The sequence below is a fragment of the Pedobacter psychrodurus genome (assembly GCF_032678585.1).
Classification (GTDB): domain Bacteria; phylum Bacteroidota; class Bacteroidia; order Sphingobacteriales; family Sphingobacteriaceae; genus Pedobacter; species Pedobacter psychrodurus_A.
Genome location: NZ_JAVTSN010000040.1, coordinates 1 through 57,671, shown reverse-complemented (window position 1 = coordinate 57,671; position 57,671 = coordinate 1). Strand labels below are relative to the sequence as shown.

Genomic DNA, 57,671 nt, shown 5'->3' with positions numbered 1-57,671 from the left:
AGATTTGAGGTGAGCGACATTACAACGCTAAACAAACCGATGGAGATAAGATTTTTCATTTGTGGGATAATTTCTTTAACCTATTAGTAAAATATTTACGGATGGGCTGATCTAAAAAGATCATGATGAGATAAGCCAATCCGATCAATAAAAATAAAGAAATAATCATAACTACCACCATCTCATTCATAGGTGGCTTTTTAGTTTCAACATAACTGAGGAAAATCCATAAAAAAGGATAATGAACCATATATAACGGGTAAGAGATGTCTCCAAAAAACTTACAGATTTTATCGTAGCCTACAGTCAAAGTTGCTCCAGCACCCAGCGCAATCAAAAATGGAAAATAAAAGATTACCGTAACAGCATCTGTGATCCAATTCATTTTATCGTTAAAGGGGATCAGGAAAACGACAAACAACAATATCCCCATCAGCAAAAAGCCAATCCCTGATTTGATGATCCAATTCGACCGGTAAACGATCATTCCTGCTAAAAAGGAATAGAAAATCCTTGCACCGCCTCCGAAAAAATTATCGCCACCCCAGCCCACGGCAAGATTGCCTACATGAAACGCTTCATAACCCAGCAAAAGGGCCGCAATTATCATCAATACCCATAACAGTTGATTTTTGACTTTATAGAGCACAAAAACATAGAAAATATTTGCAACATACTCCCAAAACAGCGACCAGGTTGGCGGGTTAAGGTGGAAGAGGTTAAAATAGCGCTCGTGAACCAGCGGATACGGAATCAACAAAGCTGCCGACAGGAACATCAGCAAAGTTTTACCCAGGCCGTAGCCCTGATAAAGGTTGCTGAATGGATCGAATATAAAAGTGATCAGCCCCAATAGCGCACCGATAATTACAAGCGGGTGCAAACGGATCAGCCTTGACTGGATAAAGCGGACAACACCCATACTTTCTACCTTGCTATCGTAAGCGTAGGCAATTACAAAACCAGAGAGGCAGAAAAAGAAGTCGACCGCAAGGTAGCTGTGTGCAATAAAATTATCTTTATAATCGGGAACGGCAAATTCCATAAAGTGGAAAATGACGACAGAAATTGCAGCAATTCCCCTCAATCCATCGAGGATTTTAAAATGCTGTTTGGTTTTTGGCAGCATTTGATCGGTTTGTAAGGTATTCATTTGGTTGTGTTAAACTGGCTCATTTGTTCCCCATCAAAAGCCAATGGTTTTGATGGGGATGGCAAAGAAACATAAGAAATCTGGTTTAACGCTACCGCTACAGATCAACCTTTCTACGTTTTGTCTCAATCTTTTACTGGTCTATACAGAACAGTTGAGCCAGTTCTTTAAACTTTACAAAAGCTTAATTTAATTTTTAATAATTCGGTAAATTGTACCGTTTTTATTTTCCGGACCAGTATCGGTATTGGTTAACACATACAGCTCGCCCGATGGATCTTCGCCGAAAGCAGTTATTTTAGCGTTATCGGCAATATTTGCGAATGATAATTTACCCCTTGTCCATTTGCTTCCAGCCTGTTTAAGATAATAACCCTTTCCGGTCCAATCGGCAAAAATATATTTGCCTTTGATCTCTGGATTTTTGCTGCCATTATACACATAACCACCGGTTACCGAAACCCCTTCGCTATGGTGGTACTCGGCTGTGGGTGCAATCATTTCTTTAATTTCGCAACCTTTATCAGGATTATAACAATGTGTGCCCTCCATTAAGCGCCAGCCATAATTGCCACCTTTTTTTACGATATCCACTTCTTCCCAGGTAGATTGGCCAACATCACCTGCAAATAACCGTCCGGAGACTTTATCAAAAGAAAAACGCCATGGATTTCTGAAACCATAGGCCCATATTTCGGGCTTAACATCGGTTTTACCAACAAATGGATTGTCTGTAGGTACTTTATAACCCGATCCGGTGTTGATATCGATCCTCAATATTTTACCATGCCAGGTGTTCATATCCTGTCCGTTGCCAATTTTACCATGTTCATCTCCCTGGCCACCACCATCTCCAAAAGAAACATACAGGAAACCATCAGGGCCAAACTGTAAACAGCCGCCATTGTGGTTTCCATCGGGTTCTTCTATGGTTAAAATGATGCGCTCACTTGCCCTATCTATTTTATTTCCACTTTCTGCCAATGTATATTCCGCCAGCACACCGGTATGGTTAGATTTCTGAACCGAGGGGATATCGTAATAGAGGTATACTTTTTTGTTCGTTTTAAATGCCGGGTGTAATGCAATGCCAAGCAGACCGCGTTCTTCGTAACCATTATTGAGTTTAACCAGTTTATCTTTCAGATCGATTAAAGGTTCTTCCAACAATTTTCCCTGTTGTACAACCCTGATTTTGCCCGCCTGTTCGGTAATCCAGGCCTGATCATTGTCTGGGAAAACGATAGCCGTAGGTGCCTGTATATGCGAAGCATATACCTGTACACCAACCGAGATTGCCGGAATTTCTGCCTTTTTATTTGCAGTTTTCTTTTGTGCTATTGCAGAAATGGATACAGTCAGCATTATGGAGAGTATACCAGTAGTGCGCATCGAAAATAATCTGGAAACAGTATTATGGGATGATATTTTTTTCATTATGGGTTTTAATTGCTGTGTTTAATGGATAAAATCGAAAAGTAAGGTACCGCTAAAGGTTTGGCCATCTGTTTTGTTTTTCTGGCTTTGCGGGCCCATTACCGAAGCCGACTGAAACTTGGTACCAATAGCACTTATGCCCTTTAAGAAACCGATGCTTCCGTCGGGGAAAGCGGGTTCTACATTGTTGTTGCTTAATGCAGCGGCCTCCCGTGCAGGGCGGTATATTTGCAGGTAAGTGTCCTGATCGGGAGTATAAACCGTAAACGGCGCTTCCTTATTTTCGACCACCACCCAGTTTACTTCGGCGTGATAACCTTTAAATTCAGGATAACCCCAGGTTTCACCCGTGATGGTATTGTTATAATCTTTTTGCCAAACGCCAAATTGCGACCCTTTTAACCTGTTTTTCCAAACACGGTATGGTCCGCGGCCGAGGTATTTTATTCCGGTGATTTTCTCTTCCGGATAATCAAAAGTAATACCCATAAAATCGGCATCGCCCTGCTGGTTGAACTGATATTCGAGTTTAACCAGTTTCCCCGGTTCGAATGTCCATTTGGCATGCAAACTACCTGTACCTTCATAATCCGATTCTACAGTATATTTCTGCCCATCGGCCTTAAAGGTGAAATTTTTCAATGTGGTATTTACACCAGCCAATAAAGGGCCTTTAGAAAGCGAAATAGTCGCATTTGGTTTTACTACTTTCGAAATATAACCTGTTGTTTTATCGAAATAATAGCTATTGCCATCTTGTTTAACCAAAAGTAACTGATCCTTTTCTTCAGCTGTTATTGGCGAACCGGATGAGGAAGTTGCCTGTTTTTGGGCAGTTAACTGAGCGGTTTTAATCGGCCAGCTCCAGGTAAATATTTCCCTTTGATCAGGTCCGTAAGCAGTTAAATATAAGGCATCACACTGTGCCCATGATTTTGGCAATGTCAGATCAAGGCTTCCTTTTGTACCAGGTTTAAGATTTGATACGGCAGATCCGCTTGCATTCAGTACCGCTTTTGTTCCTGCATCCTTTGCAGCAGGAAAATTAACCAGCTTCCATTTAAAAGTACATTGATTCAAACTGGTAAAACTGAACCTGTTGGCGATGGGAATTTTACCATTAAAGTGCTCTTCGATTTTTGGCAGATCGACAAAAACCGGCGACCATATTTCTTTTATGGCATAAAAACTACCTTCCTTTTCGCGGTGAGGCCCTACAATTCCATCAGGCGCATGGTTTCCATCACCATCGTAAATGCCGTTTTTGTCGGTTCTGATTACATTTTCATCTACCAGGGCCCAGATAAAGCCACCACCACCATGCGGATGGATCAGCATCTGGTTCCAGAAATCATCTAAGGCAGCACCGGCGCCACCATCGTAAAGGGCATGCATAAACTCGGTTGGGAAGAAAACTTCCTTACCCGAGGCAGCAGCCTTCACCATATAATTATAATCGGGATAATGTTTGGTATCGGTTCCGTTAAACTTCTCCCATGGATGGATCACCGTACGCTTTTGTGGATCGTACATGGCATAATCGTTATCGAGATCGGTATTAAAACCGCCCTCGTTGCCATTTGCCCAAAAAATGATTGAAGGATGGTTCACATCTCTAATTACCAATTCTTTTACCAATCGATGTCCAACGGTATTGTCGTATTTGGCCTGCCAGCCTGTAAGTTCGTTGATTACATATAAACCCAATGAATCGCAAACATCCAAAAATTCGGCATCAGGTGGATAATGCGACATGCGAACCGCATTCATATTCATTTCTTTCATCAGCTTTACATCCATCAAATGCACCGCTTTGCTTAACGTACGTCCTGTTTCAGGCCAGAAACTGTGGCGGTTCACCCCTTTAAGCAGTATTTTAACGCCATTTACATAAAAGCCATCTCCGTTGCGTACTTCGAGCGTACGGAAACCAAATTTTTGCTTTACCTGATGAAGGGTTTGCTGTTTATTTTTCACACGTACCACCACCTGGTATAAATTCGGAAATTCTGAACTCCACAATGCAGGATGTGCGAAATTCGATTTCAGGCTTAACATGCCATCGGTGAGGTTTGCTTTCACCGAAAAGGCTTTGCCTACATTTTCGCCATTTAATTTCTTTACCTGGGCTTCGATCAAATCGTTTGCATTTAAGTTCTGGCCATACACATCGAGCTGGAAAGAACCATCGGCTTTGGCGTTAACCGCTACCCTTTCGATAAATTTGTCGGGAACGGTTTCGAGGTAAACAGGTCTGAAAATGCCACCGAAAACCCAAAAATCACTTTTCCTTTCGGCATTGTTGATCGATGCATTGGCCGACATTTTATCTACTGTAACTTCCAGCAAATTTTTACCTGTTGGTTTTAACAATGCTGTAATATCATATTTGAAACGATAAAAACCACCCTGATGTACGTCTCCGGCAAGTTTGCCATTCACCATAACTTTGGTATCGGTCATAGCGCCCTCAAAAACAAGAAATACCTTTTTCCCGGTAACCTTGCCTGTTGGAAATTCGTAACGGTAAATCCCCTGCTCCTTTGCCTTATTGTTATCATGCCCGTAATTATAACTTCCAAAACCCTGCAACTCCCAATTAGAGGGTACCGGGATTTTATTCCACACGCCACTCTTGCGCCCATCTGTACAATAAAAATCCCATTGTTTGGTATGGTCTTTATCTGTCCCCGAAAGATAGGTTCTGATGGTTTCCTGCGAAAAAGCAGGATACGAAAACAACAATAAAAACAAGGAAAGTAATCTTTTAATCATGATCTATCTGGAATTAGCGTTAGCAAAATTTTTAGATTTAACAGCTTGATTAAGCCGTTAAATTTTGCGTTTACAAGATAATGGAATTTGTGTTTAGGTTGAACTAGCTAACTACTTTAATACAATCGCGGGCTTTTAAATTTCATCACGCCCAGTTTTGTATATAAAACAAAAAGCCCCCAGCTAATGCTAGAGGCTTTGTTTTCCCAAAACGCAATAAATTTATTATTTCGCGCTATTCTTTTTTTCTGTTACTTCAGCTCTGATATCCTGAGCTAAAACTTTAAGGTCTTGCATTGCTTTACGTACACGTGTACCAGCAGCTGCGTTACCACCATCATAAAACTTGGTTACATCTGCTTCAACTGAAGAAATCAGATCTTGTACTTCTTTAAATTTGTCCATAATGTTTTCTTTCTAATAGGATGATAGACCATCCATAATTAAATATGTTCTTTCCGATCTACAATAAACGGACCGCAAAACTAATAATTTTATTCACAAAGAGGCATCCACAAGCATTAATCATTTTCTTTTAACACTTTTGATAGCCACGCACCAAATCATATCGCCTGATCTTCTACTAGTTAAACAGATTCTGCACTGCACGAAAATCAAACCATGTCAAAAAAAAATTACCGTAAATTAATGCTTAAATCCCTTCACTCAGCACGATTTCCTCCTGCACGGGCGGTTTATCTGTATATTTTTTAGCAATAATCTGGCTTACCCGATAAAGTAAAAAGATACTCAATGCCGATACACCGACCACTACATAGCCCACAATATTATAATGTTCAAGCGGACTGAATTTGTTTTTTTGCACCACAATCATTCCTGCAACAGCAGCGGCCACACCGCCCGCAATTTGCTGCAACGAAGCATTGATACTCATAAAGGCACCACGGTCGGCCATATCAGGCACTGCACTGGTTAATGCGCTCGAAGGCACCATCCGGCTAAGCATGCCCATCATCATCAGCACGTTAAAGGTCAATACCAGATAAAAAGGTGTTGTAGATAAATTGGTGTACAGTATACAGATGATCATTAACCAAATGGTAGCTACTGTGAAAAGTTTAAACTTACTTACCTTATCACTCAACCTGCCAATGAGCGGCATAATTACCAATGAGCTTATTCCCGAGGTCATAAACAGCACTGGCAGTTCTGCATTCGTAATCCCCAGGTTGTTAACGGCAAATGCACTACCAAAAGGCATCATCATGAAACCTCCTATCGATAAAACAGCAGTTGCCGCAAAACCGATACGGTAATCACGCTTGGCAACGGTGTGCCATAAGTGCTTGAGTGCCGATTGATCGTGTTGTACCAAAAGGTGCTGGGTAACGGGTTTCAACTGAGTCGCGATTACAATCGCGATAATAAATGCCAGTCCGGCCGTCATTAAAAAAGGCGATTCCCAGCCCCAGGCATTAGCCACGTAAATCCCAATGGGTATGCCCAATACCTGACTGGCGCCGAAGCCCAATTGCACAAAGCCCATTACGCGGCCACGCTGTTGCAAGGCAAAAAGATCGGCAATAATGGCCATGGAGATCGATCCGATCACGCCACCAAATAATCCTGTAATAATCCGTGCTGCCAATAACAGCGGATAGGTGTCGGCCAAACCGCATAGAACGGTGCCTAGAATAAATCCAGAGTAAAAAAAGATCAATAGTTTTTTACGGTCAAACTTATCGGCAAAACCAGCGGTAAGCAATCCAGATATACCTGCACTAAAAGCATAGGCTGATACGGCTACACCGAAAGCTGCAGGTTTAAGATCAAGCGATTTCATTAACATATCACCCAATGGCGACATGATCATAAAATCTAGTATAACGGTAAACTGGGTCATGGCCAGAATAAAGATCACGATCTTTTGGTATCGTGTAAATGGGATGATATCTTGTTGTTTGTTTTTCATTTCTATTTTAAGTTAGCCTACAGCATTCGAAGCCGGAAGCGGTAATTAATTGTATTACGAAGGCATGGTTTATCCTGGTAGATATAATGCGAAGCACCCGGTCTTCATCATCCAGATCAACGTTCCACTCCGCTATACCCTCTTTGTTAAAAATTTCTTTTAGCTGAATATGATCGGCAGCTTCCAGATTGGTTTTAAATAATAATATGTGATCAAAATTTTCCATTCTTAAATGAATAATTATTTAATAATAAGCTTTAAAAAAAAGCTTTAATTTTTTAAAGCTTTAATAACACGGTCGAACGCGGCCCAGAGTATCTCGTCGGTAATCTTAAAGGGTTTACCTCCAACGCTTTGCCCCCGTTGGTGAAAACGCAACAGAGAATATAATGGCGAATAGGCCACCGACCAATAAACTTCAAAAGGCATCTCGTCCATTTCTCCGCGTTTTACTACATTGTTGAGAAAGGCCGTGATATCTTGTTTAAACTTGCTCATCAAACCGCCAACTTCACCATTAAACAGTTGTAAAAACTGCTCGTGGTAAGTAGAACTGTTAATCTGATCAAAAAACTGTCCGAGTAAGGGGTTTTCGATCATGTAATCAAAGCGGTTTTGCCATTGGATGCGTAAACCATCTTCAAGCGAAGCCTCCGGATCAAAATTACGGAGCATCGCCTCTTCCATCCTTGCCCCCTCTTCCATCACGATTTTAACAATCAGATCGTCTTTATCTTTATAATAAACATAGGGTGTACCAACTGATATGCCACAGGCTTTCGCCAGCTTGTTTATTGTAAAACCCTCCAAGCCATATTTTACAATGGTTTCGATGGCCTTTTGTTTTACCAGCTGCTCTTTATTGATATCTCTTGTCCTCATAATCTAATTACGTGACAAAACTAAATGAATATTCATTTATAAACAAATAAATGCTCAGATATTTTTAAAATACGATGTTTAAGCCGTTGTAAAATAAACAGGCCTTACCATTTTTCAACAGTAAGGCCTACAATAACGCAAATATTTTTTTATATAATTTCCAATTCAGTCTTACCTGTTGGGATGTAAAAGGTAAATTCGAGTTCCATTTCTTCTTGCTCCTTCTCATTTTTGAGCCTGATCACCGAACCACCCTGCGGTGTAACCAAAGCAGCTATTTTATTGTTGCCAAAAACCTTAACCATTGCATTAGCTGGAATAGGCATTAATTTAAAACCCGTTTTTAAGTCGCTTAGCATCCCTTTCATTCGGTCATCCGATTCTTCTTTACTCAGATACATCGTTACAGCGGCTACACTTTCTCTATTGGCGATTAATTTTTTTAGCTGTTCCAAATCCCCTTTTGCAATCAGCTCTCCTAGTTTTTGATAGGCAGCGGTTAATTTTTCTTTTAATCCACTTACCGCTTTTAAATCGGTTCCCGTTTGGTAAGCATTAATAGTATAAGGCACCTCTGCATTAAAAGAGGTTGTTTGGCTGAGCGATGTTTGCTTTTTGGCAGGGTCTACCTTTACAATCGCATATTCTCCAGGAAGCTGCTCTTTAAAGTTAAGGTCTTTAGCGGCATCGAAAACTTTGATATTGTATTTGAACTGAGCGTTAGGATTTAATACTTTTTGACCAGCCAGTGGCAGCACTTTGATTGAAATTTCTTGTTTACCACTTTGTAGAATAGCCGAATTGATCGGAATCATTGAAGAAGCCTGCCCTTCCAAATTAAGGGTAAACACAAGAACATCGTTAACCCTAACTTCGAACAAACACAGTGCCGCGCTAAAATCGAGCTGATAATAAGGCTGTACTTTAGCATAATCTGCCTTTTTTTCGATTTTTATGGGTACTGGGTTTAAAGAAATCGGATTTTGTGCATAACAAGAGAGCGAAAAGAGCGATAAGAATATCACAGAGAGCAATAATAAAGAAATGTTTTTCATAAAAGATCTGGTTTTAAATTTGAGATGAAATTCGGATTACGTTTTTTCATTTCAGAATGTAACGTTAATCAGCTCTTTTTGTTTGCCACGAATATCTGGAAATTTTAATCAGCCTTATAATTAAAAAGGCTGCAATATCCATTGCAGCCTTTTCTTATCAACTAACTAAACCTGTATAATACTAACCAAATATTTTACATCACAAAAGTAAGGCTGCTATATAAACCTGATATTAACGTTGTGTTAAAAACAGGATATTTAACATGGGCGATGAGCCAAAAAAATCTTTTTTTGAAGGCCGGATACAAAATAGAATAGCTAGCATACATCGATATTTATTGTTATTTTTATTCAGATAATTAATTAATTATTGGCGTTTCCTGAAAAGCCTCCAGAGTAAGGATTTATAAATTAACCTCTAAAAAATGAATAGAAAATCACTATTGCTCAGCACCGTTTTGATCCTATTTACAACAATTGTTTATTCGCAGGTAGTTGTGGGCAACGACCGCGACAAACACGGCTGCATAGGATCTGCAGGTTACACTTATTCTGCTATAAAGAATAACTGTATCCAGGTGTTTGCACAAAAAATTAAGCTGAAAGAAGTTGATAGCAGCAAAACTGCAAACTTTATGGCTGCTGTTATTTTTAGTACCGACTATAAAAAAGCAGAGGTATTTTTAAAAGGCTACAAAGAAGGTCAGGTTTTAACCAGAACAGGTAAAAAAGGCAATTACAGCTGGAAAAAAGACGACCTGGAACTCACTTATAAAAAGGTTTTCAAGCTTACTAAAGCAAAAAAACTGATTTACGCCTCTTAATAAATTTTTAAGTATTATTCAATGTTCCAATACATGGAATAATGCTTAATTTATCCTTTGATATCGATTATTAAAACCATCGTTGGCGTCGTGATATATCGAAAGTTCACTACCCGAAATACTGAAAAAGTACCTTTGTTCATTACCTTCATAAACCAATCCGTCTCCTTCTTCTTGCAAAAGCATGCTCATTTGCTTTTTTGTTGTATATGCTCCTGCCCTCGTAAGCTTATTGTCCCTTATCTCTTTATATGATGATCCATTAAATTCTACGGTATTGCCGCTGCCTGCCGGATAATTAATGGTAATACCAGCTATCCCACCAGAAGAAGAGACTAATTCCCATTTGCCAATAAGCTGATCGGCAGGCTTTACCGAATCATCTTTCTTGCACGACATCAAGGACATTATCAGGATCAAAAAACTTAAATATTTCATTTTTTTGGTTTGAACAGTTTAAGTATAAATATATTAAAATAATTTTTCAGCTGATCAGGTTTAATGGTAATAAAATAAAGCTATCCCACAACTATTAACTCCAAATAAAATTCCGGTTATCAAATCAGTTTTCTTCCTAAAAATGCTACCCTCAACTTGCTTTGTATGGTAAAAAACAGTGAATTATCCAAAATGTTGATTTTTATCATCATGAAAATTCCAAAAACAGCTTAAAACTGTAATATTAAAACTACAAAAATTTTAAAAGCAGGTTTTTAAGCGCTATCTTTGTAACATGAAAATTGCCAAATCAACCTCTTTTTTATTTCTTTTAATCGCCTCAATATCTTCAATATCAATCCCGGTATTGGCCCAAAACCAAAACAAGCTGGCAACTGTTTTTGAGAATATTGAAAAATTAAATGGAAACGATATGATCGAAAGATTAGCTTCCCAAAGAAATGAGTTTAACAAAAACCGTAAGAACGCTAAATTACCTAAAGCCGAATATATTATAAACAGGAATAATTTAACCATTATTACTTTTAATGGCCTTGATTATTATGTAAAAAATAACCGCGTTATCGGAATACAGGGCTTAAACCTATCGGATGAAGCATTGGTTCAAATTACCGAAAAGTTGGTTTTATTAGATAGTGTTCAATATAGCTATAGCGAAAAATCTGATGTGGATTTCCAAAATGAGCGTTTATTTTTGTTGTCGCTAAAAATGTTATCTACTACGACCAGAGATATTGCCGCACTTGCAAAAACCAATAATCCTTCTTTAAACGTAGAGAATAATATCGCCAAAATGCGATTACCGAACGTTGACAAAATCTCAGGAATTATAACAGTTCAATCATTAGTACAGTTGAACAAATAGTTCATTTACATTCCCTAAACTTCAGGTACAATTGATCTCAAATCAATCTACCTTTACTTCCAGCCATATTACAATATTGTAGATGGCTTTTTTTATGTATCTGTAACCTATATACACCAAGTACAGAAAATCGGTATACATCATAGTGTGCAGTTCTTTCAGACTGCCTGTTCCTTTTCCATCGCTAAGCTTTTTTGTTCGATAACAAACAAGATGTTCGATATCGGGCATTTTCATTTTCCGAAACAAAATCAAAATACTGACTACCAACAACTTAACAATGGCATTTCTATTGTAAAGCCTGGTGCAAAAGTATTTAAATGGACAAACTCATTGAAGAAGAAGTTTCATCGAAAAGGAAAAAAAAAACTTACCTCTTAATTTTCGCAATTATAGTTTTGATTGCCGCAGCCATTTGGTTGGTTCGGTTTTATTTCAAACCATCGTTAACCAGTGCCGATATTACAACCGCCAAAGTAGAAACCGGAATAATCGAAAATACAATTAATGCCACCGGCGAAGTGCTCCCCGAATTTGAGGAGGTTTTAACAAGCCCCATTAACGCTTCAATCAAAGCCGTGCTGATGGATGCCGGTAATAAAGTTAAAAAAGGTCAATCGATTTTATCGCTGGATAAATCGGTCAGCGAAACCGATTATGGCAAACTGCAGTTCCAGATGGAATCTAAAGAAAATGAAATCCGGAAGCTGAAACTGGATCTGGAGAAAAGTTTTTTCGACATCAAATCATCTAACAGTATCAAACAATTGCGGATCAGCAATCTGAAAGATGCGGTTTCCTCAGCAAAAAGATTATTAAAAGCTGGTGGAGGAACAAAAGAAGATGTTGAAGCTGCAGAACTTAACCTGAAGGTGGCTGAACTGGAAAAACTGCAGTTGGAAAATGAGATCAAAAGCAAACAGCAAACCATGAAAATCGAGATCAGGGAAGCTGAAATTGCCCTGGCCATTCAAAGAAACGATCTGAATGCTTTAAAACGGAAACTTGATCTGGCCGAGGTAATTGCAACAAGACCAGGCGTAATTACCTGGGTAAACAAAAACATAGGATCGAGTGTACATGAGGGCGATGCTCTGGTTAGAATTGCTGATTTAAGTGGGTTTAAAGTTGCCGGGAGCATGTCTGACAATCTGTTGGATAAAATCCATAACAACATGACGGCGATTATCCGCATAGGCGACACCCAACTGCGTGGTTCTATCGTAAACATTTCGCCTGCAGTAAGCAATGCCATTGTTTCTTTCGATATTCAATTAAACCAAAAAGATAGTAAAGAACTACGCCCTAACCAAAAGGTGGATGTTTTTTTGGTTACCGCAACCAGAAATGGCGCTTTACGGATTGCCAATGGTCCTGCATTTAATGGCTCCAATCTCCAGGATGTTTTCGTACTAAAAAACGGGATTGCAGAACGCAGATCGGTTAAAACAGGCCTAAGCAATTTCGATTATGTAGAAATTTTAAGTGGATTGAAAGCAGGTGATGAAGTGATCACCTCAGACATGGGCGATTATAAAAACACCAAAACCATCACCATCAGCAATTAAAATTATGGCAAGGAAATTTTCACTTATTGCTTTATTGATGATGTTTGGTCTAATTGCTTTTTCGTCACCTAAAATAGATACCTTAAAGCTAACTTTACAACAGGTGGTAGAAATGGCCAAAGCAAACTCCATTGCCGCAAAACAGGCCATTACCGTAAAGGAAACCAAATACTGGGAATGGCGCACATTTAAATCCAATTACCAGCCCCAGCTGGCCCTGCAAGGTATTTTGCCTGGTTACACCAAAAGTTACACACAAGTTCAACAACCGAATGGAACCATAATTTTTCAACCTGTACATTATGATAACTCGTCGTTAACCCTAAATTTCAGTCAAAGTATTGCGGCTACAGGTGGAACGATTTATGGAACTACACAGCTACAGCGTTTTGATGATTTCGACAGGAACAGTGTGTTATACAACGGCATTCCTTATGGTATTGGCTATACGCAACCCCTTCTCCAGTTTAACAACTTAAAATGGGACAAGAAAATAGAACCGCTAAAATTTAATGAGAGTAAACAGGTTTTTATCGAAACACAGGAAAAAATTGCCATTACGGTTACTGAATATTTTTTCGATTTATTACTTGCGCAAGTTAACCTGAACATTGCCGATTTAAACTATGCAAACACCAAACGCATCTTAACCATTGCCGATACCAAATTCGAATTGGGTAAAATCTCTAAAAATGAAATTCTGCAACTCCAGTTAGAAGTTTTAAATGCCAAAAAAGCCGTAGGGACAGCTAAACGCGATGTAGAAATTGCCACATTAAACCTACGGAGTTACACCGGCATTGAAGGCGATGACAGGATTAAACTGGATATGCCTGCTGTAGTGGCCCAGATGACTGTAATTACCGAAAAGGTACTTGCAGAGGCCTTTGAAAACCGTTCGGATGCCATTGGGTTTATCCGCCGCTTGGCAGAAGCAAAAAGAGATGTGGCAAAAGCAAGAGGTGAAAATGGTTTAACCGCCACTTTAAGGGCGAACCTTGGTTTCTCCAATGCGGCAAACAGTGCATTCGATATTTACCGTTCGCCAAAAAACCAGCAGTCGGTCGAAATTCAGCTTTCTATTCCGGTAATGGATTGGGGACGATCTAAATCGCGTACCAAAACTGCGCAGGCCAATGAGCAATTGGTTACCTATGCCGTTGAGCAGGATAAACAGACTTTTAAACAGCAGATTATAACACAGGTAACCCTTTTTAACATGATGAAAGAACAGATCCTGCTCACTGATGAGGCTGAAAAGATTGCGGCCGAAAAGTACAAAATAGCCAGCGAACGTTATGTTTTGGGTAACCTGAGCATTACCGATCTCAGTATTGCCTTTCAGGAAAACGACAGGGCAAAACGTGATTATGTTTCTTCACTCCGCGATTTCTGGGGTGCATATTACCAACTCCGTTATCTATCACTTTACGATTTCGAAAAAAACAGAAAAATAACCTATTAATAAATCTTAATTACTAATTATACATTATGATACGCTTACACAACATCGAAAAAGTTTACCGGACCGATACCGTCGAAACCCTTGCCGTTAACGGGATCAGCCTTGATATTGCCAAGGGTGAATTTCTTTCCATCATGGGGCCATCAGGTTGTGGCAAAAGTACTCTGCTCAATATTATGGGCCTGCTTGATGAACCTTCAAAAGGCAACATTAAAATTGATGAGCAGGATATCAGTCAGTTCTCGGATCAAAAACTCGCAAAATTCAGGAACCAAAAACTGGGTTTTATTTTTCAAAGTTACCACCTGATCAATGACCTGCGGGTTTTGGACAATGTGGAATTACCCATCTTGTACCGTACTTCATCGGCCAGGGAACGTAAAATGCTGGCCACAGCAGCTTTAGAAAAAGTTGGCTTAAGCAACCGGTTAAAACATTTCCCCACACAGCTTTCAGGTGGTCAGCGGCAGCGTGTGGCTATAGCAAGGGCCATTGTAGGCAATCCTCAGATTATTCTGGCAGATGAGCCTACGGGGAATCTGGATAGCGCCATGGGGAATGAAATCATGGATATCCTAATCAATCTGAATAAAAATGAAGGCACTACGATTGTAATGGTAACACACGATGAAAGTATGGCACACAAAACACACAGATTGGTGCGTTTGTTCGATGGTTCACAAGTTCAATAAGCCGCTATTATGTTAAAAAACTACTTTAAAATAGCCATAGCTGTATTGAAACGGAGAAAATTCTTCACCTTCATCAGCTTATTCGGGATTAGCTTTACGCTCACCATTTTAATGGTGGTTACGGCACTCGCCGATAAAATGATCAGTCCGGATTACCCGGATTACAAAAGAGAACGTTCCTTATATCTGGAAAGGATTGAAATCAAAAATTCAAAAGAAGGCTGGATGAACAGCAGTAATGTTTCAGTTTATTTTTTGGAACATTATGTAGCTACATTAAAAAACCTACAAAAAATAGCGATTACATCTGGGGCAAAATCATCTAACGCTTATGTGAATAATAAAAAACTTGTTATAGGCTATCAATACACAAATGCTGATTATTGGAATGTACTGGAATATAAATTTCTGGAAGGCAAAGCATTTTCGCAAAAGGAAATCGATAATGCAGAAATGGTTGCGGTAATTTCTGAAGAAACAAAGGAAGCCTATTTTGGTGATGAAAAATTAGTAGTGGGTAAATATATTTCCGCAGATAATATTAATTACAGAGTAATTGGGGTGGTTGCAAATGTATCAGAAACGGTCCGCAATTTTAGTGGCGATATGTTTTTACCATACAGCCTTTCAAAAGAAAACCGCAACAATACCGATTTAATGGGTGCTTATAATGCAATTCTGCTTGCAAAAAGTAAAAATGATCTACCCAAATTGAAAAAAGAATTCGAGCAGATGTTGAAGAAAGTACCAATTCCGAAAGATTTTGACAAACTGTATTGTAATGCCGATCCGTTTTTCACTACGATTAGCAGAAGAATTGGAGGCAGCTCAACAGATGCAGCTGTTATAAAAGTGATCACAATGGCTGCTGGATTTATACTTTTATTTCTATTGTTGCCAACCATCAATCTGGTGAATATCAACATTACCAGAATCATGGAACGTTCATCTGAAATTGGCGTTCGTAAAGCTTTTGGTGCATCGTCAAAAACATTGGTTTACCAGTTTATTGTAGAAAATATGATCCTTACATTTCTTGGTGGCCTAATAGGGTTAACCCTTTCGCTGGTCGTGATTATGCTCATCAATGAGTCGAATTTTCTCTCCAATATGCATCTTTCTTTAAATTTCACAGTACTGTGCTGTAGTTTCTTTGCCTGCATATTCTTTGGACTTCTGTCAGGCGTTTATCCAGCCTGGCGCATGTCGAAACTAAACGTAGTTAAAGCCCTTAAAGCCTAAATAAAAGATATTATTATGTTTAAACACCTATTTAAATTGATATGGAACAAAAGGAACCAGAACTTTCTTTTCCTCTCCGAAATCCTCATTTCTTTTCTTGTGATATTTGCTGTTTTTTCTTACCTCACCTATTATTACCAGAATTACAGCAAGCCTCTTGGTTTCGATTACAAAAGAGTTTGGTCGGTTGCCTATGGTAATGGTCAGCTGCCCAAAAATCATGATTCGCTGGTCACTTTTTATGATAATCTCACCAAATCATTAAAATCCATGCCGCAGATTGAACATGTATCTTTTTCAAGTTCCAACTATCCTTATTCTGATAGTTTTATGAGCACTGGTCTTACTCAAAACAGGCGAAAATTTGATCGTGTGAGCAATTTTATGGTCGGAAATGATTATCAAAAAGTATGGAATGTTCCCTTGCTCGAAGGCCGCTGGTTTTTACCGGAAGATGCCGTAAGCAAAGATAAAGGTGTTATTATTAATGAAACACTAAAAAATGAAATGTTTGGAAATCAAAAAGCTACAGGAAAGTTGATTGGTGATTTTGATGACAAAAACAAATTGAAAGTGATTGGCGTAGTAGCCGATATTAAAGCCAATGGGGATTTCCAGCCCGGCAACAATGCTTTATTTAGTCCATTGGATACAGGTTACTTAAAATGGACCGGAACGCTTTTAATTAAAGTACGCGAAGGTGCCGATGCTACTTTCGAAAGTCAACTGTATAAATTTATGGCAACATCCACGCATAACGCTGTGGAAATACAACATGTAGATGAAATGCGCGATTCCAGAAATAGGCAAACGATTATTCCGATGACAATATTTATCATCATTGCTTCTTTTCTAATCATCAATGTAGCGCTCGGCCTATTTGGGGTATTGTGGTACAATATCAATAAAAGAAAGGGAGAAATCGGTTTACGCAGGGCCATTGGTGCAAGCGGTCGGGCGGTTTCCGCTCAACTGGTAATGGAAGCGATGATCCTGGCCACCATGTCGTTAATTGTGGGTTGTTTTTTTGCCATTCAATTTCCATTATTGAGCGTATTTAACATCCCCACAAGCGCTTATATTATCGCGATGCTCTTGTCGGTGGCATTCATTTACCTATTGGTTTTGTTCTGTTCGTTTTACCCCGGTAAACAGGCCGCTGGTATCCATCCTGCTATTGCATTGCATGAAGAATAATACTTATCTTAACTTCGCATATGATATTAATTGTTGATGATGATATAGCTGTAAGGACGTCACTTTCACTTCTTTTAAAAAGCACTGGAAATGAAATCGTTACTACAGACAATCCTGTTCAGGCTTTTGAGGTTGTTAAAACCCAGAAGCCTGAACTGGTTATTTTAGATCTGAACTTTTCGATTGATACTTCTGGAAAAGAGGGAATGGAACTCCTCAAAAAAATGAGGTCTTTTGATACTTCCCTACCCATTATCCTGATTACAGGCTGGGCGAGTATCGAACTTGCAGTACAGGGAATGAAACTGGGTGCAAACGATTTTATCAATAAACCATGGAACAACGACTATGTATTGCAATCAGTAGAAACATTATTACAGTTAAACGGTAAAAAAGCAATCTCCAGAAGCAGAAAAGAACTGGATAAAAAATATAACTTCAAACAGATTATTGGTGAAGACCCGGGTCTGTTGGCTATTCTGGAAACCATCGGGCGGGTGGCTTCCACAAATGCTTCCATACTCATTACCGGCGAGAGCGGAACCGGAAAAGAACTGATCGCCGAGGCCATCCACGAAAACAGCAACCGCGCAAATAAACCTTTTGTTAAGGTAAACCTAGGCGGTATTTCTTCTTCTTTATTTGAGAGTGAAATGTTTGGCCATGTTCGGGGAGCATTTACAGATGCACGTTTCGACAGAACAGGCCGTTTCGAAATGGCAAACAAAGGCACTATATTTTTAGATGAAATTGGTGATCTGGAAGCCTCAAGTCAGGTTAAATTATTAAGGGTACTACAAGATAGAACCTATGAAGTGTTGGGCAGCAGCCGCACCAAAACGGTTGATACCAGAGTGGTTTGTGCCACCAATAAAAACCTTAACGAAATGGTAAACTCGGGATTATTTAGGGAAGATTTATTGTACCGCATTAATCTTATTACCATCCATTTACCTGCTTTAAGGGCCCGCCCGTCGGATATCCCATTATTGGTAAATTTCTTCATCAACAATATGAAAGAGATTTATAACCGTCCTGAATTGTCTATCTCCCCACCTGCCATGCGTTGGCTGCAGCAATTGGCTTTACCCGGAAACATCAGGCAATTAAAAAATCTTGTTGAGCGGACCGTTTTAATCAGCCATAAAAATGAGCTGGGAATTGATGATTTTCAATCTCAATTGAATTTATCTCCTTTAAAAAATGAGAAAGTAAAATTGCCAGGCGTTGGCACCATGACTTTAGATCAAATGGAGGCCGAAATGGTGAAACAGGCCATGAATTTCCATAAAAACAGGATTACCAAAGCCGCAGCCTCTTTGGGCATTACGCGAAACGCGCTGTACCGCAGGTTGGAAAAATATCAAATTCCTTTTAATGAAACTGAAGACTAAATATATCCTGTTTTTAGTGATCCTCCACCTCATCTGTCTGGTGATGAGTTACTTCATTTTCCAAGAAAATAAACTATTTTTCCTGGTAGCCGAAGTATTTATCATCATTTCGATCATAATTTCACTGAGTTTATACAAACAGTTAATTGCGCCGCTCACCTATTTAAAACAGGGCATTTCGGCCATAAAGGATAAAGATTTCAATGTTAAATTTGTAGCAACGGGCAAAAAAGAAGTAGACGAACTGGTTGATGTTTATAACCGGATGATTGATGAGTTAAGGACTGAACGGACTAAACAGCAGGAACAACATTTCTTCTTAGAAAAACTGATCCAAACCTCACCTACCGGGATTATTATATTGGATTATGACAGGCAGATCAAACAGATTAACCCAAAAGCAACTGAAATTTTAGCCGACAACCCAAATCTGCTTGAAAATCAGCTCCACGAAATGAAAACGGGCAGTTCTAAAATGTTGCGTGTTAATGGGCTGCACACTTACAAAATTCAAAAGTCAAGATTTATAGACCGTGGTTTCGAGCGGATTTTCATCATGATGGAAGAAGTAACCGCCGAAATTTTTGCTGCAGAAAAAAGCGTTTACAGCAAAGTAATCAGGATGATGGCACACGAAGTAAACAATACGGTGGGGCCTGTAAATTCAATCATCAATACCGCATTGGCCCAACAGGCGCTTTGGTTAAATCAAGAGGATTACCCCTTAAAAAATGCAATGAAAATTGCGGTAGACCGGAATCAGAACCTGAATATTTTTATGCGCAACTTTGCCGACCTGGTTAAATTGCCAGATGCAAACAGGAAGAAAATCGATCTGGTAGAACTGATCAGATCGGTATCTGACCTGATGTATTTCATAGCAAACGAGAAAGATATAAAGATTGAATTTGAAATAACTGAGGAGCCCTATTTCATCTTGGCTGATGTTGAACAAATGGAGCAGGCTCTGATCAATATTGTAAAAAATGCAATAGAAGCCGTCGAAAATAAGGGCACAGTTAAGTTTACCTTGGATAAAGCAAAACGAGCACTGATTATTTCCGATACCGGAAAGGGAATTTCTCAACAGGACACCGAACAATTGTTCAGCCCGTTTTTTAGCACTAAAAAAGATGGCCAGGGAATTGGATTAACCCTGGTACGCGAAATCTTATTAAACCATGGTTTTGAGTTCTCTTTAAAAACCATAAAAGAACACGAAACACAATTCTTGATCAGGTTTATGCTTTAGCTTATTATCAAAAAGGACAAATGAAAGTTCATTTTGGGAAAACTGATTGGTGTAGAAATGCCTTAAATTTGTGTTTAAAGTGAGTGTATTTAGTTACCTTAACAATCACCCCAAACCAAATAGCACCAATCTGTTCATGATAAAATTTTATCTTTCATTATTATTTGCCGCCTGCTGTTCTTTTTGTTTTGCACAAAACAATTCTTTAGAAAAAGAATTTATTACACCACCGGCTTCTGTTCAAACCAGTATCTATTGGTATTGGATGTCGGGCAATATTTCCAAAGCGGGTGTCATCAAAGATCTGGAAGCGATGAAAAAGGTGGGGATTAACCGTGCATTTATCGGTAACATCTATTTTGATCCCTATCCGGGCGGTCGGAATGTTAAATTAATGAGTGATGAGTGGTGGGACATTACCCATGCCGCATTAAAAAAAGCGTCAGAATTAGGCATTGAGATCGGGATGTTCAACTCCCCTGGCTGGACACAGGCCGGCGGGCCCTGGATCAAACCCAACGAAGCCATGCGTTACCTTGCCAGTACAGAACTGAGGGTAAAAGGGCCATTAAAGCTCAGCACCACCTTAAAAAAACCAACTGAAGCGTTCGAAGATGTAAAGGTAATCGCTTATCCTGCGCCTAAAGATGAACGATTAATCCTCGATCGATCAAATGCCAAAATCAACATTAATCCAGCGCTAAAAAATGCCGACAATTTATTTGATGGAAACCAACTTTCAGAAACCGCACTTCCAGAAAACCAAAATATTACAATCAATCTCAATACCACTAAAAATTTTACGGCACGCAGCTTAACTATCTACCCTTCGCATACCAATATTAATGCTTCATTCGAACTGCAGGCAAAAAAAAGCAGTCAATTTCAAACCATTTCCAAGTTCAATATCGATTGGCACCATTTGGCCTTAATTGTAGGTTTCCAGCCCTTCGCACCTGTCGTTATGTCGGTTGATGAGACAACTGCAAAAGAATTCAGGCTTCTGATTGTGAATAAACGTAATGAAAGCGGTATTGCAGAAATAACACTTTCGGCCGCACCAAAGATAGAAAACTATGCGGCGAAAACTTTTGCCAAAATGTTTCAGGATCCGCTTCCACAATGGGACTATTATATGTGGCGCAAACAACCGGAGGCAAAAGATTTATCGCGCAACATCAACCCGGCGAAAGTATTGGACATTTCAAAATACCTCAATGCTGATGGACAACTAAACTGGAAAGTTCCTGAAGGAGAATGGATCGTTTTGCGTACGGGTATGACCCCCACAGGCGTTACCAATAATCCAGGTGGTCCTGATGGCACAGGCTTAGAAGTAGATAAAATGAGTAAAGAACATGTTGCTACACATTTTGATGCTTTTATTGGCAAAATACTGAAACGCATACCCGCAAACGACCGCAAAACATTTAAAGTTGTGGTACAAGACAGTTACGAATCTGGAGGACAGAATTTCACAGATGATTTACTTTCATCTTTCAAAAAAACCTATGGTTACGATGCACTTCCTTATCTGCCGGCATATTTCGGAAAAGTAGTAGGCAGTCAGCGCCAATCGGATCGGTTTTTATGGGATTTACGCCGATTGATTGCCGATAAAATAGCTTATGATTATGTGGGCGGATTTAGAGAAATTTGCCATAGGTATGGTTTAAGTACCTGGCTCGAAAACTACGGCCATTGGGGCTTTCCGGCAGAATTTCTGATGTATGGCGGTCAATCAGACGCAGTTGGAGGCGAATATTGGCTACCCAGTAGCTCCCCTTCCTGGGAAAACGACCTGGGCAATATCGAAAACCGCGCGGCTTCTTCTTGCGCGCACATTTATGGCAAAAACTTAGTCTCGGCCGAATCGAATACCAGTGGGGGTCCGGCATTTTCGCATGTACCCGCTGATACCAAACAGCGTACCGACAAATATTTTGCCGAAGGAATTAACAATACCCTGCTCCATGTGTATGTTCATCAGCCCGACTCGACCAGATTCCCGGGCACAAATGCCTGGTTTGGAACAGAATTTAACCGCAACAACACCTGGTTTTCGCACATGGATCTATTTATAGATTACGTTAAACGCTGCAATTATATGCTCCGTCAGGGACTAAACATTGCCGATGTAGCCTATTTTATTGGTGAAGATGTACCTAAAATGACCGGAGTACAGGATCCTGCACTTCCAAAAGGTTATCAGTTCGACTATATTAATGCCGAAGTGATTTTGCGCGACGCCCAGGTTAAAAATGGTTTAATTACCCTGCCACATGGCACGGCATATCGGGTTTTGGTGCTACCCAAAATCAACACCATGCGGCCCGAATTACTTTCAAAAATCAAGCAGCTGATTGCTGATGGCGCGGTTGTTTTAGGTCCTCCTCCTGCGAGCTCACCAAGTTTAAAAAATCAGCCCAGCTCAGATTTCCTGGTAAAAAAAATGGCTGCAGAGATATGGAAAGGTATTGATGGCAATCATGTTACATCCGCTAAATTTGGCAAAGGCAGGATCTTTAACGGAACAAGCCTTGAAGCAGTATTCGAAAAAATTGGAACAATAGCAGATTGTAAAATCCCTGCTGAAATGCCCATCAATTTTAACCATCGTAAAACTGATGATGGATATATATATTTTATTACCAACCAGAGTGCAGCCGTTCAAAGTACCCCTATTGCCTTTCGTATCAAAGGCAAACAACCTGAATTATGGAATCCGATAGATGGTTCGATGCGTAAACTCCCCGAATTTTCCGCACAGGGAGACGTAACAGCGGTACCTATTGAATTACAGCCTTATGAAAGTATGTTTATCGTATTTAGAACAAATGGCAAACCTTCGATGGGTAAAAAGAATTTTCCCAAACCAATCAAAATCAAGGAGCAGAACCCCATTTGGGACATAAATTTCGAAGGAAAGCTTAGCAATCCAAAGCCTATACAACTAGCCAAGCTACAGGATCTTTCGAAATCGAATGATCCACTCATCAGATACTTTTCCGGAAACATCATCTACAACAGCGCATTTGAAATTGAGCTTTCTGATGTAAAAAACAATGATGTTTATCTCGATCTTGGTGAAGTAAACAATATGGCTAAGGTTTGGATAAATGATCAATATATTGGTGGGGTTTGGACGCCACCTTATCGCCTTAAAGTTTCATCGGCACTAAAACAAGGTCTGAATAAATTCCGTATTGACGTGGTTAACACCTGGGTAAACCGGATGATCGGCGATAAAATTGTACCAGAGAAAGAACGGGAAACCTGGTCGGGAATTAATCCTTACAACCCTGATTCGCCTTTGCAAAAAACAGGCTTGCTTGGTCCTGTAAAGCTAATCTATATCCCGATAAACAATTAAACTGGTAAAAAGTATCCTCGATATGATATTCCCTAAACCCATAATTTTCATTTTAACCTGTCTATTTTTACCACTAAGTGTTTTCTGTGGCGCACTAAAACCGGCTATACTACACGACCGAGACGGTAAAACCATTTATATCACAGCCCCAGATAAAAGTATTTCGGTACTGATCGATTATTCGAAGGGTTGTTTTGTAAAAGAACTTAATTTAAAGGGCAAGAATACGCTTGCTCCATCGGGAATTACAACTGGTGTCACTTTACAGAAAAATAATGTCACTTCACTGAGCTCGAGCCAGATAAAGGTTAAACAAAATGAATCGGCAATTACATTAAGTGGCATTACTTATGGTGAAGGTAAGACCAAAGTAACTGAAACCTGGATTTTTAAGGTAATCGGCGAACGCATTATTTGGGATATTGAGCGCACTTATGCTGACAATTTCCTCATGGAGGATCAGGCTTTTCCGCAATGGAACTTTGCCAGTCTTTCTACATTTAAGGCTGGAATACTTGATAACGGAGGTATGGTTTGGTGTAAATACCTTGAACACGAAAATGATACCTATGGCGTTCATACAGGTGGTGTAACCTTTTGGAATGCAGTATCGGGAGATGGGCTACAGATCAGTCCGAAGATTTCCAATGATCAAAAAATAGCTTCCAAATTCTCGCATGGTAAAATGGGTACATTTACCTTCACACAGATGGTTACCGATACACCACTGGCCCAACGTTACCACTTAAGCCGTTATATGGCAGGCTATTTTGATGTTTTTTCTCCTTCAATGGCAAAAAAAGGCAAAAGTACCGTTAGCCTTACTTTAGCCTATGTTGATTATTTTAAGACCTACTCGAGGGGTAAATTACCACAAATAGATACCATAGCGGTACGCGAGTTGTTGAACACCACCGGGCGATATGGTGTGGTAGACAACAATATTATTGGGGCAAATGGCTGGCTTACCAACTGGAAATGTCTCCACGAGCCATTTTTCGCACAGATTGGATTGGCTGTTAACGACCCGAACTACGATCGCAATATGGCTGCAACCCTTAACCAGGAGCGCGACGAAGCGATGTTAGCAGATGGCCGCGTACTTTCCAGATGGCACGATATTCCGGGCGATGAAATCAAAGGCACCTACAACCCTCAAACGGGCTACTATGAAGCGATGTGGGGTTACACGGTCGATTCGCAAACCGGTTATGTGATCAATGCCAGCGAACTGTTTGATCTGAACGGAGATACCACCTGGCTTAGGTCGCATCAAAAAAGTTGCGAAAAAGCACTCAACTGGCTGATCAGTCGAGATACCGACCACAATGGCATCTTTGAAATGATGAACAACAACATCGCAGAAAAAAAAGCCAGTGATTGGCTTGATATTGTTTGGGCCAGTTACGAAAACGCCTTTGTTAATGCACAACTATACGAAGCATTAAACTTGTGGGCAAACTGCGAAAACATATTGGGCAACAAAGCAGGTGCAGATTACTATTCGAAAGTAGCCGAACGACTTAAAACTGCGTTCAACAAAAGCACGCATGATGGTGGATTTTGGTCGGCCGAAAAGAAACAATACGTTTATTGGAGAGATAAGGATGGCAGTATCCATGGTGATAACCTGGTTACCCCTGTAAATTTCGCGGCCATCGCCTTTGGTATATGCGATGACCCTGGACGGATCAGCCAGATTTTAAATCAGATTGAAGAGCGTTCGAAGGCAGAAAATCTATTTCATTGGCCGTTATGCTTCGATTCGTTTAAAATGGAAGAAGTGAGCGGAGGAAACTGGCCTTTCCCAAAATATGAAAATGGCGATATTTTCCCAACCTGGGGTTACCTCGGCGTTAGGGCTTATGCGGGTTACGATAAATCTATTGCCTTAAAATACATCAATAACCTGCTTGCGCAATATAATAAAGACGGACTTTCTTCGCAAAGATATAGCCGTTTAACGCAAAAAGGGCTCGGTGATGATATTTTAGCTGGAATCAGTACCAGTATAACGGCGCTTTACCGCGATCTGTATGGATTAAGACCAAAATGGAACCGTATGGGTTTAGAGCCCAACATCACCAATAAACAAAACGGTACAACATTTAATTATGCCCTCAGAGGGACAGTTTATACTTTAATATTAACAGATCATAATTATTTGTTGAATACCACAGGATTTTCGGTAAACAGTACAGAACATTTTGGTGTAGGCAAAAAAGCAGATATACTCACTTACTACCACCAGAACAAGGAGACAATGGTAATGGAAATAAAACCTGCTACCCGCACCAAGCTCGACCTGAAAATTAATTTGTGGGATGAAAAAACGATCGAAGGGAAAATAAATTCAAAAGGGCTGTATTCTATAGCTATAAAAGGCTTAAAACCAGCCAGTGCTTACCTATTGCGCATTAACGGAAAAGAAAGTTCAGTTAAAAGCCAAGAAAATGGAACAGTAAACTTTAACACAAAGGGGAATCCAGTAGATTTTATGATAAAAACCATTTAACCCATCCCAATATTCTTCCCCAACCTGATTTAATATTGGGTTTATAACTATGCCAGATATATGCTCAGTGACTTGTATTCTTTTTAAAATATCATGTATTCAGAAATTAAAATATAACAATTCAAAAAATATAACAAACGTTAGCGGCTATTGATTAGGCTTGCATTTCATCTGGTAGTTGGTACCAAACAATTTAAAAAGTATTTATTTTATTTTTTTGTACAAATAACTAGCTTAGTAAAGCTTTTGCAAGCACAAACAAAAACACCGTATATGAATACCTCGACAACTGGTCCGTATAGCTGCGTAATTTTAGATGATGAGCCAATTATCACTAAGATTATAGAACGTTATATTTCCAATATGGAAAACCTTGAGCTTAAAGGCAGTTTTACAGATCCGATCGACACAATGGCTGCTTTTAAGGAATTTGACAAGATAGATTTCCTTTTTTTAGATATTGAAATGAATGTTTCTGGGTTTGATGTGGCAAGAATGCTGAGAAGCAGTGTCAGGTTTATTGTATTTGTGAGTTCGCACAGTACCTATTCGATTGATAATCTATCGAATGCCGACCGACTTTTGGTTAAACCTGTCGATTTTAGGGCATTTCATGATACTGTAAATGAGCTGATTTCGGGAGAAAACAGGCGGTAAAATCTATTTGTATAAATTTTTATTATAGTATAAAACGCCATAAAAGGTAATCTAAAATTGTAATCCTTAGCTAAATTACGATTAGAAATTTGGCACTCATCGAGTTTTTATAGCCATTCATGGAGCAGAACTGCCCCTCTAACTATTCCCCATTTCATCACATTCTATCTTGCATTAAATTTGTATCAATCAGACGAATCCAAATTTCGTGTCATGATTTGGCTTAAGAGGGAATTATAGTTAGGGATAAATGGTTTTCCCTCGCATCGTCCTGATTTAGATGATGTCTGCTATTTAAAAGAGGGGAAAAATACAGGGATATATGAAGTACCCTCTTTATTTGAAGTATTATTCAAATCTACCTATGTGGGATTAGTACCACTATAAACTAAATGAAGACAATAGTCGTCTATCTTCAAAAAACAGTAATTGTTATGGTAAAACTCAGGGGCTGGTGAAAACCAGTCCTTTTTTTTTGAAAAAGTCTTTTCCAGATTGCACATTGAGATAACTGTAAGGCTTAAATATTCAATCTATAAAATTTTAATACCCAGCCTAAAAAATATCACCGATCTAGTTAGATCTTCGATTCGAAAATTTTCATTAATAATCAGTTTGGGGAATAATGGGGAATTTTCTACCCAACATTATCGAAAGAATATCAATTCCGATTGCTGTAATCAGTATAAAAAATTTGAGGTGAGCATAAATTACCGCTATAAACAACGAAAAAGGCTGCATCCGCAGCCTTTTTACTCCTAAATTCGTTTACCACATTAATGGTAAACCTTACGTGAGCTATATTAAATGCAAACGGGATGCCGTTTAATTTAAGTGTGGTATAATGAGTCAATCAATTTCTGTTTCCGCTCTTCGCCTGTCTGATCGCTTGATCGTTAGTCAGGTTTAGACGGTACACAAAAGTTAAGCGGTACCTCGCAGCATTCGGAATGTATACCTGCGTAATATTAAAATCCTGTCCGGTTGTTGTGGTAGCAAATTTTCTTAGTTCGAACAGGTTGCTCACATCAAAGAGCAAACTTGCACGGTCTTTCCAAAAGTTCTGTGCTACACCCAAATCTATACCGTGAATAGCGGCTCTTTTACTCTGGGCAGAGTTGCGTGGACCCGAAAAATTATAACGTAACTGTAGGCTCGATTTACTGGGCAATTTTACCTGTGTACCAAACCTGCTTGTAAGCATATTTCCGGAAAAGGCAAAATCCTGACTATTGTAAAAACCCTGCTGACGGAAACGGTATGCATTCACTTCCATATTCATCTGTAACCATTTGTATGGATTATAAATGAATGAAAGTTCTAAACCTGAGCGTTGCTCCAAATCGATATTAACAGGTGTAGAAATAAAAAGTCCGTTTTCGCGGTAACTATAATCGATGATCAATCCCCTTTCATGCTGGTAATATAGTGATGGATTTACCGTTAAAGCACCGAAATGGGTGAGCATTCCCAGTTCAAATACATTTGCATAAGAAGGATTGAGCTCAGGATTACCCACATAACGTGAGTTAAAATCGGTGAGTTCGTTAAAAGGGTAAAGATCGTTTAGTGCGGGGCGGTTAATTCTTCTGCTATAACTCAGCTGTAAAGTGGTACCTTTTGCCGGCTCATAACCAAGATGTACAGTTGGAAACAGTTTAAAATAATTTTTCAGGTTATCGTAAACATTGTTCCTATCGGCTATTTTTACCCTGGTGTACTCGCCACGCAAACCCAGTTGATAAGAAAAGTGGCCCACTTTATTCTTCAATTGCATATAAGCACTTCCAATCAGTTCGTTATATACCACGCCGTTATCAATCCCGTCAATGGTTGCCCATCCGCTAGCCGTTTCGCTCTGGGCAATGAAATCGCTGGTCACACTCCTACTTTCACCTTTAATGCCGTAATCCAACACGGCATTGCTATCCAGGGGGATACTCATGTCGCTTTGCGCGGCAAAATCTTTATTCGAACCGATTGAGCTGGTGCGGATTTGTGGCAGTTGCTGTACAGCAGGTACAGTTTTTTGGGTTTCAAGATTCCAATCTTTATCACTGTTCCAAAAATCATACTGCATGTCTACCGTGAGTTTTTTCCCTGGTTTTTTAAAAAGCCTGGTATAATTAAATTCCAATTGGTTATAATCTCTGCGTTCCCACGATTCTGTATTTCGTTGCAGCGCACTGTCTAAACCCGCTCCGGCTTTTGAATAATCATAACCCAACCTCGATTTATCATGATCCTTAGTGGCGTTCAACAGGTATGCAAGCGTAAAGGTGTTCAAGCTATCGGCCTGATAATCGGCCCCGAAATAAGCCATCCGCCCATCATCGTGCCTGTTTTCATCCTGCCTTTGCTTAAGCAATACCGAGGTTCCGTTCTGCCTTACCGATTGATCGGTGGTATACAGCCCTACATAGTCTGAAAACCGCAAACCAATAGTAGAGAAAAGGTTGATTTTATTGGATTTAAAATTTAAACTGGGTGATATCCGCGTTTCATTCGGGGCACCTCCAACTAACCTGATCTGCCCGTTGAAACCACTCTTTTTATTTTTTTTTAGTATAATATTAATAATCCCTGCCGATCCTGAAGCATCATATTTAGATGATGGGTTGGTAATCACCTCCACCCGTTCTACCTGATCGGCAGAAACCTGCTCAAGCGCTCCGCCAGCTGTTAATCCCGAACGCCTTCCATTGATGAGCACCAATACACTGCTGTTTCCGCGGAGGCTTACTGCCCCACCAGGATCTACGGTTACCGAAGGTACGCCCGAAAGTAATTCAGTAACCGATCCCGATTGTGAAAGGATATCCTTCCCCACTTCGAATACCTTTTTATCGAGTTTTAAACTGATTGCTGATTTTTCTGAGGTAACGGAAACTTCTTTTAATAAGGTTGGGTCGGGATCCATCAAAACAGTGCCTAAATCGCTCGTTGTTTTTCCGTCTGTTAGGATTAATGCTTTGCTTAACTTCGCATAACCCATAAAACTGAACTGGATGGATGGCTTATTCCCACTGGAAAAAGTAAGCGTAAATTTCCCCTTTTCATCAGCCATGCCCGAAACCAGGTTTTTTCCATCTCCATCAACAATAACAATGGTAACGAAAGGGATTTCCGTTTTGGCAGACCTTTCTTTGATCTGGCCGGTTATGGTATGTTTTGGTGCCTGTGCAAAACAAAAAAACACTGGATAAAAGCTTAAAAAAAGAAGCGTTGTGATATATTTCATACCGCAAGATTAATGTACAGCCATACACCTTACACAAAAAAACATGCGAACGGCTCTATATCCTTTTGAAATGCACCAAGAGCGATTATCTTTATCCTACATTTGATTTATGAAGCCTCTCTTGTTTTTACTCTGCCTGTCTTTTTTATTTTCCTCTTGCAAAAGGCAGGTATGGTACGATGAATTTGATCCGGTTTTTAAAACTGGTGACAGTACCACATGGTCGGCTAAAAACTTAAATCAAAAAGGTTGGTCGGTAAACCGAGGCTTTACAGGCAAAAATATATTCTGGGCAAGAGCGAAGGTGAAGCTTTCATCTACTACAGGCGGACCACTTGGTCTTCAGGTAGATGCCTTTGGTGCTTACGAAATGTACTGGGACGGTGTAAAAATAGGCCATAACGGAAAGCTGGGTTCATCTTCAAAGCCAGAAATTCCGGGAACGGAATGTAAATATTTCCTTATCCCCGATTCGCTTGCACAGCCTGGCATGCACACCGTAGCCTTACGTGCCACTCAATTTAGTTATCCAAAACTGCAACGTGGAACAGGACTTAAACTCGATACCTATGCCAACCTGATCAAAAGACCGTTGGTGATGTCGTCGTTCATGTTCATCATGGCGGGCGCTTTTTTCATTGCCTTTTTCTACTATACCTTTTTATATTTCAACAGCCATAAGCGATCGTACCCTGTATTGATATTTGCGGTAATCTGTCTGCTCTTCTTTTCACTTTTGATTATGGAATATATCAAGTTCTATATCGAAATTCCCTACCCCCGCTTTTTTGTCCGTCTGGAAATTATTGGCTGGCTTACTTTTTCGATATCCCTGCTCGTTCCATTATATTTCAGCATCCAGTTTAGTTTAAAAAGAAAGATTTTACTGCTGGCTGCACTCTTGTGTGTGCTTGTTTTCATCTATATCTATCAATACGGTCATTACGATATTTCGGCCATGTATTATAGCTTCGCCATGTGGACTGCTACGATGATCATTATATCGGAGGCCGCTTACAGACAAGAAAAAGGTAGTTTTTTAATTTTGGCGGGGATGTTTGCCAGTGCGATCATGAACCATTACCTGGTATACGATTTTGGTATATTTATCTTTTATAGCTTTATTGTGTTTGCCATGCTTTACCTGCACACCATCAGGATGCGCGAAGTGGAACGTGAACATGAATCTTCACTCTTGCTTTCTTCGCGTTTACAACTGGAACTGATCAAAAAAAACATACAACCGCACTTTATTAAAAACACGCTCACCTCTCTGATCGATTGGGTGGAAGATTCGCCCAAAGAAGGTGTCGAATTTATTCATGCACTTGCAACCGAATTCGATATCATGAACAAAATCGCTGAAGAAAGCCTGATCCCCATCCGACAGGAAATTGCGCTTTGCCAAATGCACCTCAAAGTAATGGGTTTTAGAAAAGAAATTGCTTACGAGTGGGAAGATTGGGGAATAAAAGAGGAGGAAATGGTGCCTCCAGCGATTATCCATACTTTACTGGAGAACGGAATTACCCATAATGCACCCAATCAAAATGGAAATATCAGGTTTCGGTTGAGTTACATGGAGGAAAAAGGTAAAAAAGAATATGTTTTCGAAACTATTGGCGAAAACCGGGAACTTACGAACGGGCGCACAGGCGGTGGTGGCTTTAAATACATCCGAGCCAGGCTCGAAGAAAGTTATCCAGGCAGGTGGACTTTCAATTCTACGGCTTCTGACCTGGGATGGATCAGTAAAATAAACATTTCAGCGTCGACAATATGAAAATACTGATTATAGAAGATGAGGCACGTATTGCCAAAAGAATTGAGCGCATGACCAACGATTTTTTCGAAGGTAATGCCACGATCAGTATCTGTGATTCATTAAAAAAAGGAATTGATTTCCTTGAAAAAGAAACGATTGATATCCTCCTGTTGGATCTGAACCTAAATGGCCGTGATGGTTTTGAGGTATTAAGCACAATGACTTCGAGATCATTCCAAACCATTGTGGTATCGGCCAATACAGAACATGCACTTCGGGCCTTCGAGCTGGGCGTACTGGATTTTGTGCCCAAACCTTTTGATTTTGAGCGGCTTTCTCTTGCTTTGGGCCGAAGCATTTCTACAAAAAAAGAGATCAGCCATACCATACGTTACCTATCGTTGCGAAAAAGCGGAAGCATTAAACTCCTGGAATTAACTGATATTAGCCATATTCAGGGTGCGGGAATATACAGCGAAGTCCACCTTTTTAATGGCACCAAAGCATTACACGATAAGGGTCTGGATGCACTGGAAAAGATTCTGCCATCAGGTTTTGAGCGCATCCATAAATCCTATATTGTGCAAACCGCTCATGCCGATCAGATCCTCGTTTCATCGGGCAGCCGATACAGTTTACAACTTAAAAACGGTGAGGTATTGCCTATTGGGAGATCGCGTTATAAGGATTTTAAACAGCAGTTTGAAAAGGGAATTGATTAATTTCTTACTATTAAAGCATTAAGAAATATTTAAATTTTTCAATGGGCTTTTGGGCTTCGGACTTCGGACCCCTGACTTTCGGACTATTTTACCATTAAGCAATTAAGCACATTAAGATTTTACAAACGATAGCCATGGGTGATTAGTTGTTTCTATCTTCCATTAAAAACTACAAAGACAAAAACTCTTTTTATCATAAGAAATATTTAAATTCTGATCTGGGCGATCTCTCTTCGGACCCCGGTCACCTGACTTTCGGACTATCTTACCATTAAGCAATTAAGCACATTAAGATTTTACAAACGATAGCCATTGGTGATGAGTTGTTTCTATCTTCCATTAAAAACTACAAAGACACAAAAATTCTTTTTATCATAAGAAATATTTAAATTTTTCAATGGGCTTTTGGGCTTCGGACTTCGGACCCCTGACTTTCGGACTATCTTACCATTAAGCAGTTAAGCACATTAAGATTTTACAAACGATAGCCATTGGTGATGAGTTGTTTCTATCTTCCATTAAAAACTACAAAGACACAAAAACTCTTTTTATCATAAGAAATATTTAAATTTTTCAATGGGCTTTTGGGCTTCGGACTTCGGACCCCTGACTTTCGGACTATTTTACCATTAAGCAGTTAAGCACATTAAGATTTACCAGCGATCGCTATTCGTCATTGCAAATTGATTATTGGTTATTCTTTCAATCATTCATTTTCCATCTTCCCTTTTAACCGCAGAGTAAGCAGAAGAAAGGCGCAGAGGGCACGGAGTTGGGCGCATAGTTTATCTGCGTTTATCTTCTTGGGATCTGCGGGAACAAACCAATAGCTTATCATTTCCCGCAAATTATGCAAATTTACGCTGAAACCTGCTTCCATCATCACATATCACATCTTCCATCCTAATTGCCATCACATTGTCAACATGCTCCATTCTTACTTTTTGACCAATTTATATCCGATTTAGATCTTTTAAGCCAATGCCAGGCAAGCGAAATTTGCAACCGCTCTGAGTATTTTCGGGTAACCACTAAACCATCGTAAGGCACTCCGGCAGCGTTTAAAAAATTTATTATCATGTTAAAAAACACAATAAAGCCTGGCTCAAAAGGGTTTAGAACAGCAATGATCAGATTTGTTGTTTATGGAGCAATCATTTACCTCACAGCAGAATTCCTAAAATGGAATGTTACGCAAGAAATGGGTGCCAGCAAGTTCTCAGAAGATTCTATAGTAGAATCTGTTCAAAGCCTCCTGTTGTTAACTTGTGCGTTAATTTACCTGCGCGTATCCTTTAAATACAAATCGATATTTCCATTGGCATTTGGACTCTTCGCTTTTACTTTTGCTTCATTGATCAGGGAACAGGATGCTTTTTTAGATGAACACGTATTCGATGGTGCCTGGCAAACTGCTGCATTTGGCACATTGTTATTGGCGGCATTTCTTATTTACAGAAAAAAAGATGTATTTCTTTCCAACATGAATGATTTTGCCTCAAAATTCTCATTCGGAATACTCCTATCCGGCATATTTACCACCTATATTTTTGCCCGTTTATATGGCAGAAAAGTATTCTGGATGGCCGTTATGGAAGCACAATATACGCGTGATGTAAAAAATGTATCAGAAGAATCTTTAGAACTTTTTGGTTATGCCCTCATTCTGATTGCAAGTGTAGAGTTTTATTACTTTGCAAAGGCCAATAACATTATGACAATTCGTGGTACTGATGAAAACAGTAACCTGCAACATGTATATCTGAAAGTGGGCTCATAGCGTTTCAGTTTACATCTACGCCATTGCATTTGGCCGTAAAGGATGTTTGGAAATGTACCAGATTCTTTTTTTTTAGCGTTGAATCAAAAATTAACAAGAAAGCTTCCCGCCATGGGTGGCGACCAATCATATGGGTTATGAAACCTTCCCACCATGGGTGGCAACAAATCATAAGTACTTTGAAAGCTTCCCACCATAGGTGGCGTAGAATCATTATAAACAACTAGATCAGGTTTAACCGGCAGCGCGATGGAGCGCTCTTTGAACTGGTCATCATATCAAAATGGCCTGTGGGTACACGGGCCATTGATTTGATATTCTGATCTCCTGAATGATTTTATATCCTTTTAACATAAAAGGCAATAAAATCCTTCAGTCTGGTGTGTTTAACAAGGTAACTGAAACTGATGATACCAATTGTTGCGCAACTGATCCCGGCTAAAACATCGAGGGTATAATGGTGACTGGTATAAATGGCCGAAAACCAGATGCCGATCATCACCACCAAAAAGAAAATATTGATTTTCCCCAGTTTGTTTTTTAATCCATAATAAGCAACAATAACAGGGTATGACGAATGCAGCGATGGCATGGCCGCAAATACATTGGAACCTTTGCTGTATATCCCCTGAAAAAGCGTAATGTTAAAGAAATGATCGAACCTTGCCAAACCTGCGGTATTGCCTGCGGTTTTGGCTATAAAGGTAAAGCCATGCTCTTGCACATACCAGGGCGGTGCTGCAGGAAAAGCATAATAAACCACAAAACCCAACAAATTTACCCATACAAAAGTGAGCGAGAACCGAACAAACTGTTCTTTATTTTTAAAGAAAAGGTAAGTGGCAAAAGCCAGGGGAACCGGCACCCACATCAGGTAGAAAACACCTGTTAACACATCTAAAAATGTATTACTGTTCAGCTTCCAATATTCATTCGGTGTAAGTATTAGTCCATGGTAGGGTATGCCAAATATATTTCTTTCCAGTTCGTATATATCTTGAATGTGCACCGCATTAAAAAGGTAATTTGGAAAGGCCTTCATATAATCGAAAAGGATCCAGTAAACAATAAAAATCGAGAAACCGAGAATAAAACGCCTTGTTCCCTCGGAGATATAAAACAGGGTATTAAAAATAAAAATCAGCACAAGCTGATCGGTTTTAAAGCCGACCAGCAATGCTGATAACAATAGATATCCAACAGATATAGCAACTGTTAGATAAATATTCCGAATAGCATAAAAATTGTTTTTGAGCAAAATTTCTTGCTGCATATTATTTTTTCTCAAAATTAGATCTAAAAATGTGATCCCAAAAAGTCCAGCTTACGCCATATCCTTTGGTCGAATCGGAATAATGGTGCAGCATGTGGTGCTGTTTTAGCTGTTTCCAGAAACCGCTTTTAAAATTGGCATGATGGAGTGCATAATGTACCATATCGTAAAAAAGATAACCAATCATAAAACCCGAGAAAAATGGATAAACCGTAGTTTCTGGCAATAACCAATCGAAAAGAAAGTAAAAGCCCAAAGCCATAGGGATACTGGCTGAGGGCGGCATTACCAATCTTTTGGCATCGTTGGGATAATCGTGGTGTACCCCATGGAAAATAAAATGGATCTTCTTGCCCCACTCCGCATCTGGTTCGAAGTGGAAAACATAACGGTGCAGAATGTATTCGGTGATGGTCCAGATGCCTAGGCCGAGCAAAAACCAACCCGCAAAATTTAAAACGGGCATTTCGATTTGCCAAAGCGCTTTCCAAAAAAGAAAGGCAATCACCGGAACATACACGATCAACGGCACATAAAACCGGACTTTGGATAAACTTTCCATAAAGTCATTCTTAAACATCCTGATGGATGTGGTTGAATTTGAAACAAAATTCTTTTTCATTTGATAAAATTATTTTTAGTCTTCGACTACACTCAGACTGACATTCAATTCTATTTATGTTTGGCCGTCATTCATACAACCCTTTGTCATTCCGAACGCAGTGAAGAATCCCTAACCGATTAAACACGGAACCCAATGCATCACAAAAGATTCTTCGTTGCACTCAGAATGACAAACTGCTACAGAGCTCTCGGCTCCGTTGCACCCGATAGCTATCGGGTCCGCTCGAAATGACGATTCGCTGTCATTCTGAACGCAGTGAAGAATCTTTATAGCCAATACTCTTAGGTTACAGATTCTTCGTTGCACTCAGAATGACAACAAAACCGCTACACCTTAATCCTTTCTAACAGCACTTTTGATGGCTCCGAAACATCAAAGCCTTTTATCTCCACATATTTCACATTTGGAAACCAGAACGTACCGCCTTCAATCCGAAGGAATATCCGTTCCAGCTGCATTTTTTTATTGTTGATGGTGGCAAAAACATGGTATTTTTTATCTGCTCCTGATTTATTCAGGTACATCGGCAGTTTTTTGTGCGAGGTAAACCGGAGTTCGAACTGACCATTGCCCAGATCTTTGCTAATAATTCCGTAGGCGAATTTCCGCTGGATATAACTTAAATCTTTCTTTTCGCCATTATCCCCATAACGCATCCAAAATACATTTACCGGCTGATCTTTATTCACCACACCATGTTTATCTACGTTTAGCTGGCAGATAATGGTATTGGTATTCGGATCGCGCTGCAAATAAAAAAGCTGATTGCTGATATCTTTTGGCGTGGGGAAAGTAATCGGAGATGGATCGGTTCCCTGTGCATTGGCGTTTAAAGAAAGTATTCCACTCAAACTCATCGTTAAAACCAAACCGGCTATCAATGCAGCCTTGTTATTTCCTTTTCTTTCGTTAAATTCTTGTGCTTCGAGTCCTCTTTTTGCCTCTTGCAAGCGTTTAACAGCAGTGATATTGGTTAGCACAGCCATCAAGGTAATCGGCATGGTAAAAATCGACATTGTTTCGAAAACGTGAAAAGAAATGCCCGGTACATACACCTTATAATCGCCACCCATAAAATGACCCGCAATACCACAGGCAATAGCAAAAACACCAATGGTAACTACCCTTTCCGGCCGTTGCATTAAACCGCCTTTACACTCCACGCCTAAACCTTCGGCCCTTGCACGGGTATAACTTACCATCATCGAACCGATGAGTGCAATAAATGCGAACAGCGAACTTAAGAAGTAGTGATGCGCCACCAGGTAATAACAGATGCCCAAAAACATAATCATTTCGCTATAACGGTCGAGTACCGAATCGTATAGTGCACCAAACTTCGAGCTCATGTTCCCCAATCGTGCTACCTGACCATCGAGCATATCGAACAGACCTGCAAAAAGCACCAGTGCCCCTCCCCAACCGATGTACGACATATCGCCACGGTTTGATTTTTCGGCACCAAGCACAAAAATAACTGCCACACCTACATTCAGGATGAGGCCAATGGTGGTAACCATATTGGGTGTTAAACCGATTTTAATCAATCCCTTAACAAAAGGATTGATTACTTTATATATGCCTTGCTGCAGGCTGTCGCGCAATGTAGTTTCCATAGCTTTTTCTTAAAAATCAAATTTTACCCTTGCCCTTATTCCCCACTCCGAAACTTCTGGATTGTTGAGGTAATTGAAACGTTTTACCAGATCAATCCTCAAAAGTTTAAAGATATTTCCTACGCCTACACTGCCTTCCATGTACGGCTCGTTACCCAAAGCATAAGTTCTTTGCGCACCGTTTTCGTAAATGGGAAGCTGATATAATCCGGTTTGAAAATTCGGATTATTTTCATTCCGCAGGCCACCATATAATGCTTTAAATGAGACCACTTCTCTTAATTTCAAGCGTTTGATCAATGGCACTTTATTAAAAAAGAAACCATTAAAATTGTGATCGATATTGATGCTCACATAATGATCGCTCACAAACTCCAGGAAGTTCATCAGGTTGTATGAGTTGAGCTGGTAGGCATAAGTTTGGTTGGCACGGTGTATATCCAACAACGGGAAAGGCACTTTCCCGGCAATGTAACTGCCTTCAACCGTTACATCACTATAGCCTAACTGCGATAAATAGAAGCGTTTATCAATACTTCCCAATAAATTATGGTAATTGTATTCGCCTCCTAAAACGCCTTTTAAGCCTGCGGTATAACGTAAATTAAATACCGGATAACGATCGGCAATGGGCACACGGTATATCTTTCCCTGATAAAACTTTTCGTTCGGCGCATATCTCAGCTGTAGGGAAAGTTCGCTGGTGGTTAACCTGTTGACCAACTGATTATTCGAGTTGATATAATTGAGGCCACCTGCAGGTGTTTGACTCCATTTTTTAAAGCCTAAGTTGTAGGAAAAATGATTTTCGAACTCTTTTACATAATCTAAACGGTAAAAATCGTTGTACAACAACATATCGTTTACCCCTCTTTTAAAGGATAACAAAAAGTTGTCTTCCTGCACAAACTGGAGTTCCTGACCTGGTATTTTGGTATCACGCTGAAAGCTTGCCCGGATATAGTTCTGTGGAAACTCGTAAATGGATTTATTGTTAAATGAATATGTTCCGGAAAGGAAAAACTTCCATTTCTCATCTTTAATACCGTAAGCCAGATAGTTTTCGAAATAATAACGTTTGCTCAACTCAGGTGTTGTTCTTCCACCAACACGCAGCCTTAAACCTTCTACATTGTTAAAGCTGTAAAATGTATTTACCGGACCAATTTCATAAGGACCTAAATTCTGGTAACCTGCAAATAAAAGGGTAACAATTTTCATTGTACGTTTAAAGGACGGGAGATTTTGCAGCGTATCGATATTGCCATAAATCTTCAGCTGGTTCTTTGAGATAGTATCGAGTCTGTTTTTCTCCCAAAACTGATCATTCCTTTTTGCAGCATCGGCCAACACAACCGTGCTTTTCCCCTGAAAAATAGTATCTGGCAACACCGTATCAAACTCATAATTTTTAAACGTAACCGTTCTTTCGCCGGTAAAGCCTATACCTTTGGTTTTACCGATACCAAAATCGGCCAATAAGTTACTTTTGCTCAGGCTGTATTTTCCTTTATCATTGGCTTCAAAATCGAGATCGATTTTTAGCGCCCGCACAAAATTGAGGTTGATGTTTTTGTTTACCCCAAATGAAGCACCGGTTACAGCGTAATGGCTATCGTTGGTTACATATATTTTCCCCTCAAACAACATATCATTTGTATTACGGGGCGTAAAAGACAGTTCAATGATCTGAGGTTTTTGATTCTTCAGTGTATCGGTAATAAAAAACTTATAAAAAGCTGGTGCACCATCCGAAATCGGACTCAAAAACTCGTTACTGATTACCGAAATATTGTTTTTATAGATATCAATATCCTGGTACATCCGGTCGAAATAAGTTTTCAATCCTTTATTATCGATGTACCTGCTATCAAACTGAACCTGTTTTTCACCGATAACAATAGTTTTGTTCTTTTCGGGGTTTTTACTAAGGTAAGTATCAGCCAGTTTCTCCTGGATATATACCGGTAACAGGTTTTTTCCGCCAATTAAGGTTGAGTCCTGCTCCTGAAATAAAAACTGATAATTGCGGAACATTTTTTTGCCCTTAAATTTATCCGAAACATTACTCAGCGAGAATAACATCTTTTCGTACTGTCGGAAAGATACTGTATTGTAACTTTTGATGCGGTTTTCATCTTTATGGGCAATTACCTGCCGGATCAGTTCTACCGCGGGGTTATCCTTATTGCGGTATTTTACCTTTTTGCCTCCAATAATGATTACTTCATCCAGCGCCTTAGCATCAGGCACCAGGGCAATATCAAACTCTTGTGTGGCTGAAGGCAGAATATTTTTAAAAACCGTGCGGTAACCTACATAATTAAAACTCAGCTCACTTTGTGGATTTGGAGAAACCAGGGTATATTTTCCGTTTACATCGGTCTGGATGCCTATCTGGGTATCCTTAAAGAAAACGGAAACATTGGGCAATGTTTCTTTAGTAACGGCATCGCGTACTGTACCCGAAACTGCGGTGCGTTGGGCAAAAGCATTTACCTGCAGTATAAAACTGAGCACTACAGGGAGAAAAAACGAATGGATAGGTTTCATTTAACTTGAAAAAATAAACTGCTTTTGCATGATATAATTGTAGCTGATGCCTGTTAAAACGGCGCTCAAAACTTTGGCGAGTACGTAATTGAGATTAAAAAAATGGGTAAAAACAAATACACCAGCTGTAACAATGGCCAAATTGCCTGCCCATACCAAAATGTATTTTAATATCTGCCATTTAATAGCGGTAGACTGGCTTTCGAAAACCCATTTACGGTTGACATAGAAATTAACAATCCCACCCGAAACAGTTCCGGTTATGCTTGCTGCGAGATACCACCAACCTAAAAGATTTACCGCAAGCACAGTTATACCGAAATCAATTGCGGAGGCAATTATGGAAGAACCTTGTGCCTTTAAATAAGTAAACATTGGATCTAAAACAGTTCTAAAACAACCACTAGTTGAAGAATCACATTGGCGTAAATACCCGCAAGCACATCATCGGCCATTACCCCCCAACCACCTGGCAATTCTTCCATTTTACGGATATAAAAGGGCTTAAGGATATCAAAAAACCTAAAAAGAACAAGTCCGATAAGGGTATACTGCCATTTTAAAGGCACAAATAACAGGGTTATACACATTCCCGCCACTTCATCGATCACCACCCTTTGATGGTCTTTTCCCCAAATCTCTTCTACCCGATCGCCACTCATCACCCCCAACATCACGATAAACATGGTGATCAGTACCGGCCATAAATATGGGTTGCTATAAGGGCTCTGGGAAAGGTGCCAGCAGATACAGGTTGCTATTGCAGCATAAGTACCCGCACCTTTGCCGATATAACCTATTCCCAGAGCCGTTGAAAGAAATTTGTGGATAAACACTATACCGTTTCTATCAGTTCTTCTTCGTAATCCTGACCTAAATGGGTGATCAATTCTTCTCCCATGATGTAACGCAAGGTATTTTGAAGCTTCATTAACTGTTTAAAAATGTCGTTTTCTGCTGGTACACCAGGGATCGTTTGTGGTGACTTCAGGTAGAATGATAACCATTCCTGAATGCCCGACATATTTGCACGTTTAGCCAAATCGATAAACAAAGCAAGATCCAATACAATTGGCGCAGCTAAAATCGAATCGCGGCAAAGGAAATTGATTTTGATCTGCATTTTGTACCCTAACCAACCGAAAATATCGATATTATCCCAGCTTTCTTTGTTATCACCGTGAGGCGGATAATAGTTGATCCTGATTTTGTGGTACATATCGCCATATAAATCCGGATTAACATCTGGTTTAAAGATATCTTCCAGTACGCCCAGTTTAGATACTTCTTTTGTTTTAAAGTTATCCGGATCATCTAATACCAAACCATCACGGTTACCTAAAATGTTATCAGAAAACCAACCGTTTACGCCCAAAGAACGTGCGGCCAAACCAGGTGCTAAAATGGTTTTCATTAAAGTCTGACCAGTTTTAAAGTCTTTACCGGCAATAGGTGTATCGGTTTCTTTAGCCAATTCGATCAATGCAGGAATATCTACAGTTAGGTTTGGTGCGCCATTGGCAAATGGAATACCCAATTTCAATGCAGCATAGGCATATATCATACTTGGTGCAATGCGCGAATCATTGTCTTTTAAACCCTGCTCAAAAGCTGCAAGCGATTCGTGCACTTCAGATGCTTCGAAATAAATTTCTGTAGAACCACACCATACCAATACAATACGGTCGCAGTTGTTTTCTGCCTTAAAGTTCTTGATATCTTCCATTACCGCCAAAGCCAGTTCGTAACGGTTATCGAGATCTTTTACATATTTACCATCAAGGTTTTTTACATAATTTCTATCAAATGCAGCACGCATTGGTTTAATGGCTTGCAATTCTTCACGCACATCGCGCAAAAGATTCGCGTCTAATACGCGGGCGTTCATTGCGGCTTCGTACACGTTATCTTCATAAACATCCCACCCCCCGAATACCAGGTCTTCTAAACCTGCCAAAGGCACAAAATCTTTAATTTTCGGTTGTTTATTTTCAGTTCTTTTCCCTAAACGGATCGTTCCCATCTGAGTTAACGAACCAATAGGTTTTGATATTCCTTTTTTAATTGCAGCAACTCCGGCAATCATGGTTGTGGCTACAGCGCCAAGGCCTGGCATTAATATACCCAACTTGCCTTCAGCTGCTTTTACTTGTTGTTTCATTCTATTTTTATTTAAAATCTTATAACCAATTGTTTTTACGGTACCAGTTTATGGTTTCATTTATACCTTGCTCTAGCCCGAACCGGGGCACAAAACCAAAGTCTTTTTGAATATTTTTAATGTCGCAGCCCCAGTTGATGGCCGTGAGTTCTTTTATTTTATCTACGTTTAAGGCCGGTATTTGATTAAATATGCCATACAAACGTTCCATCGACCATGCCAATCCTTTAATAAGCGGCACAGGTACATTTACCGTCATTGTTTTTTTGCCAAGCGCCTTACTTACGTAAGTAGCAAGCGACGAGCGGCTGTACACTGCACCATCCGAAATGTTATAACTTTTACCCACAACATCAGAGGCAAGTGCGTTAGTGATGATATCGGCCAGATCTGTTGCATATACAAAACTGAGTTCCTGCTCTTGTTTCCCGATATAAAGTTCAAGTCCGGCCTTAATCGTTTTAATCAATATAAAAATGTCTTTCTCCCTCGGGCCATACACTGCTGTAGGCCTGAAGACAATCAAAGGCAAATTTGGAATCTGAGCCAGATAGGTCTCTGCAAGTGCTTTACTGATCCCATAATTGGTTACAGGATTTGAAGCGCCCTGATCAGTCAGTTTCTCATGTTTTTCATTTAAAGGCCCCAATGCAGCCAAACTGCTGATGAAAACAAATTTCTCAATAGTGTGTGTCGACTTCGAAGCAGCAACAGCAAGGTTCCGGGTATAGATAGCGTTTACCTGATTGTAGTTTTCTAGTTTTTTCGCCTTGGTAACCGCCGCCGCGTGTACGATATAGTTATATTTTTTATCCTCTATATTTTCTTTTAAGAGGTATATCGAAGAAAGATCAAGATCCACATAGTTGATGGGGAAATCTTTTAAATGCGATACGTCGGCCGACTGGCGTACATTTGCATATACCTCCATATCGTTAGCCAAAGCAGATTTAATCAGGTGATAGCCCACAAATCCAGTTGCCCCTGTAATCAACACCCGCTTTTTCATATCGCTTTTTCCAAAATCCTGTATTTTCGGTACAGTTTCCCGCCTATATCTTCGATGGGTTTATTGATCATGTCGTTGTGATCTAAAGTCCAGCTCGCCTCTGCATATTTCATGTTTTTGGCCTTGAAATGTTTGATGATACGACCATAAAGACAAGCTTCGATGCCCATTTTACGGTAGCCATCTACCACACCAAGTAATAATATGCGGATACCGTCGATTTTCTTTTTATTGGCCAATAGTTTAATCAAACCTGTAGGGAACAGCCTGCCGCGTTTAATTTTGATCAGGATCTGGTTGATATCGGGAATAGCCAAAGCAAAACCTACAATTTTGCCATGCTGCTCGGCAAGGATACAAAACTCAGGATCAAGAATCATTTTCAGATCGTTGGCAGTATAATCAAATTCCTTATCCGTCATCGGTACAAAACCCAGGTTTTTGTCCCATGCTTTATTGTACACCTCTCTTACTGCATTACACTCTTCCTTGAATTTTTTCATATTGATTTTACGCAACACAATATCATTCCGCAGCAAACGCTCCTCTATCCTATCCAAAAGTTTAACCGATCTTTCACTGTAGTTACCTGCTGTATAACGGTAAGCCCTTAAATCGACATTCTTCTGAAAACCAACCTGTTCCAACAACGGCAGATAATATTGGGGATTATAAGGCATCATGGCAACAGGCGGACCATCAAAACCTTCAATCAACAAACCGCACACTTCGTTGGTAGAAAAGTTTACCGGGCCTAAAACCTTCGTCAATCCTTTGTCCGACAACCAATCTTGTGCTGCATTTAAAAGTTGTTGTGCAGCTTTCACATCGTTTATGCAATCGAAAAAACCAAAGAAACCGTCATGCCCGCCATAAACCTTATTGTGGTTGGTATTGTTGATGGCTGCAATCCTTCCGATTATTTTACCCTCATCGTACAACAAAAAGAGCTGTATTTCTGAATGTTCGTAAAAGGGGTGTTTACCTGGAGTAAGCAGATCGCGCTGTGCAATAAAAAGTTCGGGTACGTAATTTACATCTCCTGAGTACAGTTCGTGCGGGAAATCAACAAATGCGGCTAATGCTTTTTTACCAGAAACCTTTACAAGTTCTCTCATGATTGGCTTCCTACTAATTCTACGTTAACGGCCTTAAAAGCTGTACTTAGTTTTTCGATGGCCGATTCGATCTGATCGAAGCTGTGTGTAGCCATTAAAGAAAACCGTATTAAAGATGAATCCGAAGGCACTGCAGGAGAAACTACCGGATTTACAAATACGCCATTCTGTTGAAGAATATTGGTAATCATAAAGGTTTTAATATTATCACGGATGTAAACCGGAATAATGGGGCTGTTGCTATGTCCGATGTCGAAACCTGCCTCGAGCAAAAGCTTTTTGGCATATTCTGTATTTGCCCAGAGTTTATCGATACGTTCAGGTTCTGATTCGATAATGTCTAATGCAGCAATAACACTTGCAACTGCCGATGGTGGCATACTTGCGCTAAACATCAGCGATCTGGCGCGGTGTTTAATATATTCTATTGTTTCGGTACTGCCAGCAATAAAACCACCTAATGAGGCCAGTGATTTACTAAATGTGCCCATAATCAGGTCTACATCTTCGGTCAGATTGAAATGTGATGCTGTACCAGAGCCATTAAAACCGATTACGCCAAGACTGTGTGCATCATCCATCATAATATTGGCGCCAAATTCGTTGGCAATCTCTACCATTTCCGGAAGGTTAACCAGATCGCCTTCCATGCTGAAAATACCATCAGAAACAATCAGTTTAGCGGCATCTTCTGGCAAACGGCTTAGTTTGCGGCGCAGATCCTGCATATCGTTATGCGCATATTTAATGGTACGCGCAAAAGCTAAACGGCTTCCATCGATAATGGAGGCATGATCGTATTCATCGAGCAACAAATAATCGTTGCGATCTAATAAACAGGATATAACCCCTAAATTAACCTGAAAACCAGTGCTAAAAAGTACAGCAGCTTCTTTACCAACATATTCGGCCAGGCGATTTTCGAGTTCGAGGTGAATATCGAGCGATCCATTCAAAAACCTTGAGCCGGCACATCCTGTACCATATTTTTCAATGGCTGCTTTTGCTGCTTCCTTTATTTGAGGATGATTGGTTAGGCCCAAATAAGAGTTTGAACCAAACATCAATACTTTTTTTCCATCGATTACTACCTCGGTATCCTGAGCAGATTCTATCGACCTGAAATAAGGGTACAATCCCTTTTCCTTTATCATAGCTGCATCCTTAAAAGAGGCAATTCTATCTTGTAATTTTTTACGCATACTGAACGCTATTGTTCTTCAGTTTTTAAAACCCTGTTCTGAAAGTTTGGTCTGCCCTTAAACTATTTGTTGATCACAAAATCAACCCCATAGATTAAGGTTGCATTAACCATACGATTTGATAACACAATTTTAACGCGGAATTGGAGCGAAAAAAAGGTTCAAATGTAGGATATATTGGTCAAAAAGTGGGATTGTTAAATTGTGACATTCAAATGAATTGACCAATTGACATTCTGACTTTTATTATAAAATAGTAAAATAATAAAAAACCACCAAAAAAGCACCATAAATAACATAAATAACTGTTTTTAAGCAAATTAAAACGATATAATTTCTTAATCAAAAACATAAAAATCAATCAGAAATTAGTCATTTTAAAAAATTATGCTTGCAAAATTGATCTCGAACATTACATTTGCCCACACAAAATCCGACAGATAAAGGGCGAAATCCATCTATAAAAAGATGGCTGGAATTGGTGTGCAAAAAGTGATCATATCTGTTAAGAAATTATTAAAAAACCGCTGAACGATTTTATGCAACAACAGTTACTTAATAAAACTTTTTCAGAAAAAAACCATGAGGAAGCACTTTCGCTAAACGATGGGTTGATGGCGAAAATCCATAATAGCAACGATCCCCATTATTGCAGTTCGGAGCCATTCCGCATATCGAGTTATGCCTTAATTCTCATCACCAAAGGACAGCTGAATATCAAGATCAACTTTGTAGACCATGTACTGAACCAAAGGGATATTCTATTGGTTCTGCCCGATTCTGTTTATGAAATTATAGATAATAGCAGCGTAGCTTTTATCAGCATTCACTTCAATAAAAATTATTTAAAAAACAAGGGCATATTTTTCAACAGCGGCGAAACCTATCGCATGTCGCAGGATATTCAATCGCATAAATTTTCTTTATCAAAAGAGGAATATACGTTTATCTACTACGATATGTTGGCGCTGCACAAAAAACTAAATGTTTCTAAAGATACCCCACAGATCAAAAACATTGTACACAACAGCTTTTTGGAACTCGTTTATGATATTTTCCTTTTAAAAAACAAACAGAAGGAGCCCTTTCCTTTGGTGCACAACAGCCGTACTGAACTAACGAACCGTTTTTTGGCGCTGGTATCAGAAAATTTCAAAAAGGAAAAAAGGGTAATTTATTATGCCAACTGTTTACGCATTACACCGAGACATTTATCGCAGGTTGTTAAACAGGTTACAGACCGAACTGCAGGAGAAATTATCGACGAAATGGTAGTGAGGGAAGCAAAACTGTTGTTAACGAGCCATGTAATGAATATTTCGGAAGTAGCGATTGAACTTCGCTTTAGTAATTCTTCGTTTTTTGGCAAGTATTTTAAAAAACAAACAGGGGTTACGCCTTCCGAATATAAAATGTCGAATAATATCGCGGTGTAAAGATAATTGGTGAGCCACCCAAGCTAGAATAGTATTTTTCAACTTAATTCTTTTATTTTTTTGGAAAGCAGGACCTGTGCCAGTCGGTTACTGCAATCCCGCCCTTTGCTTAATCCCGATAGAAGAAATCGGGATAACACTGTCGGTCGGGTTTATTCTACCCACAATAGTAGTACTATTCATGCCACCTAAACGCGATCAAACGGATCCCAACCTAAAAGTCGAGAGAAACGGGAGCCGGACTACAATAACCTAAAAGCTTCTGCAATTGCTTTCCAAAAAAATATATTTAGCCTTTCTACACGATTGTTTACCAACCCTGTTATACTCCGCTTGAAATGAATAAGAATTCAGGATAACAATCCTTTAAAGAAACTTTATCCCCGTAACCTCTTCAGCATAATCCCATAACTGCTTCGCAACTGCTGTATCCAAACCGTTTGATGTGATTGGCGATTCTGCCGGATAACCGCGATAACCACCATCCTGATCCGGTCCGTAAAGCTTGCCTGGAATAGCATCGGCAGAAATTCCAGCATAAAGTGATGGCAAAGCACCTTGCCATGGCTCCATTAATTCACCAACGCGTTCTACTGCTGCGCGGTAGTCTACATCCGACATATGCCTTGTTAATTCAGTTTTGTTGGCACCAGGTTGGGCAGCGATCGAAACCACAGCATCGCCAGCAGACTCAATACGACGCTGAAGTTCTACGGTGAACAAAATATTGGCCAGTTTACTTTGCGCATATTCGCGCATGGGTTCGTAATCTCTTTCTGATTTCAGATTATCGAAATCAATTTTGCCATGAAGATAAGCCATACTGCTAACGGTAACAATGCGTGAATAGGCTGTTTGCTTTAAAAGCGGATATAGATAAGCCGTAAGGGCATAATGACCAATAAAGTTAGTGCCAAACTGAAGTTCAAAACCATCGTCGGTTTTAGATGCCGGTGGAAGCATTACCCCAGCATTATTGATCAGGACATCGATTTTATGATGATTTTTAATGATTTGATCTGAAAATTCTTTAATGGCACTCAGGCTGGAAAGATTAAGCTTAACGACTTCCAAACTCCCTGCTGCATTTACTAAACGGATACTTTCTTTCGCTTCTTCTGCACGATCAATGTCTCTACAGGCCATAATGATATGAGCACCAGCTTCGTATAAAGCCTTGGTGGTTTCGTATCCTATCCCTGAATTGGCGCCAGTAACTAAAAATGTGCGGCCGCTTTGATTGCTGATGTTTTTATTTGTCCACATGATATTATGATTTTAACAGGACAAATTTCTGTAATATATATCCGTATGAAATACGAAAAAGAAATCAATACATACAAAAATCAATCATTTTGATCCAATCTGTATTTTGCCGGACTTAATCCGGTATGGGTTTTAAAGAAAGCCGAGAAATGGTTGGATTCTTTAAAGGCCAAACTCCATGCAATTTCAGCAACATTCCAGTCTGTACTTTTCAACAATACCTTCGCCTCTTGCAGAATCCGTTCTGCAATCAGTTGGGAGGTAGTTCGACCGGTAATTTCGCGAACGCTTTTATTGAGGTGGTTAACATGCAGATTAAGTTGATTGGCAAAATCGGCAGCCGACCTGAGCTGAATAACCTGGCTGCTCAGATCAATCGGGAACTGACGCTCAAGCAATTCTTTAAAGAGATGAGCTGTTCGTTCTGCGGCATTGCTTCCCGTATAAGGAGTACCTGTTGCAGGCCTCATTTTTTGTGCGGTATGAATCAGTTCGGTCAATTGATTTCTAATGAGATCATATTTGAGCGCATAATCACCGTTGAGTTCGTTTGCCATTTTTTCAAAAAGCGCAGTAAAATAAGATGCTGCAGCTGTATCTAGCGGAATAATCGCATTTGCTGCATCCTGAAACACAGCAAAATCCTTAACATTTTCGAAGCGGTTGAAAAACTCTTCTGTAAATACACAAAGAAAACCGGATTGCGCTGTACTGATCCGCTCCCAAAAATAAGGAACCATCGGATTGGTAAAAACCAATACACTTCCCTCCACTTCTATGCATTGATCGGCATAATGAATCTTGCTGTGCCCTACCACCAAGCTCACTTTATAGAAAGCCCTGCGGCTATAAGAAAGTTTGCTTCCGCCGGGCGTTAAAATATCTTCAATTTTAAAAATATTGAAATGGCCAATATGCTTAGCTGATTCTGCCTTTTCCTGTTCTGGAAAATGTTTATAGAAAGTATCGAGTTCGACTATTCTCATTGCATAAAAATACAAAAATCAAAGCATAACTAAAATGTGTTTTCAACTTTTTACTTTACCGGGCGATGTTTCAAATTTCTTCCGAAAGGCATTGCTAAAATGCTGAACGGAAGAATAACCCATTTCGAATGCTACCGATTTTATGGGCGTACCCTCAGTCAACAACATTTTTGCATGATTTAGTCTGTAATCACTTACATACCCAAATATGCTGTTATCAAACATTTTTTTGAACCCCTGCTTAAGTTTAAATTCATTAATGCCACATAATTTCGCAAGTGCTGTAATTGATGGTGGCTGGTGAATATGTTCAATAAGATAGTCTCTGGCATAATACAGGCAATCTCGCTCATAGGTAGACTGCAGTGGTTTATGTTGTTCGGTGGCTGTTTCAAAAGCCTCCGCCTGTAATACAAGCAATTCGATGCATTTTGATTCGATGAACATGAGTTTTAGTCCACCTGTATAATTACAATTGAGTATATCGTGTATGCAATTATGCATGGCCCATGTAATGGGAAGATTTTGTTCCGCTATCTGTGCATAATGCCCTGAATCCATATTTTCGGCCAAAACCTGAAGTGTTCTGCACGAATGTTCAGCGAGTTGTAGAAATTTTTCCTTGGCAAAATGCACTTCGAAGAAACGGTAGTTGCAATCAGTATCGTATTCGCCTGTTCCATCCAGCTCGGGCATATAAATGATATTTTGCTGATTGGAACCAAAACTATATTTCTGATTGTTAACCTTATTAAAAATTGTCCCCTTCCCAGATAATGTAAAGCGCAATTTTATCATGTCAGGCACATCATAAGTAGGCATGAAATACATCTGATGCTGTTTAAACCGAATATCTCCGTTTACGATATAAATATCGGGGGTATTGATCTGCACCAGCTCTGCATCACTAAAAGAGAAACTGTATTTCTCTTTCCTTTCTGTTACCAACTGCTCCTTAACCGGAAATTCGTCAAAACTGCCCCCTACTTTTTTCCAGCTCCCATAATCCTTACCAACATTGATTCCCATAAAGGCAATTATCATAAAAAAAACGGAACTATCCCAAAACGGTTTTAAACAATTCTATTTTCTGTAAAAGAAAATCCCTTTAGTGTAAAGGTATAAAAGGCAGATTATTCACTTTTGCCGACTTGTTACCCCTACCAGGAAACATCATAAATACATCAAAAGGAGATCATAAATATGACTATGGATGAGCAGATAGCTTTTACAGATACGGGCAAACAGATGGATAATTCAAGTAACACATTGCTTAAAAAGGCAAAGAATAATACATCTCCCCAGAACAATACTGCCGTCTTTTCATTCATAGAAAAGCTTGAATTGGAGTCCGATATCCAAATATTGGAAATTGGTTCTGATCTCATGGAACATCTTCCTCTTTTATTTCAAAAAGTAAACGAAACGCAATACTACAGCGCAAGCATTTCGGAAGCGCAGCTGCAGAAAGTATTATCCAGCAATGCATTAAGCAATGGAGAGAAGTGGAGCCAGTTCATCAAAATTGAGAAAAATGGAACATTGGGATTTGAAAATGACTTCTTTGGATATTGCTTCTCAGTAAACAGCCTTTATTTTTGGGAAAACCCATTGCAATTCTTCAAGGAAATTTACCGTGTATTAAGTCCTGGAGGGAAATTCGATATTGCCTTTGTTGAAAAGAATTTTGGAGGAGATCTCCCCTGGACGCAGGTTGATTTTACATTTTATGATATCAATCAGGTGAAAGATTTTTTTCACAAAGCAGGCTTTGTAAACATTGAGGTGAAGGAACAGACAGAAGAAATAACCGATAAAAATGGAAGAGCAATAACAAGACCTTTTATTATCGTATCTGGCCAGAAATAGCTTTCCCTATTGTTCGATGAATAAGTTTGGGTATTCAATCACCAATCCATGCGAATCGGTTTTTAGTTCGGCCCAAAATGTGTTTGTCCCATTTTCAAATAAATAAGCGGAATCTTTTATTTTGGTATAATACTGTGTTACCGGCATGATCCTATTGGCGATAATATCTATGTATATCAATTCAATTTTATTTCTCGATTGCCCTTTAAAAACCAACCTTCTTATCGGTAAGGTGTTGGTAAAAGGTGTTAACGAAATATCAATATCTACACAAGCATCAAGCCGATGATCTACCACATTGTTAACCAGCCAAAAACCTTCTTTTTTCTCCAGAAAAAGCGTTCTTTCATTTCCGTTCAATACCACATGTAAATCCAGTAAATAGGTTTCCCATTGCTTATTTGCCAGAATCCTGTACTTCAATTTAAGCGATTTATTTTCAACCGTTCCGGTAATGACTGATATGACCTCTACGCCATCATCGGTTTCCCTCAAAATACAGTCTTCCTGAGTCTTGTATTTCAAGCCTTTCCATTTTATTTTTCGCTCCATCATGACCTGGATTGAACAATCCTAACCGAAACTTGGTTTTACTAAAATTTCGACCGTTGTTTCAAATCAGGCACGCTGCAGGAATTGATCAACAATTGATAGTAATCTGCGCTAAACCAATAAATCTTCTTTTCGTTTAATGTATGAAGATACGATGTTTAGCATCGTTTCGTGATAAAGGTTTGTTGTTCCCTTATCGGCACAAATGGAAACCATATACCCGCTTTCGTCGGCAGATTTGGTGTATGTAATGCTAAAAGTAGGTGTATGCAACCAGCTCGGAAGTTTTTTATGATGCAGTAGTACTTTACAGTTTGCTAAATATACATCTGGCTTTCCGCTTTCCACACCCAATGTGTACGCTAAAGGCAAATCTATAATGCCAAAATCAGGGAGATCAACTAATACATTTATCTTTTTTATCATATATTTCCGTTCGGCTTAACGAAGTTGTTAAAAAAAGCAAATGTTTAATTGAAATTGAGGATATTTATTTGCGCAAACGTTTAAGTAAAACGCTAAATAAGTTGATATTTCCTAATGCGTTAAGTCTAAAAGATACTTAGTTGATCGTTTCCAAGTGATGGCTCAACTTTAAAAGACCTGAGTTTGTTAAAAAACTAATATTCTGCCATTTCATCATCTACAAAACAATACAGCCATCTTTCGCCTGGTTCTGAGGAGACCATCACCGGATGTTTTTCTGTTCGGCAATGGTGCGACATGTGTTGCATTGGCGACGAATCGCAGCATAAAGTTACGCCACAGGTTTGGCAGGTACGCAGGTGTACCCAATCGGTACCTTGTTTTATACATGCTTCGCAGACACGTTCCTTTGCGGTTTTTAGTTCTTTTACAGCCTGAATATGGCTACATATATTGTTGTTTTCCATAATTATAATTTTGAGAGGTACTGATGCACCTGGGTAACGGCCATAGCGCCTTCGCCTACGGCAGATGCCACTCTTTTTACCGAATTAAACCTCACATCGCCAGCGGCAAATGAACCTGGAACACTGGTTTCTAAATGATATGGTGGCCTATCCAATTCCCAGCACATTTTATATTGATCCAAGCTTAGCAAGTCGTTTCCGGTGTATAAGTATCCATTTTTATCCCTGCAGATTGCGGTATCCACTGCCCATTCGGTATTTGGTTTACCACCGATACAAATGAATAATTTTGAGGTATCATGCCATTCTTCAGTTCCAAGCTGACTATTTACAATTTTGATCCGCTGTAAATAATCATCACCTTCCAATGCAGTTACCTGCGAATAATACAAGACATGAATATTCTTTATCGTAGCGATCCGTTGCACCAGATAATCTGATAACGTATCGGCAAGATTCCCTTTTCTGATCACCATGAAAACACGTTTGGCAAATCCCGAAAAATAGGTAGCGGCCTGCCCGGCGGAGTTTCCTCCACCAACAATATACAGGTCTTTATCCTGACAGAAAAAGGCTTCACTAGCACCAGCACCATAATAAACACCTTTATGAAAGAAGCGGGTTTCATCTGGAAGGTCCAATCTGGCATATTCAACGCCAGTTGCGCAAATATTTGTTTTGGCTACTAATTTTTCGCCTGTAGCAAAATCAACATGAATTTTATTATCGTAAAATGAACCTTTAACCCCCTCCCTTAAAAGCAGGATTTCGACACCAAACTTTAGTGCTTGTTGCCTGGCCCTTTCCGCAAGATTTGCACCAGAAATACCTTCAGGGAAACCCAGATAATTCTCGATCAACGAACTTGTTCCTGCTTGACCACCCATCGCCTCGCGTTCGATCAGAACAGTTTTTAATCCCTCTGATGCTGCATAAACCGCTGCGCTTAAGCCTGCCGGACCAGCGCCATAAATCGAAAGATCGTATTCTGCGTATTTAGGCTCCGTAATCCAGCCTAAATTGCTGGCAATTTGCTCCAGGCTTGGGTTTACAATCACTTTACCATCCGGAAATTCGATTACAGGTTGTTTATCAGGATTATTAAATGAGGTAATCCCCTGCCCCCAGCCTAAGTCATCGTGTGTAATGTCGAACCATTCAAAATCAACAACACTCCGTTTTAAAAAGTCCCTGATCGGATAAATTTCGGGAGAATCTGGCTTACCATATAGCTTTAGTTTGTTCATATTGGATCTTAATCGGTTCGGTTTTTTAGCTGTTTAATTACCTCTTCGCCAAAGTTTTCGGATGACGTTCCATAACCGTTTACAAAGATTCCTCTGATTTTTCCGTCAATAGAAGATATGGCGTAAACAATGGCCTCATCATCAGGATCAGATTCGCCTTCAAAACGGTAATGTTTATCAATCAAAAATTGTTCTGGAAATTCTTGTATCGGATTTTCTCCGCCATTGATCTGACTACTTTTCAGATTAAAATCGACAGTGTAGCCCTGTTCAGCAAGGGCATTAATCACTTCAGAAAGTGAAGTCATTTCTCCGATGTGTTTTAAATGATCGTGATCCATAATATTTTTTGATGATGAGATGATACAATAAACTAACAAAAAACAATCCAACAAACAAAATACTGGTTTACAAAAGGTTATACATAAATCGACGTTAAATCACTCACGATATAAAGTAAATTTATGATGAAATTTTCTATGAATAAAATCGGTCGCAAACTCAATACTTAATTATTAAATTTAATACAAAAAAGTGGTTATCAACCTATATAAATGGTTATCTTTAAATAAAAAAAAGCCATGATTATAGACCCAAATAAAGAAGAACTATCTGACGATAAAGAAGATGCATTAACCAGTGAAGAAGATGCATTAAATCAAAGTACAATCATCAGTGATGAAAGCGCCGCTGAACATGATGCCGATTTGTTGGATCAGGCAGATAAAGCCTCCAGATCATCTTACGAATTGGATATTTAGGGCAATCATTGTCCTAAGAAATGGAGGTATCTTTAGAAAATTTCAGTAGATATCTCCATTTACCATACCCTCACAAATACTGAGTACCAGCAGGCTAAAAAATATGCTTTTTGGCCAGGCCAAGCTTTTTAATTTTCGAATTCAGTGTGGTTGCCGGAACACCCAATAATTTTGCCGCACCATGTTTCCCGGAAATCCGCCCGTTGCATAATTCCAGTACAGCGAAAATATGATCACGTTCGTTTTCTGAAATGGTTTTAACACGCCCTTCAGCTGATAAAGATTGTTCCGTACTTCCAGGAATTTCAATATCCCTGATTACATCTCCCTCTGCCATAACCACCTGCCTTTCGATAAGGTGCTCCAGTTCCCTCACATTACCAGGCCAGCTATAAGCCATCATGGAGGAAATTGCTTTTTTAGAAAATCCTTCGATCTTCCTATTCGATTTTTCGGCGAATTTCGCTAAGAAAAAGGTGGCCAATACAGGAATATCTGATTTGCGGTTTCGAAGCGGGGGTAATGAAACCGGAAAAACATTCAACCTGTAAAATAAATCCCGCCTGAACCTTCCAGCCTCCACTTCAGCTAAAAGATTTCTATTGGTGGCCGAGATGATGCGTACATCAGTTTCGATGGTTATCTTGCCGCCAACACGCTCTATTTCCTTTTCCTGTAAAACCCTAAGTAGCTTCACCTGTAAATCAAGCGGCAATTCGCCTATTTCATCCAAAAAGACGGTACTTTTATGCGCCTGTTCAAATTTGCCTATCCGCCTTTCGGTAGCGCCCGTAAAACTTCCCTTTTCATGACCGAAAAGTTCTGACTCGATCAAATTAGGCGGAATGGCAGCGCAGTTCACCTTTACCATCGTTTTCTGGTTCCTGCCTGAAGCATCATGAATGGCTTTGGCGATCAATTCTTTCCCCGTTCCTGTTTCGCCTAAAATGAGGACAGTAGTTTCTGAAGAGGCGATCCTATTGAGCAGTTTGTACACCTCCTGCATTTCCAAACTGCTGCCTACAATTTCTGAATGACTAAGCATTTCTTCGGATACTTCGGGTTTAAAAACAAGGTATCCGGCCAGTTGGATGTTCAGTTTTTCAATTTCATTTTCCAGCTGTTTAATTTTCGCCTCAGCATGTACTGATGTTTTGGGATTATGTATAATCTCTTGATTGGGCAATGTTGCCGGTTTTGGTACACATCCATTTCTTTCATCCATTACCGCAAGCAAACCGGCCATAAAATCGGCGATGTTACAGCAAAAAGTCAAACCCTCTGCACTTAATTCACGGTTATGGTTGTGCAGTTCGAAAGTGCCAAGCGTGCGACCGTTATTCTCCAGGGGAATATAACAGTGAAAATGGTATTCGGTAGGGTGATTGGTTAAACAATGGTTTTCGCCAAAGTCGGCTATCCAGTCTTGCCGCGATTTGAGCACAGGAAAATCAAAATCCGAAATTTCTTTGGTGATGAGTGAAAGACTAACCGGATCAGAAATGGTTTCGGCACAGGATATTTCCCCTGAAATGGTTTCAGTGAGATAAGCCCTCGTAATGTGGTCCATTTCTTTGTTGTAAAGGATTAAGGCGCCACAGTCAATCGAGAATAAGGGATGTAGTTTAGCAAATACACCTTGAAATAACTCCTTTAGTGTAAAATCCTTTTCTTGTTCCGCTACTGTTTTGGCCCGTGTTTCGAAATAAGAATTGGGTTTAACATCATTAACATTCGTATTGGCGCTCAAGTCTGATTCCTGTTTTCTCATTCTTTTCAAAAATTGATCTCCCCGAAAATATCAATCGTGGGATTGGATGTTGAACTTTAATGCAATCGCCAATACAATCGATAATCAACTGATTATGCACCATTACAGCGTGATTGAGGATTAATTCGATAAGGACTTAGTTTGCTTATGGTTCAAACCCCGCAAATTCAAAGAACATGCCAAAGGCAAGAATATGGCGCTAATGCTATAAGATCAACACTGCTACAATAAATCGCTCACGATATTTCGCTAAAAGGCGATTTTGGATACGAAATATAAGGAGTTGAATGGGAGAAGGATTGAATTAGTGAATGATTGAGTGACAGAATGATTGATTGAGATAATGGGTGACTGAGAGAATGAAAACACAGTTGAGCATTCGTTAAATTACATCTAAAATTCTACAAACGCAGTTTAAAGAAAGTTAAATTACATCGGTAGGTTTATCATCGCAGTTGACAGTAAGTTAAATTACATCTAAAATTCTACAAACGCAGTTGAAAGAAAGCTAAATTACATCGATAGGTTTATCATCGCAGTTGACAGTAAGTTAAAATACATCTAAATTTCTACAAGCGCAGTTTAAAGAAAGCTAAATTACATTGACAGTTTCACAAACGCAGTTTAAAGAAAGTTAAATTACATTGACAGTTTCACAAATGCAGTTTAAAGAAAGTTAAAACTCATAGATAGATTTATAAACACAATTGAAAGAAAATTAAATTTTATTTCAAAAACTACAATTGCTTGCATTAAAAAGTAAATCATTATTGATAAAAGCTAGATCTTATTTTATAAAAGTAAAACGTAATTATAAAGAATGTTAAACTACATTTAGACAAATGGAATTGGTTTCTCTATAATGCTGTTGGGGTTTTGTCATTCTGACGATAGGAAGAATCTGCTTCCGATTGGCAATAATCGATGTTGGCCGCTACAAGCTGGCAAAGGTAAAGTCTCTTAACTTGCAGATCCTTCGTACCTCAGGATGACAGGCTGGAAGAAATGATCGTGTGTGGGTGGTTAAAAAACACCCCGTCCTGCGGACACCCCTCTGAAAGAGCTAATCTTTACACACATTTATTTC

At 39.5% G+C, this 57,671-nt stretch carries 48 protein-coding genes (1 of these 48 running past the window's edge); 18 read left to right on the top strand and 30 right to left on the bottom strand.

Features of this window, described 5'->3' with window-relative positions:
- The 9 genes from R2S57_RS22695 to R2S57_RS22655 all read right to left on the bottom strand — a co-directional run.
- Positions 1-59 carry the beginning of a DUF4185 domain-containing protein gene (locus R2S57_RS22695; protein WP_316847234.1) on the bottom strand. It extends 1,117 nt beyond the left edge of the window, so only the first 59 of its 1,176 coding nucleotides appear in the window; its start codon is at positions 57-59; its stop codon lies beyond the left edge, outside the window.
- Complete coding sequence (locus R2S57_RS22690; protein ID WP_316847233.1) at positions 56-1,153, bottom strand: acyltransferase; 1,098 nt, start codon at positions 1,151-1,153, stop codon at positions 56-58. The genes R2S57_RS22695 and R2S57_RS22690 overlap by 4 nt, the downstream gene beginning before the upstream one ends.
- A gap of 189 nt (positions 1,154-1,342) precedes the next feature.
- Entirely contained in the window at positions 1,343-2,590 is a 1,248-nt protein-coding gene (locus tag R2S57_RS22685; RefSeq protein WP_316847232.1) for a PQQ-dependent sugar dehydrogenase, read from the bottom strand.
- A 21-nt stretch (positions 2,591-2,611) separates the two neighbouring features.
- Entirely contained in the window at positions 2,612-5,365 is a 2,754-nt protein-coding gene (locus R2S57_RS22680; RefSeq protein ID WP_316847231.1) for a glycoside hydrolase family 2 protein, read from the bottom strand.
- 225 nt (positions 5,366-5,590) lie between these two features.
- Positions 5,591-5,770, bottom strand: a complete 180-nt coding sequence (locus tag R2S57_RS22675) for a histone H1 (RefSeq protein ID WP_055907279.1) — start codon at positions 5,768-5,770, stop codon at positions 5,591-5,593.
- Between the two features lie 247 nt (positions 5,771-6,017).
- Positions 6,018-7,298, bottom strand: coding sequence for an MFS transporter (locus tag R2S57_RS22670; RefSeq protein WP_316847230.1), 1,281 nt, complete (start codon positions 7,296-7,298; stop codon positions 6,018-6,020).
- A gap of 7 nt (positions 7,299-7,305) precedes the next feature.
- The gene (locus R2S57_RS22665; protein WP_316847229.1) at positions 7,306-7,524 is read right to left on the bottom strand and encodes a hypothetical protein; all 219 of its coding nucleotides are present in this window, start codon (positions 7,522-7,524) and stop codon (positions 7,306-7,308) included.
- A gap of 44 nt (positions 7,525-7,568) precedes the next feature.
- Positions 7,569-8,180: a TetR/AcrR family transcriptional regulator gene (locus tag R2S57_RS22660; protein WP_316847228.1), complete on the bottom strand. Its 612-nt coding sequence runs from the start codon at positions 8,178-8,180 to the stop codon at positions 7,569-7,571.
- A gap of 149 nt (positions 8,181-8,329) precedes the next feature.
- Entirely contained in the window at positions 8,330-9,235 is a 906-nt protein-coding gene (locus tag R2S57_RS22655) for a hypothetical protein (RefSeq protein WP_316847227.1), read from the bottom strand.
- 425 nt (positions 9,236-9,660) lie between these two features.
- Here R2S57_RS22655 and R2S57_RS22650 point away from each other — a divergent pair, with 425 nt between their 5' ends.
- A complete protein-coding gene (locus R2S57_RS22650; RefSeq protein ID WP_316847226.1) occupies positions 9,661-10,059 on the top strand; it encodes a hypothetical protein in 399 nt (132 codons plus the stop codon).
- Positions 10,060-10,104: 45 nt separating this feature from the next.
- Here the strand turns inward: R2S57_RS22650 and R2S57_RS22645 are convergent, their stop codons facing one another.
- Positions 10,105-10,497 (bottom strand): hypothetical protein, encoded by a 393-nt coding sequence (locus tag R2S57_RS22645; RefSeq protein ID WP_316847225.1) that lies wholly within the window; start codon positions 10,495-10,497, stop codon positions 10,105-10,107.
- 295 nt (positions 10,498-10,792) lie between these two features.
- Here R2S57_RS22645 and R2S57_RS22640 point away from each other — a divergent pair, with 295 nt between their 5' ends.
- The 11 genes from R2S57_RS22640 to R2S57_RS22590 all read left to right on the top strand — a co-directional run bounded on the left by R2S57_RS22640 (position 10,793) and on the right by R2S57_RS22590 (position 26,738).
- Positions 10,793-11,383, top strand: a complete 591-nt coding sequence (locus R2S57_RS22640) for a hypothetical protein (RefSeq protein WP_316847224.1) — start codon at positions 10,793-10,795, stop codon at positions 11,381-11,383.
- A 320-nt stretch (positions 11,384-11,703) separates the two neighbouring features.
- Complete coding sequence (locus R2S57_RS22635; protein WP_316847223.1) at positions 11,704-12,951, top strand: efflux RND transporter periplasmic adaptor subunit; 1,248 nt, start codon at positions 11,704-11,706, stop codon at positions 12,949-12,951.
- Positions 12,952-12,955: 4 nt separating this feature from the next.
- Positions 12,956-14,416, top strand: coding sequence for a TolC family protein (locus R2S57_RS22630; RefSeq protein ID WP_316847222.1), 1,461 nt, complete (start codon positions 12,956-12,958; stop codon positions 14,414-14,416).
- A 26-nt stretch (positions 14,417-14,442) separates the two neighbouring features.
- Positions 14,443-15,108, top strand: coding sequence for an ABC transporter ATP-binding protein (locus R2S57_RS22625; RefSeq protein WP_316847221.1), 666 nt, complete (start codon positions 14,443-14,445; stop codon positions 15,106-15,108).
- Between the two features lie 9 nt (positions 15,109-15,117).
- Positions 15,118-16,350, top strand: coding sequence for an ABC transporter permease (locus R2S57_RS22620; RefSeq protein WP_316847220.1), 1,233 nt, complete (start codon positions 15,118-15,120; stop codon positions 16,348-16,350).
- A gap of 15 nt (positions 16,351-16,365) precedes the next feature.
- Complete coding sequence (locus R2S57_RS22615) at positions 16,366-17,547, top strand: ABC transporter permease (protein ID WP_316847219.1); 1,182 nt, start codon at positions 16,366-16,368, stop codon at positions 17,545-17,547.
- A 20-nt stretch (positions 17,548-17,567) separates the two neighbouring features.
- Positions 17,568-18,941 carry a sigma-54 dependent transcriptional regulator gene (locus R2S57_RS22610; protein ID WP_316847218.1) on the top strand — a complete coding sequence of 458 codons (1,374 nt, stop codon included), beginning with the start codon at positions 17,568-17,570 and terminating at the stop codon, positions 18,939-18,941.
- Positions 18,925-20,193 carry a sensor histidine kinase gene (locus R2S57_RS22605; protein ID WP_316847217.1) on the top strand — a complete coding sequence of 423 codons (1,269 nt, stop codon included), beginning with the start codon at positions 18,925-18,927 and terminating at the stop codon, positions 20,191-20,193. Before R2S57_RS22610 ends, R2S57_RS22605 begins: the two co-directional genes overlap by 17 nt.
- Positions 20,194-20,329: 136 nt before the next feature.
- Positions 20,330-23,566, top strand: coding sequence for a glycosyl hydrolase (locus tag R2S57_RS22600; RefSeq protein ID WP_316847216.1), 3,237 nt, complete (start codon positions 20,330-20,332; stop codon positions 23,564-23,566).
- Positions 23,567-23,588: 22 nt separating this feature from the next.
- Entirely contained in the window at positions 23,589-26,081 is a 2,493-nt protein-coding gene (locus R2S57_RS22595) for a hypothetical protein (protein ID WP_316847215.1), read from the top strand.
- A gap of 273 nt (positions 26,082-26,354) precedes the next feature.
- Positions 26,355-26,738, top strand: a complete 384-nt coding sequence (locus R2S57_RS22590; protein ID WP_316847214.1) for a LytR/AlgR family response regulator transcription factor — start codon at positions 26,355-26,357, stop codon at positions 26,736-26,738.
- Between the two features lie 853 nt (positions 26,739-27,591).
- On the opposite strand, the gene R2S57_RS22585 is transcribed toward R2S57_RS22590, so the two are convergent.
- Positions 27,592-29,979, bottom strand: a complete 2,388-nt coding sequence (locus R2S57_RS22585; protein ID WP_316847213.1) for a TonB-dependent receptor domain-containing protein — start codon at positions 29,977-29,979, stop codon at positions 27,592-27,594.
- Positions 29,980-30,088: 109 nt separating this feature from the next.
- On the opposite strand from R2S57_RS22585, the gene R2S57_RS22580 reads away from it, so the two are divergent.
- The 3 genes from R2S57_RS22580 to R2S57_RS22570 all read left to right on the top strand — a co-directional run bounded on the left by R2S57_RS22580 (position 30,089) and on the right by R2S57_RS22570 (position 34,246).
- A complete protein-coding gene (locus R2S57_RS22580; protein WP_316847212.1) occupies positions 30,089-31,762 on the top strand; it encodes a histidine kinase in 1,674 nt (557 codons plus the stop codon).
- Positions 31,759-32,466 (top strand): LytTR family DNA-binding domain-containing protein, encoded by a 708-nt coding sequence (locus R2S57_RS22575; protein ID WP_316847211.1) that lies wholly within the window; start codon positions 31,759-31,761, stop codon positions 32,464-32,466. Before R2S57_RS22580 ends, R2S57_RS22575 begins: the two co-directional genes overlap by 4 nt.
- A 1,078-nt stretch (positions 32,467-33,544) precedes the next feature.
- Positions 33,545-34,246: a hypothetical protein gene (locus R2S57_RS22570; RefSeq protein WP_316847210.1), complete on the top strand. Its 702-nt coding sequence runs from the start codon at positions 33,545-33,547 to the stop codon at positions 34,244-34,246.
- A gap of 337 nt (positions 34,247-34,583) precedes the next feature.
- Here R2S57_RS22570 and R2S57_RS22565 read toward each other — a convergent pair whose 3' ends face one another.
- The 10 genes from R2S57_RS22565 to spt form a co-directional block, all read right to left on the bottom strand.
- Positions 34,584-35,519 (bottom strand): phosphatase PAP2 family protein, encoded by a 936-nt coding sequence (locus R2S57_RS22565; RefSeq protein WP_316847209.1) that lies wholly within the window; start codon positions 35,517-35,519, stop codon positions 34,584-34,586.
- Between the two features lies 1 nt (position 35,520).
- Positions 35,521-36,141: a sterol desaturase family protein gene (locus tag R2S57_RS22560; protein WP_316847208.1), complete on the bottom strand. Its 621-nt coding sequence runs from the start codon at positions 36,139-36,141 to the stop codon at positions 35,521-35,523.
- Between the two features lie 329 nt (positions 36,142-36,470).
- Positions 36,471-37,760 carry a DUF4833 domain-containing protein gene (locus R2S57_RS22555; RefSeq protein ID WP_316847207.1) on the bottom strand — a complete coding sequence of 430 codons (1,290 nt, stop codon included), beginning with the start codon at positions 37,758-37,760 and terminating at the stop codon, positions 36,471-36,473.
- A 9-nt stretch (positions 37,761-37,769) separates the two neighbouring features.
- Entirely contained in the window at positions 37,770-40,313 is a 2,544-nt protein-coding gene (locus tag R2S57_RS22550) for a DUF5686 and carboxypeptidase-like regulatory domain-containing protein (protein ID WP_316847206.1), read from the bottom strand.
- Positions 40,314-40,688 (bottom strand): GtrA family protein, encoded by a 375-nt coding sequence (locus R2S57_RS22545; protein ID WP_316847205.1) that lies wholly within the window; start codon positions 40,686-40,688, stop codon positions 40,314-40,316.
- 5 nt (positions 40,689-40,693) lie between these two features.
- A complete protein-coding gene (locus tag R2S57_RS22540; RefSeq protein ID WP_316847204.1) occupies positions 40,694-41,149 on the bottom strand; it encodes a phosphatidylglycerophosphatase A in 456 nt (151 codons plus the stop codon).
- Positions 41,149-42,474, bottom strand: coding sequence for an inositol-3-phosphate synthase (locus tag R2S57_RS22535; RefSeq protein WP_316847203.1), 1,326 nt, complete (start codon positions 42,472-42,474; stop codon positions 41,149-41,151). The genes R2S57_RS22540 and R2S57_RS22535 overlap by 1 nt, the downstream gene beginning before the upstream one ends.
- A 19-nt stretch (positions 42,475-42,493) precedes the next feature.
- Complete coding sequence (locus R2S57_RS22530; RefSeq protein WP_316847202.1) at positions 42,494-43,483, bottom strand: NAD(P)-dependent oxidoreductase; 990 nt, start codon at positions 43,481-43,483, stop codon at positions 42,494-42,496.
- Positions 43,480-44,601 carry a hypothetical protein gene (locus R2S57_RS22525; protein ID WP_316847201.1) on the bottom strand — a complete coding sequence of 374 codons (1,122 nt, stop codon included), beginning with the start codon at positions 44,599-44,601 and terminating at the stop codon, positions 43,480-43,482. The genes R2S57_RS22530 and R2S57_RS22525 overlap by 4 nt, the downstream gene beginning before the upstream one ends.
- Entirely contained in the window at positions 44,598-45,803 is a 1,206-nt protein-coding gene (gene spt, locus R2S57_RS22520; protein ID WP_316847200.1) for a serine palmitoyltransferase, read from the bottom strand. The genes R2S57_RS22525 and spt overlap by 4 nt, the downstream gene beginning before the upstream one ends.
- A gap of 539 nt (positions 45,804-46,342) precedes the next feature.
- Between spt and R2S57_RS22515 the strand changes: the two genes are divergently transcribed.
- Positions 46,343-47,239, top strand: coding sequence for a helix-turn-helix domain-containing protein (locus R2S57_RS22515; protein ID WP_316847199.1), 897 nt, complete (start codon positions 46,343-46,345; stop codon positions 47,237-47,239).
- A 366-nt stretch (positions 47,240-47,605) separates the two neighbouring features.
- Here R2S57_RS22515 and R2S57_RS22510 read toward each other — a convergent pair whose 3' ends face one another.
- The 3 genes from R2S57_RS22510 to R2S57_RS22500 form a co-directional block, all read right to left on the bottom strand.
- The gene (locus tag R2S57_RS22510; RefSeq protein WP_316847198.1) at positions 47,606-48,505 is read right to left on the bottom strand and encodes an oxidoreductase; all 900 of its coding nucleotides are present in this window, start codon (positions 48,503-48,505) and stop codon (positions 47,606-47,608) included.
- An 80-nt stretch (positions 48,506-48,585) separates the two neighbouring features.
- Complete coding sequence (locus R2S57_RS22505) at positions 48,586-49,491, bottom strand: helix-turn-helix transcriptional regulator (protein WP_316847197.1); 906 nt, start codon at positions 49,489-49,491, stop codon at positions 48,586-48,588.
- Between the two features lie 42 nt (positions 49,492-49,533).
- The gene (locus tag R2S57_RS22500; protein WP_316847196.1) at positions 49,534-50,520 is read right to left on the bottom strand and encodes an AraC family transcriptional regulator; all 987 of its coding nucleotides are present in this window, start codon (positions 50,518-50,520) and stop codon (positions 49,534-49,536) included.
- A gap of 180 nt (positions 50,521-50,700) precedes the next feature.
- Here R2S57_RS22500 and R2S57_RS22495 point away from each other — a divergent pair, with 180 nt between their 5' ends.
- Positions 50,701-51,360 (top strand): class I SAM-dependent methyltransferase, encoded by a 660-nt coding sequence (locus R2S57_RS22495; RefSeq protein WP_316847195.1) that lies wholly within the window; start codon positions 50,701-50,703, stop codon positions 51,358-51,360.
- A gap of 6 nt (positions 51,361-51,366) precedes the next feature.
- Here R2S57_RS22495 and R2S57_RS22490 read toward each other — a convergent pair whose 3' ends face one another.
- From R2S57_RS22490 to R2S57_RS22470, 5 genes are all read right to left on the bottom strand, one after another.
- Positions 51,367-51,912 carry a putative glycolipid-binding domain-containing protein gene (locus R2S57_RS22490; protein WP_316847194.1) on the bottom strand — a complete coding sequence of 182 codons (546 nt, stop codon included), beginning with the start codon at positions 51,910-51,912 and terminating at the stop codon, positions 51,367-51,369.
- Between the two features lie 111 nt (positions 51,913-52,023).
- Positions 52,024-52,338 (bottom strand): hypothetical protein, encoded by a 315-nt coding sequence (locus R2S57_RS22485; RefSeq protein WP_316847193.1) that lies wholly within the window; start codon positions 52,336-52,338, stop codon positions 52,024-52,026.
- A gap of 194 nt (positions 52,339-52,532) precedes the next feature.
- Positions 52,533-52,805 (bottom strand): UBP-type zinc finger domain-containing protein, encoded by a 273-nt coding sequence (locus tag R2S57_RS22480; protein ID WP_316847192.1) that lies wholly within the window; start codon positions 52,803-52,805, stop codon positions 52,533-52,535.
- 2 nt (positions 52,806-52,807) lie between these two features.
- A complete protein-coding gene (locus R2S57_RS22475) occupies positions 52,808-54,052 on the bottom strand; it encodes an NAD(P)/FAD-dependent oxidoreductase (protein WP_316847191.1) in 1,245 nt (414 codons plus the stop codon).
- An 8-nt stretch (positions 54,053-54,060) separates the two neighbouring features.
- Positions 54,061-54,393, bottom strand: coding sequence for a phosphoribosylpyrophosphate synthetase (locus R2S57_RS22470; protein ID WP_316847190.1), 333 nt, complete (start codon positions 54,391-54,393; stop codon positions 54,061-54,063).
- Positions 54,394-54,633: 240 nt separating this feature from the next.
- Between R2S57_RS22470 and R2S57_RS22465 the strand changes: the two genes are divergently transcribed.
- Positions 54,634-54,813: a hypothetical protein gene (locus tag R2S57_RS22465; protein WP_316847189.1), complete on the top strand. Its 180-nt coding sequence runs from the start codon at positions 54,634-54,636 to the stop codon at positions 54,811-54,813.
- A 94-nt stretch (positions 54,814-54,907) separates the two neighbouring features.
- Here R2S57_RS22465 and R2S57_RS22460 read toward each other — a convergent pair whose 3' ends face one another.
- Complete coding sequence (locus tag R2S57_RS22460; RefSeq protein ID WP_316847188.1) at positions 54,908-56,584, bottom strand: sigma-54 dependent transcriptional regulator; 1,677 nt, start codon at positions 56,582-56,584, stop codon at positions 54,908-54,910.
- Positions 56,585-57,671: the final 1,087 nt, after the last annotated feature.

Bases quoted from the DNA above. Each gene is read 5' to 3' on its own strand.
- R2S57_RS22580 (WP_316847212.1), top strand. From the start codon at position 30,089: ATGAAGCCTCTCTTGTTTTTACTCTGCCTGTCTTTTTTATTTTCCTCT.
- R2S57_RS22690 (WP_316847233.1), bottom strand. From the start codon at position 1,153: ATGAATACCTTACAAACCGATCAAATGCTGCCAAAAACCAAACAGCAT.
- R2S57_RS22490 (WP_316847194.1), bottom strand. From the start codon at position 51,912: ATGGAGCGAAAAATAAAATGGAAAGGCTTGAAATACAAGACTCAGGAA.
- R2S57_RS22670 (WP_316847230.1), bottom strand. From the start codon at position 7,298: ATGAAAAACAAACAACAAGATATCATCCCATTTACACGATACCAAAAG.
- R2S57_RS22610 (WP_316847218.1), top strand. From the start codon at position 17,568: ATGATATTAATTGTTGATGATGATATAGCTGTAAGGACGTCACTTTCA.
- R2S57_RS22605 (WP_316847217.1), top strand. From the start codon at position 18,925: ATGAAACTGAAGACTAAATATATCCTGTTTTTAGTGATCCTCCACCTC.
- R2S57_RS22565 (WP_316847209.1), bottom strand. From the start codon at position 35,519: ATGCAGCAAGAAATTTTGCTCAAAAACAATTTTTATGCTATTCGGAAT.
- R2S57_RS22600 (WP_316847216.1), top strand. From the start codon at position 20,330: ATGATAAAATTTTATCTTTCATTATTATTTGCCGCCTGCTGTTCTTTT.
- R2S57_RS22660 (WP_316847228.1), bottom strand. From the start codon at position 8,180: ATGAGGACAAGAGATATCAATAAAGAGCAGCTGGTAAAACAAAAGGCC.
- R2S57_RS22460 (WP_316847188.1), bottom strand. From the start codon at position 56,584: ATGAGAAAACAGGAATCAGACTTGAGCGCCAATACGAATGTTAATGAT.
- R2S57_RS22555 (WP_316847207.1), bottom strand. From the start codon at position 37,760: ATGGAAACTACATTGCGCGACAGCCTGCAGCAAGGCATATATAAAGTA.
- R2S57_RS22685 (WP_316847232.1), bottom strand. From the start codon at position 2,590: ATGAAAAAAATATCATCCCATAATACTGTTTCCAGATTATTTTCGATG.
- R2S57_RS22525 (WP_316847201.1), bottom strand. From the start codon at position 44,601: ATGAGAGAACTTGTAAAGGTTTCTGGTAAAAAAGCATTAGCCGCATTT.
- R2S57_RS22615 (WP_316847219.1), top strand. From the start codon at position 16,366: ATGTTTAAACACCTATTTAAATTGATATGGAACAAAAGGAACCAGAAC.
- R2S57_RS22625 (WP_316847221.1), top strand. From the start codon at position 14,443: ATGATACGCTTACACAACATCGAAAAAGTTTACCGGACCGATACCGTC.
- R2S57_RS22655 (WP_316847227.1), bottom strand. From the start codon at position 9,235: ATGAAAAACATTTCTTTATTATTGCTCTCTGTGATATTCTTATCGCTC.
- R2S57_RS22590 (WP_316847214.1), top strand. From the start codon at position 26,355: ATGAATACCTCGACAACTGGTCCGTATAGCTGCGTAATTTTAGATGAT.
- R2S57_RS22645 (WP_316847225.1), bottom strand. From the start codon at position 10,497: ATGAAATATTTAAGTTTTTTGATCCTGATAATGTCCTTGATGTCGTGC.
- R2S57_RS22680 (WP_316847231.1), bottom strand. From the start codon at position 5,365: ATGATTAAAAGATTACTTTCCTTGTTTTTATTGTTGTTTTCGTATCCT.
- R2S57_RS22620 (WP_316847220.1), top strand. From the start codon at position 15,118: ATGTTAAAAAACTACTTTAAAATAGCCATAGCTGTATTGAAACGGAGA.
- R2S57_RS22650 (WP_316847226.1), top strand. From the start codon at position 9,661: ATGAATAGAAAATCACTATTGCTCAGCACCGTTTTGATCCTATTTACA.
- R2S57_RS22495 (WP_316847195.1), top strand. From the start codon at position 50,701: ATGGATGAGCAGATAGCTTTTACAGATACGGGCAAACAGATGGATAAT.
- R2S57_RS22485 (WP_316847193.1), bottom strand. From the start codon at position 52,338: ATGATAAAAAAGATAAATGTATTAGTTGATCTCCCTGATTTTGGCATT.
- R2S57_RS22675 (WP_055907279.1), bottom strand. From the start codon at position 5,770: ATGGACAAATTTAAAGAAGTACAAGATCTGATTTCTTCAGTTGAAGCA.
- R2S57_RS22465 (WP_316847189.1), top strand. From the start codon at position 54,634: ATGATTATAGACCCAAATAAAGAAGAACTATCTGACGATAAAGAAGAT.
- R2S57_RS22635 (WP_316847223.1), top strand. From the start codon at position 11,704: ATGGACAAACTCATTGAAGAAGAAGTTTCATCGAAAAGGAAAAAAAAA.
- R2S57_RS22535 (WP_316847203.1), bottom strand. From the start codon at position 42,474: ATGAAACAACAAGTAAAAGCAGCTGAAGGCAAGTTGGGTATATTAATG.
- R2S57_RS22470 (WP_316847190.1), bottom strand. From the start codon at position 54,393: ATGGATCACGATCATTTAAAACACATCGGAGAAATGACTTCACTTTCT.
- R2S57_RS22665 (WP_316847229.1), bottom strand. From the start codon at position 7,524: ATGGAAAATTTTGATCACATATTATTATTTAAAACCAATCTGGAAGCT.
- spt (WP_316847200.1), bottom strand. From the start codon at position 45,803: ATGCGTAAAAAATTACAAGATAGAATTGCCTCTTTTAAGGATGCAGCT.
- R2S57_RS22475 (WP_316847191.1), bottom strand. From the start codon at position 54,052: ATGAACAAACTAAAGCTATATGGTAAGCCAGATTCTCCCGAAATTTAT.
- R2S57_RS22630 (WP_316847222.1), top strand. From the start codon at position 12,956: ATGGCAAGGAAATTTTCACTTATTGCTTTATTGATGATGTTTGGTCTA.
- R2S57_RS22480 (WP_316847192.1), bottom strand. From the start codon at position 52,805: ATGGAAAACAACAATATATGTAGCCATATTCAGGCTGTAAAAGAACTA.
- R2S57_RS22505 (WP_316847197.1), bottom strand. From the start codon at position 49,491: ATGAGAATAGTCGAACTCGATACTTTCTATAAACATTTTCCAGAACAG.
- R2S57_RS22500 (WP_316847196.1), bottom strand. From the start codon at position 50,520: ATGGGAATCAATGTTGGTAAGGATTATGGGAGCTGGAAAAAAGTAGGG.
- R2S57_RS22545 (WP_316847205.1), bottom strand. From the start codon at position 40,688: ATGTTTACTTATTTAAAGGCACAAGGTTCTTCCATAATTGCCTCCGCA.
- R2S57_RS22595 (WP_316847215.1), top strand. From the start codon at position 23,589: ATGATATTCCCTAAACCCATAATTTTCATTTTAACCTGTCTATTTTTA.
- R2S57_RS22575 (WP_316847211.1), top strand. From the start codon at position 31,759: ATGAAAATACTGATTATAGAAGATGAGGCACGTATTGCCAAAAGAATT.
- R2S57_RS22530 (WP_316847202.1), bottom strand. From the start codon at position 43,483: ATGAAAAAGCGGGTGTTGATTACAGGGGCAACTGGATTTGTGGGCTAT.
- R2S57_RS22550 (WP_316847206.1), bottom strand. From the start codon at position 40,313: ATGAAACCTATCCATTCGTTTTTTCTCCCTGTAGTGCTCAGTTTTATA.
- R2S57_RS22560 (WP_316847208.1), bottom strand. From the start codon at position 36,141: ATGAAAAAGAATTTTGTTTCAAATTCAACCACATCCATCAGGATGTTT.
- R2S57_RS22640 (WP_316847224.1), top strand. From the start codon at position 10,793: ATGAAAATTGCCAAATCAACCTCTTTTTTATTTCTTTTAATCGCCTCA.
- R2S57_RS22585 (WP_316847213.1), bottom strand. From the start codon at position 29,979: ATGAAATATATCACAACGCTTCTTTTTTTAAGCTTTTATCCAGTGTTT.
- R2S57_RS22570 (WP_316847210.1), top strand. From the start codon at position 33,545: ATGTTAAAAAACACAATAAAGCCTGGCTCAAAAGGGTTTAGAACAGCA.
- R2S57_RS22510 (WP_316847198.1), bottom strand. From the start codon at position 48,505: ATGTGGACAAATAAAAACATCAGCAATCAAAGCGGCCGCACATTTTTA.
- R2S57_RS22515 (WP_316847199.1), top strand. From the start codon at position 46,343: ATGCAACAACAGTTACTTAATAAAACTTTTTCAGAAAAAAACCATGAG.